44 protein-coding genes, 2 rRNA genes and 3 pseudogenes (1 of these 49 only partly in view) are annotated in these 57671 nt (G+C 56.0%); 25 read left to right on the forward strand and 24 right to left on the reverse strand.

Going from position 1 to position 57671, the window contains the following annotated elements:
- Positions 1-219: 219 nt before the first annotated feature.
- A 23S ribosomal RNA gene (locus EPD59_RS11500) occupies positions 220-3130 on the forward strand.
- Between the two features lie 82 nt (positions 3131-3212).
- A 5S ribosomal RNA gene (gene rrf, locus EPD59_RS11505) occupies positions 3213-3324 on the forward strand.
- A 694-nt stretch (positions 3325-4018) separates the two neighbouring features.
- Here the strand turns inward: rrf and rplT are convergent.
- The 7 genes and pseudogenes from rplT to EPD59_RS11540 all read right to left on the reverse strand — a co-directional run bounded on the left by rplT (position 4019) and on the right by EPD59_RS11540 (position 12711).
- Positions 4019-4363, reverse strand: coding sequence for a 50S ribosomal protein L20 (gene rplT, locus EPD59_RS11510; protein WP_133272906.1), 345 nt, complete (start codon positions 4361-4363; stop codon positions 4019-4021).
- Between the two features lie 135 nt (positions 4364-4498).
- Positions 4499-4693, reverse strand: a complete 195-nt coding sequence (rpmI, locus tag EPD59_RS11515) for a 50S ribosomal protein L35 (RefSeq protein ID WP_133272907.1) — start codon at positions 4691-4693, stop codon at positions 4499-4501.
- Positions 4694-4863: 170 nt separating this feature from the next.
- A pseudogene (gene infC, locus EPD59_RS11520) lies at positions 4864-5421 on the reverse strand (translation initiation factor IF-3); the annotation flags it as partial.
- Positions 5422-5607: 186 nt separating this feature from the next.
- The gene (thrS, locus tag EPD59_RS11525) at positions 5608-7551 is read right to left on the reverse strand and encodes a threonine--tRNA ligase (protein WP_133272909.1); all 1944 of its coding nucleotides are present in this window, start codon (positions 7549-7551) and stop codon (positions 5608-5610) included.
- 177 nt (positions 7552-7728) lie between these two features.
- Complete coding sequence (locus EPD59_RS11530) at positions 7729-8814, reverse strand: tetratricopeptide repeat protein (protein WP_133272910.1); 1086 nt, start codon at positions 8812-8814, stop codon at positions 7729-7731.
- A gap of 171 nt (positions 8815-8985) precedes the next feature.
- Positions 8986-9762, reverse strand: coding sequence for a tetratricopeptide repeat protein (locus EPD59_RS11535; protein WP_165963563.1), 777 nt, complete (start codon positions 9760-9762; stop codon positions 8986-8988).
- A 223-nt stretch (positions 9763-9985) separates the two neighbouring features.
- Positions 9986-12711 (reverse strand): annotated as a pseudogene (locus EPD59_RS11540) (DNA gyrase/topoisomerase IV subunit A).
- Between the two features lie 731 nt (positions 12712-13442).
- On the opposite strand from EPD59_RS11540, the gene EPD59_RS11545 reads away from it, so the two are divergent.
- The 5 genes from EPD59_RS11545 to EPD59_RS11560 all read left to right on the forward strand — a co-directional run bounded on the left by EPD59_RS11545 (position 13443) and on the right by EPD59_RS11560 (position 16985).
- Positions 13443-14357: a pirin family protein gene (locus EPD59_RS11545; protein WP_133272912.1), complete on the forward strand. Its 915-nt coding sequence runs from the start codon at positions 13443-13445 to the stop codon at positions 14355-14357.
- Between the two features lie 153 nt (positions 14358-14510).
- Entirely contained in the window at positions 14511-14918 is a 408-nt protein-coding gene (locus EPD59_RS22525) for a hypothetical protein (protein WP_240731365.1), read from the forward strand.
- Positions 14915-16069, forward strand: coding sequence for a M1 family metallopeptidase (locus EPD59_RS11550; protein WP_240731366.1), 1155 nt, complete (start codon positions 14915-14917; stop codon positions 16067-16069). Before EPD59_RS22525 ends, EPD59_RS11550 begins: the two co-directional genes overlap by 4 nt.
- Before the next feature lie 2 nt (positions 16070-16071).
- A complete protein-coding gene (locus tag EPD59_RS11555; RefSeq protein WP_133272914.1) occupies positions 16072-16440 on the forward strand; it encodes a hypothetical protein in 369 nt (122 codons plus the stop codon).
- 17 nt (positions 16441-16457) lie between these two features.
- Complete coding sequence (locus EPD59_RS11560) at positions 16458-16985, forward strand: hypothetical protein (RefSeq protein WP_165963564.1); 528 nt, start codon at positions 16458-16460, stop codon at positions 16983-16985.
- Positions 16986-17072: 87 nt separating this feature from the next.
- On the opposite strand, the gene EPD59_RS11565 is transcribed toward EPD59_RS11560, so the two are convergent.
- A complete protein-coding gene (locus EPD59_RS11565) occupies positions 17073-18992 on the reverse strand; it encodes a DNA topoisomerase IV subunit B (RefSeq protein ID WP_133272916.1) in 1920 nt (639 codons plus the stop codon).
- 303 nt (positions 18993-19295) lie between these two features.
- Between EPD59_RS11565 and EPD59_RS11570 the strand changes: the two genes are divergently transcribed.
- From EPD59_RS11570 to EPD59_RS11580, 3 genes are all read left to right on the forward strand, one after another.
- Positions 19296-20408 carry an AI-2E family transporter gene (locus tag EPD59_RS11570; protein ID WP_240731367.1) on the forward strand — a complete coding sequence of 371 codons (1113 nt, stop codon included), beginning with the start codon at positions 19296-19298 and terminating at the stop codon, positions 20406-20408.
- Positions 20409-20498: 90 nt separating this feature from the next.
- A complete protein-coding gene (locus EPD59_RS11575; protein ID WP_133272917.1) occupies positions 20499-20963 on the forward strand; it encodes a ferritin-like domain-containing protein in 465 nt (154 codons plus the stop codon).
- A gap of 267 nt (positions 20964-21230) precedes the next feature.
- A complete protein-coding gene (locus EPD59_RS11580; RefSeq protein WP_133272918.1) occupies positions 21231-22718 on the forward strand; it encodes an exonuclease domain-containing protein in 1488 nt (495 codons plus the stop codon).
- 24 nt (positions 22719-22742) lie between these two features.
- Here the strand turns inward: EPD59_RS11580 and EPD59_RS11585 are convergent, their stop codons facing one another.
- Positions 22743-24359: a hypothetical protein gene (locus tag EPD59_RS11585; RefSeq protein WP_133272919.1), complete on the reverse strand. Its 1617-nt coding sequence runs from the start codon at positions 24357-24359 to the stop codon at positions 22743-22745.
- A gap of 166 nt (positions 24360-24525) precedes the next feature.
- On the opposite strand from EPD59_RS11585, the gene EPD59_RS11590 reads away from it, so the two are divergent.
- Entirely contained in the window at positions 24526-26112 is a 1587-nt protein-coding gene (locus EPD59_RS11590; protein WP_133272920.1) for a hypothetical protein, read from the forward strand.
- Positions 26113-26212: 100 nt separating this feature from the next.
- Here the strand turns inward: EPD59_RS11590 and EPD59_RS11595 are convergent, their stop codons facing one another.
- From EPD59_RS11595 to EPD59_RS22535, 3 genes are all read right to left on the reverse strand, one after another.
- Positions 26213-27367: an App1 family protein gene (locus tag EPD59_RS11595; RefSeq protein ID WP_133272921.1), complete on the reverse strand. Its 1155-nt coding sequence runs from the start codon at positions 27365-27367 to the stop codon at positions 26213-26215.
- Between the two features lie 177 nt (positions 27368-27544).
- A complete protein-coding gene (locus EPD59_RS22530; RefSeq protein ID WP_317128534.1) occupies positions 27545-28009 on the reverse strand; it encodes a M48 family metalloprotease in 465 nt (154 codons plus the stop codon).
- The gene (locus tag EPD59_RS22535) at positions 27976-28353 is read right to left on the reverse strand and encodes a M48 family metalloprotease (protein WP_240731368.1); all 378 of its coding nucleotides are present in this window, start codon (positions 28351-28353) and stop codon (positions 27976-27978) included. The genes EPD59_RS22530 and EPD59_RS22535 overlap by 34 nt, the downstream gene beginning before the upstream one ends.
- A gap of 324 nt (positions 28354-28677) precedes the next feature.
- Between EPD59_RS22535 and EPD59_RS11605 the strand changes: the two genes are divergently transcribed.
- Entirely contained in the window at positions 28678-29790 is a 1113-nt protein-coding gene (locus tag EPD59_RS11605; RefSeq protein ID WP_133272922.1) for a DNA topoisomerase IB, read from the forward strand.
- Positions 29791-29868: 78 nt separating this feature from the next.
- Here the strand turns inward: EPD59_RS11605 and EPD59_RS11610 are convergent, their stop codons facing one another.
- Together EPD59_RS11610 and mtgA are read right to left on the reverse strand one after the other, a co-directional pair.
- Positions 29869-30303 (reverse strand): YybH family protein, encoded by a 435-nt coding sequence (locus EPD59_RS11610; RefSeq protein ID WP_133272923.1) that lies wholly within the window; start codon positions 30301-30303, stop codon positions 29869-29871.
- An 80-nt stretch (positions 30304-30383) separates the two neighbouring features.
- On the reverse strand, positions 30384-31130 hold the full coding sequence (mtgA, locus tag EPD59_RS11615) for a monofunctional biosynthetic peptidoglycan transglycosylase (RefSeq protein ID WP_133272924.1): 747 nt from the start codon (positions 31128-31130) through the stop codon (positions 30384-30386).
- A 134-nt stretch (positions 31131-31264) separates the two neighbouring features.
- On the opposite strand from mtgA, the gene EPD59_RS11620 reads away from it, so the two are divergent.
- On the forward strand, positions 31265-31900 hold the full coding sequence (locus EPD59_RS11620) for an LON peptidase substrate-binding domain-containing protein (protein WP_133272925.1): 636 nt from the start codon (positions 31265-31267) through the stop codon (positions 31898-31900).
- A 14-nt stretch (positions 31901-31914) separates the two neighbouring features.
- On the opposite strand, the gene EPD59_RS11625 is transcribed toward EPD59_RS11620, so the two are convergent.
- Together EPD59_RS11625 and EPD59_RS11630 are read right to left on the reverse strand one after the other, a co-directional pair.
- Entirely contained in the window at positions 31915-32973 is a 1059-nt protein-coding gene (locus EPD59_RS11625; RefSeq protein ID WP_133272926.1) for a response regulator, read from the reverse strand.
- A complete protein-coding gene (locus EPD59_RS11630) occupies positions 32951-34564 on the reverse strand; it encodes a sensor histidine kinase (RefSeq protein WP_133272927.1) in 1614 nt (537 codons plus the stop codon). Before EPD59_RS11630 ends, EPD59_RS11625 begins: the two co-directional genes overlap by 23 nt.
- A 233-nt stretch (positions 34565-34797) precedes the next feature.
- Here EPD59_RS11630 and EPD59_RS11635 point away from each other — a divergent pair, with 233 nt between their 5' ends.
- From EPD59_RS11635 to EPD59_RS21620, 5 genes are all read left to right on the forward strand, one after another.
- Positions 34798-35121, forward strand: a complete 324-nt coding sequence (locus tag EPD59_RS11635) for a thioredoxin (protein WP_133272928.1) — start codon at positions 34798-34800, stop codon at positions 35119-35121.
- Positions 35122-35980: 859 nt separating this feature from the next.
- Positions 35981-39091, forward strand: a complete 3111-nt coding sequence (locus EPD59_RS11640; protein ID WP_133272929.1) for a SusC/RagA family TonB-linked outer membrane protein — start codon at positions 35981-35983, stop codon at positions 39089-39091.
- Between the two features lie 29 nt (positions 39092-39120).
- Entirely contained in the window at positions 39121-40113 is a 993-nt protein-coding gene (locus EPD59_RS22540; protein WP_240731369.1) for a RagB/SusD family nutrient uptake outer membrane protein, read from the forward strand.
- Between the two features lie 38 nt (positions 40114-40151).
- On the forward strand, positions 40152-40697 hold the full coding sequence (locus EPD59_RS22545; protein WP_240731370.1) for a RagB/SusD family nutrient uptake outer membrane protein: 546 nt from the start codon (positions 40152-40154) through the stop codon (positions 40695-40697).
- A gap of 80 nt (positions 40698-40777) precedes the next feature.
- Complete coding sequence (locus EPD59_RS21620; protein WP_165963430.1) at positions 40778-40969, forward strand: hypothetical protein; 192 nt, start codon at positions 40778-40780, stop codon at positions 40967-40969.
- Here EPD59_RS21620 and EPD59_RS24140 read toward each other — a convergent pair.
- The 7 genes from EPD59_RS24140 to EPD59_RS11680 form a co-directional block, all read right to left on the reverse strand.
- On the reverse strand, positions 40874-41077 hold the full coding sequence (locus tag EPD59_RS24140; RefSeq protein WP_133272930.1) for an amidohydrolase family protein: 204 nt from the start codon (positions 41075-41077) through the stop codon (positions 40874-40876). The two genes, EPD59_RS21620 and EPD59_RS24140, sit on opposite strands and share 96 nt — an antisense overlap.
- Positions 40996-41607, reverse strand: coding sequence for an amidohydrolase family protein (locus EPD59_RS11655; protein WP_133272931.1), 612 nt, complete (start codon positions 41605-41607; stop codon positions 40996-40998). The genes EPD59_RS24140 and EPD59_RS11655 overlap by 82 nt, the downstream gene beginning before the upstream one ends.
- Complete coding sequence (locus tag EPD59_RS11660) at positions 41570-42913, reverse strand: BNR repeat-containing protein (RefSeq protein ID WP_133272932.1); 1344 nt, start codon at positions 42911-42913, stop codon at positions 41570-41572. Before EPD59_RS11660 ends, EPD59_RS11655 begins: the two co-directional genes overlap by 38 nt.
- Before the next feature lie 193 nt (positions 42914-43106).
- A complete protein-coding gene (locus EPD59_RS11665; RefSeq protein ID WP_133272933.1) occupies positions 43107-44267 on the reverse strand; it encodes a glycoside hydrolase family 88/105 protein in 1161 nt (386 codons plus the stop codon).
- Positions 44268-44351: 84 nt separating this feature from the next.
- On the reverse strand, positions 44352-45323 hold the full coding sequence (locus tag EPD59_RS11670; RefSeq protein WP_133272934.1) for a family 43 glycosylhydrolase: 972 nt from the start codon (positions 45321-45323) through the stop codon (positions 44352-44354).
- Positions 45324-45549: 226 nt separating this feature from the next.
- Positions 45550-47421: a glycoside hydrolase family 35 protein gene (locus EPD59_RS11675; RefSeq protein ID WP_133272935.1), complete on the reverse strand. Its 1872-nt coding sequence runs from the start codon at positions 47419-47421 to the stop codon at positions 45550-45552.
- A gap of 12 nt (positions 47422-47433) precedes the next feature.
- Complete coding sequence (locus EPD59_RS11680; protein WP_240731371.1) at positions 47434-48264, reverse strand: glycoside hydrolase family 43 protein; 831 nt, start codon at positions 48262-48264, stop codon at positions 47434-47436.
- 609 nt (positions 48265-48873) lie between these two features.
- Here EPD59_RS11680 and EPD59_RS11685 point away from each other — a divergent pair.
- From EPD59_RS11685 to EPD59_RS11715, 7 genes and pseudogenes are all read left to right on the forward strand, one after another.
- Positions 48874-49842 (forward strand): ligand-binding sensor domain-containing protein, encoded by a 969-nt coding sequence (locus tag EPD59_RS11685; protein ID WP_133272937.1) that lies wholly within the window; start codon positions 48874-48876, stop codon positions 49840-49842.
- 5 nt (positions 49843-49847) lie between these two features.
- Positions 49848-50228 (forward strand): annotated as a pseudogene (locus EPD59_RS24145) (two-component regulator propeller domain-containing protein); the annotation flags it as partial.
- Between the two features lie 368 nt (positions 50229-50596).
- Positions 50597-52240, forward strand: a complete 1644-nt coding sequence (locus EPD59_RS11695) for a sensor histidine kinase (protein WP_133272939.1) — start codon at positions 50597-50599, stop codon at positions 52238-52240.
- On the forward strand, positions 52198-53016 hold the full coding sequence (locus tag EPD59_RS11700; protein ID WP_133272940.1) for a response regulator transcription factor: 819 nt from the start codon (positions 52198-52200) through the stop codon (positions 53014-53016). The genes EPD59_RS11695 and EPD59_RS11700 overlap by 43 nt, the downstream gene beginning before the upstream one ends.
- A 329-nt stretch (positions 53017-53345) precedes the next feature.
- Positions 53346-54602 carry a DUF2264 domain-containing protein gene (locus EPD59_RS11705; RefSeq protein ID WP_133272941.1) on the forward strand — a complete coding sequence of 419 codons (1257 nt, stop codon included), beginning with the start codon at positions 53346-53348 and terminating at the stop codon, positions 54600-54602.
- A gap of 175 nt (positions 54603-54777) precedes the next feature.
- Complete coding sequence (locus EPD59_RS11710; protein ID WP_133272942.1) at positions 54778-55062, forward strand: hypothetical protein; 285 nt, start codon at positions 54778-54780, stop codon at positions 55060-55062.
- 9 nt (positions 55063-55071) lie between these two features.
- Positions 55072-55542, forward strand: coding sequence for a GDSL-type esterase/lipase family protein (locus tag EPD59_RS11715; protein ID WP_133272943.1), 471 nt, complete (start codon positions 55072-55074; stop codon positions 55540-55542).
- 247 nt (positions 55543-55789) lie between these two features.
- On the opposite strand, the gene EPD59_RS11720 is transcribed toward EPD59_RS11715, so the two are convergent.
- A protein-coding gene (locus tag EPD59_RS11720) for a M16 family metallopeptidase (protein WP_133272944.1) crosses the window boundary here: on the reverse strand, positions 55790-57671 show its 3' portion. It continues 971 nt past the right edge of the window; 1882 of the gene's 2853 nt are visible here — the last part of the coding sequence; the start codon falls outside the window, past its right edge — the gene reads right to left on this strand; it ends in the stop codon at positions 55790-55792.

Genomic DNA, 57671 nt, shown 5'->3' on the forward strand with positions numbered 1-57671 from the left:
ACCTTTAGTCGTTACACGACAAACCTACCAATACGTCTTTTCCTCTCATTCAAATATTATATAGGTCGGTGACAGTAATGCCTCCCTCCTACTCTGATCTAAATAGTAGATCACATGTTCTTTGACGTAGGATAACGAGTAAGAAGAAAAAGAAAGAAGCGAGGATTACTTCAATGTAGTTTCTTGTTATGAGCCCTCCTTTCCTTGTGGAAGGAGATAAGGTAAGTAAACAAGGGCACACGGGGGATGCCTAGGCTCTCAGAGGCGAGGAAGGACGTGATAAGCTGCGAAAAGCCGCGGGGATTGGCACATACGAGGTGATCCGCGGGTATCCGAATGGGGCAACCCACCTGTGTGAAGCACAGGGGCGTCTATCTTTAGTGGTAGACGGGCAAACCCGGGGAACTGAAACATCTAAGTACCCGGAGGAACAGAAAATAACAATGATTCCCTAAGTAGTGGCGAGCGAACGGGGACGAGCCCAAACCGGGTTGGTTACGGCCAGCGCGGGGTTGTAGGACCTCAACATCTGATTGTTTGGTTTTAGCTGAACGACGTGGGAAAGTCGATCATAGAGGGTGAGAATCCCGTAAGCGAGAGAATCAAGCACGGTAGAGGATTCCTGAGTAGGGGGGACCGGAGAAATCCCCTCTGAATCCAGCGGCACCATCCGCTAAGGCTACATACTCCTGAGAGACCGATAGTGAACCAGTACCGTGAGGGAAAGGTGAAAAGAACCTCGAATAGAGGAGTGAAAAGAACCTGAAACCGTGTGCTTACAAGCGGTCGGAGCCCTTTTGTGGGGTGACGGCGTGCCTTTTGCATAATGAGCCTACGAGTTACTCCTCCCTGGCAAGGTTAAATGACTCAAGTCATGGAGCCGCAGCGAAAGCGAGTCTGAATAGGGCGCAGAGTCAGGGGGGTAGACGCGAAACTTTGTGATCTACCCATGACCAGGGTGAAGGTTGGGTAAAACCAACTGGAGGCCCGAACCAGTTTCCGTTGAAAAGGATTTGGATGAGTTGTGGGTAGGGGTGAAAGGCCAATCAAACTGAGAAATAGCTCGTACTCCCCGAAATGTATTTAGGTACAGCGTCGGCGTTGAGTTACGTGGAGGTAGAGCTACCGATTGGACTAGGGGGTGTCAAAGCCTACCGAATCCAGACGAACTCCGAATGCCACGTAATATAGCCGGCAGTGAGGCGTGGGGTGCTAAGGTCCCATGCCGAGAGGGAAAGAACCCAGACCATCCGCTAAGGTCCCTAAATTCGGACTAAGTTGAACAAAGGAGGTCCACTTGCCTTGACAGCCAGGATGTTGGCTTGGAAGCAGCCATTCATTTAAAGAGTGCGTAACAGCTCACTGGTCGAGCGAGAGGGCATCGATAATACGCGGGCATCAAGTCCGGTACCGAAGCGATGGATTTATGCTATGCATAAGTGGTAGGGGAGCATTCTAGCAGCGGTGAAGGTATGCTGTCAGGCGTGCTGGAGCGGCTAGAAAAGCAAATGTAGGCATGAGTAACGATAAGGCGGGTGAGAAACCCGCCCCCCGATAGACTAAGGTTTCCTGCTCAACGCTAATCGGAGCAGGGTTAGTCGGGACCTAAGGCTACGCCGAGAGGCTACGTCGATGGACAGCTGGTTGATATTCCAGCACTTACAATGAGAAGTGATGCAGTGACGCAGAAGTGAAAGTACCGCGGGCGGACGGAAGTGCCCGTTGAAGCGCGTAGGTATAGAGACAGTAGGTAAATCCGCTGACTTTGCTGAAACGTGATAGTACCCTACGGCCTCGGCCACGGGGATAGTGTACCTAATCAGACTGCCAAGAAAACCTGCTAAGCGTTTTAATCTTATTGTAACCCGTACCGCAAACCGACACAGGTAGTCAAGGAGAGTATCCTGAGGGGCTCGAGTGAATCACGGCCAAGGAACTCGGCAAAATGGACCTGTAACTTCGGGAGAAGGGTCGCTTCCTTGTCGCAAGACAAGAAGCCGCAGTGAAAAGGCCCAGGCGACTGTTTAACAAAAACACATGACTTTGCGAACGCGTAAGCGGAAGTATAAGGTCTGACACCTGCCCGGTGCCGGAAGGTTAAGAGGGGAACTTAGTCGCAAGGCGAAGGTTTGAATCGAAGCCCCGGTAAACGGCGGCCGTAACTATAACGGTCCTAAGGTAGCGAAATTCCTTGTCGGGTAAGTTCCGACCTGCACGAATGGTGTAACGATCTGGGCGCTGTCTCAGCCGTGAGCTCGGTGAAATTGTAGTCTCGGTGAAGATGCCGAGTACCCGCCACGGGACGGAAAGACCCCGTGCACCTTTACTATAGCTTGACATTGACGCTGGGTAACACATGTGTAGGATAGGTGGGAGGCTATGAGCCGGAGGCGCCAGCTTTCGGGGAGCCAACGTTGAAATACCACCCTTGTGTTACTCGGTGCCTAATCTCCGAGACGGGGAAACAGTGTCTGGTGGGTAGTTTGACTGGGGTGGTCGCCTCCAAAAGAGTATCGGAGGCTTTCAAAGGTCCGCTCAGTACGCTTGGTAACCGTACGCAGAGCGCAATAGCAGAAGCGGGCTTGACTGTGAGGCCTACAAGCCGAGCAGGGTCGAAAGACGGATATAGTGATCCGGTGGTTCCGCATGGAAGGGCCATCGCTCAAAGGATAAAAGGTACGCCGGGGATAACAGGCTGATCTCCCCCAAGAGCTCATATCGACGGGGAGGTTTGGCACCTCGATGTCGGCTCGTCACGTCCTGGGGCTGGAGAAGGTCCCAAGGGTTCGGCTGTTCGCCGATTAAAGTGGCACGCGAGCTGGGTTCAGAACGTCGTGAGACAGTTCGGTCCCTATCTGTGGTGGGCGTTAGAGATTTGCGAGGACCTGTCCTTAGTACGAGAGGACCGGGATGGACCAGCCGCTAGTGCACCGGTTGTGGCGCCAGCTGCAGCGCCGGGTAGCTACGCTGGGATGAGATAAGCGCTGAAAGCATCTAAGTGCGAAACTCACCTCAAGATGAGATCTCTCATATACGAAGAGTCGTGGTAGACTACCACGTCGATAGGCTACAGGTGGAAGGTCCGAAATGGCTGAGCCGAGTAGTACTAATGACTCGAACACTTACCTAGTACCAGCTCTTTTCTGTGGCTTCTTACTCGTTTTCTACGTCAACGTTTTTGTTGTGGCTGTGCACTAGCCACAACCGCCAGTAATGGTGGCTTTAGCCCGGGTGTTCACCTCTTCCCATTCCGAACAGAGCAGTTAAGCCCCGGAGCGCCTATGGTACTACCTTCACCGGTGGGAGAGTCGGTCGCCGCCAACCTTACTTTCAGTTCAGCCCCCAGCGTCCCTTTATCAGCGGATGCGGGGGGCTGTTCGCGTTTACACAAGACGTTCCCTGCCCTGCTGGCACCAGACTTATTTAGTGGCCTATGTAACTGATAATCTAGAAGCTTACGCGATGATTAGGGTGTAAACTCCATAGGCATTCATATGATAGACACATTGCCTTAGAAGCATTTTGGTTTGAAAGAATTATCATAGATCGTTCAACGTAAGTTTCGTGTTCAAGCTGATTACATAATTAGCCTGAATTAATAGCATAGTTCAGGAGCAGTTAGTAATCTCTCAATTACTGTGTAGAGTATGTGATAAGTACCTATTCATAGCATAGCCTTACGTGGCAGTTGACTCCTAATTGGACACATTAGGGTGAACAAGTGACCAATACTCTATAATCGAGCTCCATTGGATTAGCTGGGCATATACTTTCTATTGAGTTAGAACTATAACATATATTGGTCAGCGTGCTACTCATTTAAATCATTTGCTCATGAATATGAATCTTTTCTATTTACATAAAAGCGTACGAATCCCACAATTATTAATACGAGGAGCATTCCTATAACAAAAGTCGCTTTAGTTTTAGGTGTTATTAAGTACTAAATACGATCCAAAAGAAAAAAAGCGTTCACCTTTAATAAGGTGAACGCTTTTTAATTAATCAGTAAGAAGTGTTACTTAAGCTTTTCGATGATTCCTTGGAAAGCAGCTGGATGATTTAATGCTAGATCAGCCAATACTTTACGATTCAAATCGATACCTGCTTTCTTCAGGCCGCCCATGAATTGCGAATATGACAACCCGTGCTCACGGGCACCTGCGTTAATACGCTGAATCCATAAGGCGCGGAACTCACGCTTTTTGGTTTTCCGGTCGCGGTAGGCATATAACAAGCCTTTCTCGACGGCATTTTTTGCAACGGTCCAAACATTCTTGCGACGGCCAAAATAGCCTTTCGCAAGCTTCATTACCTTTTTGCGACGGTGGCGTGAAGCCACATTATTTACACTTCTTGGCATAACCTACTTTTTTTGGTGACCGGTGACAATGCTTGTCTTGCAAACCGGGTACCTGGTGGAAAATTATTAAAATCCTGAATTTACAAATAGAGAATTGGGCCAAACTACTATCACATTGCAGCGTCCCAAACGCTACTAGATATTCAGCATATCCTTCACCCGATTCATATCGGCCGAGCTAACAAGCGTAACATGCGTTAGGTTACGCTTTTGCTTGGTAGACTTCTTAGTGAGAATGTGGCTTTTGAAGGCGTGCTTCCGCTTCACCTTGCCCGTTCCGGTGAGCGTAAAACGCTTCTTAGCACCGGATTTCGTCTTTACTTTTGGCATTGTGGTATAAATTGAGAAAAAGGAAATGCTTGATAAAGCGTCTGATTAATTAATTACTGAGGCAATAATCAATTAGACCTACTTTAAGCCTGTTCTTCTTTGGCTTTAACTTCTTTAGGCTCTTTGGGTGCAGCTTCTTTTCCCCCCTCTTTGGTGGCAGGTGCTTTAGGCTTAGCAACTACAGCCACTTTAGGAGCCAGATACAAGAACATGCGTTTACCTTCAAGTTTAGGCAACTGTTCTACTTTAGCTAAGTCCTCTAGTGCTTGGGCAAACTTTAGCAGAAGAATTTCACCGCGCTCTTTAAATACGATTGAGCGGCCTACAAAGTGCACATAGGCCTTTATTTTGGCTCCCTCACGTAGGAACTCTTGTGCATGTTTCAGCTTGAAAGCGAAGTCGTGCTCGTCAGTATTAGGACCGAAACGAATTTCCTTTAGCACCACCTTCGTGGCTTTAGCTTTCATTTCGCGCGTGCGCTTCTTCTGCTCATACTTAAACTTAGAGTAGTCGATAACACGGCATACAGGCGGCACGGCCGTAGGCGAAATTTCAACTAAGTCCAAGTTTTGCTCTTGAGCTAAGCGACGAGCTTGCTCAATTGGATAAACACCTTGCTCGATGTTTTCACCGACCAGGCGCACTTCGCGGGCCGTAATCTTCTGGTTGATTTTAAACGGCTCCTCCACCTGAGCACGGGGGATGTAGCGGCGATTTGGGGTTGCTATGAGTTGGTCCTCCTTCTGAAAGGTGAGCGAATAATCTTTAGGTACTATCTAACCCAACACAGCGAGCCGCGATGAGTTTCAATCAGCGGGCAAATATCCGCTTATTTTTTGAATCTAAAAAAGTGACTATATAAAAACATGCCCATCAGAGCATTTACCATGATGGGCAGTTTTTATTTAAGCTTCCTAATTACCTACTATCATTTCAGCTACTTGACTATTAAAGCTGCGAATGAATGCTTCAATTGGCATACTTCCTAGATCGCCTTCTCCATGTTTACGGAGTGAAACAATGCCATTTTCCTGCTCCTTCTCCCCTACAATGAGCATATACGGCACTTTGGCTATTTCAGCATCGCGGATCTTACGCCCTATCTTTTCATCGCGACTATCCAACGAGCCTCGCAACTCCGCTTGCACTAGACGGTCATAAACTTGCTGTGCGTAGTCTTGATATTTCTCAGAAATAGGTAGTACAGCAAATTGCTCAGGCGAGAGCCACAGCGGGAAATTGCCGGCACAATGCTCAATAAGCACTGCTACAAAGCGTTCTAATGACCCAAACGGAGCACGATGCAGCATTACTGGTCGCTGGCGAGAATTGTCAGGGGCCACATATTCGAGTTCAAAACGCTCGGGCAGGTTATAGTCAACCTGAATGGTACCTAGCTGCCACTTACGGCCTAGCGCATCACGTACCATGAAGTCGAGCTTGGGACCATAAAAAGCCGCTTCTCCTAATTCTGTGACTGTAGGCAACCCTTTCTCTGCCGCTGCCTCTTGAATAGCACTTTCCGCTAAAGCCCAGTTTTCGTCGGAGCCAATATACTTTGTCTTATTTTCGGGGTCGCGGAGAGATATTTGAGCAGTATAGTTTTCAAAGCCAAGCGCCCGGAACACATATAGTACAAGATCGATAACCTTGATAAACTCTTCCTTGACCTGATCTGGCCGGCAGAAAATATGCGCGTCATCTTGTGTAAAGCCACGCACGCGGGTGAGGCCATGCAGTTCACCGCTTTGCTCATAACGATATACTGTTCCAAACTCCGCCAGGCGCAAAGGCAAGTCGCGGTATGAGCGAGGCTTGGTTTTGTAGATTTCGCAGTGGTGCGGGCAGTTCATTGGCTTGAGGAAAAATTCCTCACCAGGATTAGGCGTCTTGATGGGTTGAAAAGAATCAGCGCCATACTTCTCATAGTGTCCCGATGTTACATAAAGCTCCTTTGAGCCAATATGAGGGGTCACTACGGGCAAGTAGCCCGCTTTTACCTGGGCACGGCGCATGAACTGCTCAAGGCGCTCACGCAGGGCCGTACCCTTGGGTAACCACAACGGTAGCCCCGCTCCTACTTTCTCAGAAAAAGCGAACAACTCTAACTCCTTGCCCAGTTTGCGGTGGTCGCGGCGTTTAGCTTCTTCCAGACGCTCTAGGTATTCGGTCAGCTCTTTCTGTTTAGGAAAAGTGATACCGTAGACGCGAGTAAGCTGCTTATTTTTTTCGTCGCCGCGCCAGAAGGCGCCGGCTACGTTCAGCAGTTTCACCGCCTTGATCGGACTTGTATCGGGAATATGCGGGCCGCGGCATAGGTCAGTGAAATCGCCCTGCGTATAAAAGCTAATGGTACCGTCTTCTAGGCGCTCTAATAAGTCAAGCTTATAGGGGTCGCCTTTCTCCGTGAAATAGGCTATAGCTTCTGCTTTAGGCACTTCACGGCGCTCATATTGGCTTTTCTTGCGGGCCAGCTCGAGCATTTTCTGCTCAATCTGGGGGAAGTCGTTGGTTGAGATAGTACGGCCTTCGCCTAGGTCGATATCGTAATAAAAGCCGTTTTCGATAGCTGGACCGATACCAAGCTTTACACCCGGATATAATGCCTCTAGGGCCTCAGCCATCAAGTGCGCCGAAGAATGCCAGAACGTATTCTTGCCCGCGTCATCATTCCAAGTAAGGATTTCGATGGCAGAATTCTGCATGATAGGGCGGTGCAGGTCACGGATCTCGCCATTTACGCGCACGCCCAAAGCATTGCGCGCTAAGCCTTCGCTAATACTAGCGGCTACGTCGTAGCCCGTCGCGCCATCTACAAACTGGCGCACGGAGCCATCGGGAAGAGTGATGTCAATCATTGGTTAGAGAAAAATGCTCTACAAACAGCGTTAGACCGCAAGTTAGTGGGTTAGGCCGAATGTGGGGGGCATTTATTAGAGCAACCACCCCAAATCTTTAGGCAAACAGCCGCAGTGCTCTTGGCGTCAGGAACTAATGACAGGTCTTAGTTTCACCAAAAAAGCCCCCCGCGTTGCTTAGCGAAGCGTAGGTAAGGCTCGCTCAGGCAAAGGAGCAATGGCCTGACGACTTGGACGACGGACAGTATCACCACGTAACTGACGCGCCCGTTCTCCCGCTTTCCAGGTGCGATAAGTCCAATGTTTGTTACCTGGATTTTCGGCCACCAGAATGCGATACTGAGCAACTGCTTCAGCGGATTGGCCCAAAGCTTCGAAACTTTCTGCTACCATCTGACGGCCACCCGGCAAGCGGGGAGCCCGGCGCAGCGCACGCTGTAGATGGGGTAAAGCGTCAGCGTAGCGACGCTTTTTAAATGCCGCTAAGCCCAGACGGTAATCGGCACGATATAGCGTAGTATCCAACGCTACGGCACGAGTGTAAGCGCGTAAGGCACTATCAGGCCGGTTTTGCAGTTCGTGCTGGCGTCCGTAATCATACCAAAGGGACCCATTTGTGGGCGCTAGGCGCAGGCCACGCGTCGCGTATACCGCAGCGGCGGTCGGGCGGCGGTTTGCGTTTGATAAGAAAGCCAACTGATGGAGGATTTCGGGTTGCCGAGGGTCGCGGGCCAAGCTAGCGCGGAGGTAATCCAGCGCCTGGGCTGTATCAGCTAATGCAGCATGAGCTAAGCCTTTGTAGAATAAAGCAGCGACGAGTTCCGGCTCCTGCTGTAAGGCACGGTCGAGATGATCGAGGGCAGCCTGGTGGTGGCGGGCAGCTAAATGGGTTTCACCTACCAACAGGTTCAGCTCAGGCGAAGAGAACCCGCGCTTTGAAGCCTCAGTCGCCGCACTTAACGTGGCTTCGAGCCGATTTTGAGCGCGCAAGGCGCGAGCCTTAATGAAATAAAATTCACCGGGGGAGTCATCGAGGGTGAGGGCTTGCTCAATATCTGCTAATGCGGGAGCAATCTGACCAGCATCGAGACGAAATGTAGCGCGGCGAGCGTATAACGAAGCTTTGCGGGGTTGCCGGGCGATAGCACCATCAAGCGTCTTGGCCTGTAATTGAGGGCCGCTTTGCACGGTAGCTAAGTTTACCATCGTGGCTGGTGGGCCAGTAGGTGCTTGGTCGCAGGCGGAGGCGACAGCGACGCACAAAAGCAAAGGCAGAAAACGGCGAAAAACAGCCACAGTAGCTACGAACCTTAGGAAGAAATACAGATAAGCTATAACGAGCGAAACGAAGTCGATTAATGCTATTCTCGACTACTTATCCGGCTACAAAGATAACTTCAAAGCCAACAACGATTCCGTCAGCCATACAAGACCTTACTCGACCTCATTGCGCCCGCGTTTCTTTCGCGCCAGTTGCTGTAACAGGTTCCGACAGCGCCGACTCACCTCCAGCTCTTCACTCGTGACAGGCTCCAGTTTCTGCGAAGCAACTAACACTGTAATGGCTTCGTCGAACTGGCGCTGATTCTGGTATACACGGGCAAGATCGTAGCAGAATTGTATGCGCTTCGGGTCAAGTTCATGGGCGCGCTTGAGTGCGTCCACCGCTTTATTACTACTTGCCCCGCCGGGCATCCCGCCCAAAATCAACTCACTATACACCCGCTCCAACACGTTGTAATGATCTACACGATAGTGCCAGCGCCCGAGTAACTGCCATGTATCGGCCCAGTCGGGGCGGCGCGCGACGGCCCGAAACACGTAGGGCTGCATTTCTTTGTACATCAGCAAACGCCCGCGCGCACGCAGCAGCGTGGCTTGGTTGACCAAGGATAAGGCTACAACATAATTGGCCTCTCCCCCATCCGACTTAGCTACGAAAGCCCGATATGCATATTGTCCGGCCGACGTGAAGTATGCCGACCGCCGTGTTTCGTCGGTATAGCGCGTGCCGATACGCACGCTGAGCGCTGCGGCCTGCCAGAGTGCTTCATAATTTTTGGCATCTTCATCCAGCACCTGCTCGTACTTCGCCAGCGCTTCCGAATCGAGGTATTTTCGCTGAAGCAATCGCGCTTCAGCTAATAGTTTACCTACATCCGGCACGGAAAGCGTGGCAGCTAATGCTTCCGACCCAATTAATATGAGCATTCCTAGCAGTATGAATGGCCTGTAAATACGGGGCAAAAACATAGGCTAGTAAATAGCTTGGCATTACTACCAGCGTTGAAATTTGGGGTCGGAATCCGAAACTTAATCATTCATGGCTATACCTGGCAAACCACAAAAGCAGCCAATGCTGTTCCTTTAAGGCTAAGTTTGCAGATTAAGCAAAAAAAGCCCCCCAGACTGCTTCTGGGGGCTTTTTTCTCATTTAAAACAGCTTCAACTGTGATTTTGGCTGTCGCAGAATGGCTTGGGCGCGTTCTACGTCTTCACTGGTTACTTCTACCGGGCCCGTAAGCTCCGGCAGCGGCTCAGCGGACGTGGGTGCTGCCGGTCTTGGAATGGTAGCCGGGCCGCGCTTCTTGGCCGCTGCCCGGCGCTCCGGCTCTGGACCTTCGTCGGTGAGCAGAGCCAAAGAGTGGATTTTATAGTATGCCAGCTTGTTACCGGCTGCCTTCCACCCTTTCACGTCAATAAACGTGTGCAGCGGCAGCTTTTCGGTTTCGCGGTCCGATTTCTTGTCGCGCTGCACTTTCATCTCTACCAGCGGCTCCGGGTTGGCCGTCACAACCAACAGCTTGGAGCTTTTGCTTTCGGAAATAAAGGAGAATCGCTTCTCCAGCGTACTGGTTTCAATTTTGAAGCGCTTGACGTAGTGCACTTTCGTCTCCCCTTCCACGTACACGGCGCTGAGCACGGTATCGGGCTCTAGCTTGCGCAACAGCACAATATTGGGCACATCAAAGTGATGAGCGGTATCGGGCGACTTCAGCTCGTAGCTGCCGTCTTTGTACACCACAAGCACCGTATTATCTGTGTCGAAGGTGCCCAGGTAGCGGCCGTGGCCAGCCGTGTTGAGGCGGCCTACAACGCTATCGAAGAACATCTCGCGGCCACCCAAAGTGGAGTCGCCGAGGGCTTCCTGCTTGATTCGCTTAATCGGCTGCTTGGTCACGATGTTGCCCTGCGAGCCTTTGCCTTTAATGGCCAGCTCAGCGAAGTCAAACTCAAACTGCTTCACCCGCGCTGGTGCTTTATCCGTTAGCTGCACGCTCACAATCTCCGACTCAGAGTTCGGGTTAGCAGTCAGGTACAGCACCTTGGAGTTTTTGCCCCCCTTGGTTAGATCGTAGGTTTTGTCGCGGGTAATGCCCGTCACAAGGAAACGCTTAGCGTAGGTCACACCCGACGGTCCATCCTGATACATCATGTTGTACACGAGCCGATCATCGTTCTTGTTGTACACGCCCACGTGCAGAATATCCTTGCCAACGAAGGTTTTCTCCGCGATGCGCGTAACCATGAACGAACCGTCCCGGCGAATGGCGATAATATCGTCGAGGTCGGAGCAGTCGCAAACGAATTCATCCTTTTTCAAGCCGAAGCCGACGAAGCCGTCTTGACGGTTCACGTAGAGCTTCTGGTTGGCTACGGCTACTTTCTGGGCCGTCACCACGTCGAAAGTGCGAAGCTGGGTTTTGCGCTCCCGACCAGTGCCATACTTTTTCAGCAAACCATCAAAATAGCTGATGGCGTAGCGCGTAATGTTGGCCAGATGGTCGGCTACTTCAGCCAACTCGGTTTCCAGCTTCTGAATGTATTCATCCGCCTTAAAGCCGTCGAACTTCGAAATGCGCTTGATCCGGATTTCGGTCAGGCGCGTGAGGTCGTCTTGGGTGATGGCCCGGCGCAGCACAATGCGCGTGTCATTGGCCTTCAGCTTCTCCCCTTCTACGCGCACAAATTTCTTCAGGCCCGCGTCAATGGTTTCCAGAATCTCATCCCAGGTTTCGCATTCCTCAATTTTGCGGTAAATGCGATTCTCGATGAATATCTTCTCCAGTGAAGCCGAATGCCACTTTTCATGCAGCTCATCCTGACGAATTTCGAGCTCGCGCTCCAGCAGCCGCACCGTTTTCTGAGTACTCAGCCGCAGCATGTCCTCCACGCCTACGAAGCGCGGCTTGTCCTCGATGATAACGCACGTATTGGGCGAAATCGAAATTTCGCAGTCCGTAAAGGCGTACAGCGCGTCCATGGTGAGGTCGGGCGATACGCCGGTGGGCAAGTGCACCTGAATCTCGACTTCGGCGGCCGTGTTATCGACTACCTTTTTGATCTTGATTTTATTGGCCTCCGATGCCTTCACAATGCTTTCCATCAGCGCCGTGGTGGTGGTGCCGTAGGGAATATCGCGAATGACCAACATGGTTTTGTCGGCCTTCTCGATGGTGGCGCGCAGGCGGATTTTTGCCCCCCGCTGCCCGAGTTATAGTTGGTGATGTCACAAAGCCCCCCAGTCGGAAAATCAGGGAACAACTGAATGTCACGGCCTCGCAGCACGTCGATGCTGGCCTTGCACAACTCGCGGAAGTTGTGCGGCATAATCTTAGTGCTCAAGCCTACAGCAATGCCTTCTACGCCCTGAGACAGCAGCAATGGAAACTTGACAGGCAGCGTGGTCGGCTCGCGCTTGCGGCCGTCGTAGCTCATCTGCCAGTCGGTGATGTCAGGATTGAACACCACATCGAGCGCAAACTTGGACAGACGGGCCTCGATATAACGCGGCGCAGCGGCTCCGTCGCCGGTGCGGATGTCGCCCCAGTTGCCCTGGGTTTCGATTAGTAAGTCTTTCTGCCCCAGATTCACCATCGCGTCGCCGATGGAAGCGTCGCCGTGGGGGTGATACTGCATGGTTTGCCCAATAACGTTGGCCACTTTATTAAAGCGACCATCGTCCATCTCCTTCATGGCGTGCAAAATGCGGCGCTGCACGGGCTTCAAGCCATCTTCAATGGCAGGCACGGCCCGCTCTAGAATCACATAGGAGGCGTAGTCCAGAAACCAGTTCTGATACATACCGGCTACGGTGGCCACGTCATGAATGGTTTCGCCGGGGGCAAACTTGGGCTCCTCCTCCGTTTCTTCCGTCACCGGCGTGGGCTCAGTCGTAACGTGCACATCCTCGGACGACTCAGACAGCAGCAATTCGCCGGAGGCACTCACTACAAATTCTGCCTTTTCCTTTTCCGATGCAGCATCAGCATCCTCGGGTGTGGCCGACGTAGACTCGAACTCAAAGGAGTCGCCGGCGCCAAATAGGTTTGGCTGCTCTTCCTGGTTTGAGTCTTGGGGGTTCTTCTCTTCTGACACAGTGGGGTGTGGCGCTTGCCACGGTTAATGTTCTTGTACCTCTCTTTCAGCCGCAGAACTGAAAGGCTTTTTCACTAAAGACGCCTGAAAATGAATAACAGGCAAAAACGTATTGTTCAACTCATGGAGTTCGAGTAAAAGCTACGAAGAATATCAGCGGGGCGCAGGCTGCTGGCACTACGAGCTTGCGTATCAAAAGTACCGTTAGCTGCGCAGAACGCAATATTTGTAATGCTTGACATGTCCATAAAGTTCCCAATAATATTAGCCAAACACAAGCGCAAACTCAACTTTCTGTAGCTTCAAACCCCTTTTCTTCACTCATTATAATTGCTAAACAATACCATTAATACTAATTGATTTAGCTAAGTGTAGAATACAATCATTAATAAATCTTCGTTTTTGGAGGCTTACCATAACTGATGCACTTAGATAGAAATATCGGATAAACTTTATCTTGACTTATCAAGTAGCCGCCGTACTGTTTCCCTTTATTCAATTAGTCACCTTTTATGATTGATTTGGTTATAAATGCGCGCCAGGCGTCCATTAGCGCTGGGTTTGATGTGCGGCGTATTCTGCCATTTCGGGAGCGGCGCATGGTGGGGCCGTTCATTTTTATGGATCATGCCGGACCGGTGGGGCTTCCTCCTGAGCAGCTGCAAAGTCTGGATGTGCTGCCGCACCCGCATATTGGGTTGTCCACGGTGAGCTACTTGTTTGGCGGCCAGGTGATGCACCGCGATAGTTTAGGCGTGGAGCAGATCATCCGACCGGGTGAGGTAAACTGGATGACGGCGGGCAGTGGCATTGCGCATTCGGAGCGGTTTGAAGACCCGGCTACGCTGAGCGGCGGGCAGCTGGAAATGATTCAGACCTGGGTGGCTTTGCCCGAAGCCGATGAGGAAAGTGCTCCCAGTTTCCGGAATTATCAACCCCAGGAGCTTCCCATCTTCACCGATTCGGGGGTGTGGATGCGCCTGATTGCGGGCAACGCTTTTGGGCTGCGCAACGACGTGCGCACGCATTCGCCCCTGTTTTACCTACATGTGGTGTTGCAGCCGGGCGCTCGGTTTGGTATGCCGCAGGGCCACCGGGAGCGCGGCGCTTACGTGGCTAAAGGGCAGATTGAGGTGAGCGGCACCCGCTACTCGGCGGGGCAGCTGCTGGTGTTTACGCCGGGTCAGGACCCCGTGATGGTGGCTCTGGAAACGACCACTTTGATGCTGCTAGGTGGCGAGCATGTAGGTCCGCGCTTCATCTGGTGGAACTTCGTATCGTCGCGGCGGGAACGGATTGAGCAGGCCAAGGCCGACTGGCAGGCGGGCCGCATTGCGCTGCCGCCGACCGATAACGCTGTGTTTATCCCGCTACCAATGGATAACTCTCGTCCGGCCCAATCGGCGGCGCCGGAACCGCTGTCGTGAAAGCAGGTATCTGCGCTGGGGGGCAAATTATTGCTTGTGGCAGGCAACTGTTGTTAGCAAGGGCAGCGTCTGGCTGGTGAAGCGCTAAGAAATGCGTCATTTGCACATACGCCGCTTGCCTTAGCCATCACACGCTCCTATCCTACTCTATCTGTGCGTCTCCTCCACAATTCCCTGCCAGTCTTGCTGACTCTAGCCGCCCTTGCTTCTGTTAGTGCCCAACAACCAACTGCTACAATATATCGGGCCACGGAACGGCGAGTTAATGACCTCGTCCACACCAAGCTTGACTTGCAGTTTGACTATAAAAAGCGCTATGCCTACGGGAAGGAATGGCTGACGCTGAAGCCCCACGCCCACCCCACCGATTCGCTCCGCCTGGACGCCAAGGGTATGGACATCCAGACCGTGGCGCTGATGAGCAATGGCACTGCACAACCACTCAAGTTCAGCTACAACGACGAGCGAAACCTCCGCGTGAACCTGGGCAAGAAAATGCCCCCGGCGCTAATTACACCATTTACATTGAGTACACAGCTAAGCCCGACGAAGCCAAGGTGAAGGGTAGCGCCGCCATTTCGGAAGCCAAGGGCTTGTACTTCATCAATCCCGACAGTACCGTGGCCGGAAAACCCGTACAGATCTGGACGCAGGGCGAAACGGAGGGCTCGTCGGTGTGGTTTCCGACCATTGATCGGCCCAACCAAAAGACAACTTCCGAAATCAGCCTGACCGTGCCCAGCAAGTACGTGACGCTGAGCAACGGCGCCCTGGTGAGCCAGAAGCCCGCTGGCGCCGGCTTGCGCACCGATACCTGGAAGATGGAGCAGCCCCACGCGCCCTACCTCGTCATGCTGGCCATTGGCGACTTCCGCATTACCAAAGATACCTGGCGGGGCAAGGAAGTGAGCTACTATATGGAGCCTAAATACGCTGATCAAGCCCGGGCCGTATTCGGTAAAACGCCCCAGATGATGGAGTTTTTTTCAAAGCGTTTGGGCGTCGATTTTCCGTGGAATAAATACGCTCAGGTTGTAGCTCGCGACTTTGTGAGTGGGGCTATGGAAAATACCACCGCGTCATTGTACGGTGAGCAGGCCCAGGGCACGGCGCGCGAATTACTTGATTGGGAATATGCCGGTGTGGAACGCGAGATTGCCCACGAGCTATTTCATCACTGGTTTGGTGACTTCGTAACAACCGAAAGCTGGAGCAATCTGACCATGAACGAGTCGTTCGCCAACTTCAGTGAAGTACTCTGGGCTGAGCACGCCTATGGCCCCGATGCCGGCGCCGCCCAGGCCGACCGCAGCCTGCGCAACTATCTGCGCGGTGGCCCCAGCAATTATGAGAAGCCGCTGGTACGCTTTCAGTATGCCGATAAAGAGGACATGTTCGATGGTGTGTCCTACCAAAAAGGCGGCAGCATTCTGAACATGTTGCGCGCCACGTTGGGCGAGGAAGTCTTCTTTCAGGGCTTGAAGCGTTATCTGACGCAAAACGCTTTTGGTACCGGTGAGCCGCACCAATTGCGGCTGGCGCTGGAAGAAGTATCAGGGCAGGATCTGAACTGGTTTTTCAATCAATGGTATTATCGGGCGGGCCACCCCGTTGTCACCCTCGATTACCAGTGGGACGCAGCCCGCAAGCGCCAAACGGTGGTAGTGCGTCAAACGCAGACCGGGGGCTTTTTGAGCTGCCGCTGCTGGTAGATGTGTATACCGGTGGCAAAGCCCAACGCTACACGGCCACGCTGCGCAATGCTGTTGACACGCTGTACTTTCCGGCCGCTACCAAACCAGATTTGGTAAACGTGGATGCAGCCAAAGTGCTGGTGTGGCAGAAGCAGGATAATAAGTCGTTGGCTGAATATGCGTATCAGCAACTCCACGCCACACATTACCTCGACCGGCGCGAAGCCCTGACCGCCGCCCAGGCCAATGCCACGGACCCATTAGCCCAAAAAATGCTGCTGGCCGGCTTAAAGGATAAATCGCCTGCCCTGCGGGAGATGACCGTGCAGGCCCTCGACCTCAAAAATGCCCCCAGCGCAAAGCAGCGGCTCCCATACTGGCCAAGCTAGCCACCACAGATTCGTCGGTGCAGGTGCGGGCGGCGGCGCTTACAGCGCTCGGCGCGTTGGAGGAGAAGCGCTACGCCAAGCTGTTTACCAAAGCCCTCGAAAGCAAATCGTACCGGGTGCAGGGGGCGGCGCTGCAAGCCCTGCTGCCGCTGGAACCAAAGCAGGCCCTGGCCCGCGCTACCGCTTTTGAGGCCGATAACAAAGGAGCATTAACTGTGGCCCTAGTGAGCGTATATGGTCAGGCGGGCGGCCAAGCCCAGTGGCCGCTGGTGTTGCGCAAGTTCGATGCGGCCGAACCAAACGCACAATTCGATATGCTGGCTGGCATGGTGCCCCTGCTCGGCCGCCTGGAAGATCCCTCGGCGCTTTCTGAAGGCATTAAGCGTATGAAGGATCTGGCCGTGAAATTTAAAGCCTACGGCGTTGCCGAACCAATCACTCGAGGGCTGCGCCAGATTGAGCAGCAGCAGGCTGCACGGCCAACCGCCGCCGAAGCCAAGTCGTTGGTAGATGCAGCGGTGAAAGAAATTCAAGACGCCAAGTAGCGCTGGCTTCAAACTACTTTTTCCGTAAAAAAGCCCCCAGAATATTTCTGGGGGCTTTTTTTGGTAGCGTATAGACTCTTACTTGCTCTAGGCGAATGCCATATCTTCTTCGGCAACCTCTTCCACCGGCAGCACATCGGAGGTAATCATGTCCTTCTCCTGACGTAGGTTGTCAATAATAAACTCCTGACGAGCAGGCGTATTCTTGCCCATATAATACGTCAAGACTTGCTGAATAGAGCGGTCTGATTGCAGGATGACGGGCTCCAGCTTGATGTTGTCGCCAATGAACTTACCAAACTCATCGGGGCTGATTTCACCGAGACCTTTGAAGCGCGTTACTTCCGGGTTGCGGCCCAGCTTGCGCATGGCGTCCTGCTTTTCCTGCTCGTTGTAGCAGTAGATGGTCGTTTTCTTATTGCGGACGCGGAACAGCGGCGTTTCCAGAATGAAAACGTGGTTGTTGCGCACCAGATCAGGGAAGAATTGTAGGAAGAACGTAAGCAGCAGCAAGCGAATGTGCATACCATCTACATCGGCGTCGGTAGCAATGACCACGCGGTTGTAGCGCAGGTGTTCAATGCCTTCCTCGATGTTGAGCGCGTGCTGGAGCAAGTTCAGCTCCTCGTTTTCGTATACAATCTTCTTTTTCAGGCCAAAGCAGTTCAGCGGCTTACCACGTAAGCTGAATACAGCCTCGGTCTCGACGTTGCGGCTTTTGGTAATAGAACCCGACGCAGAGTCGCCCTCGGTGATGAAGAGCGTAGTTAGAGCTTCGGCTTCCTGCTTGCCTTCGCCGAGGTGGAAACGGCAGTCGCGGAGCTTGCGGTTGTGCAAGTTGGCTTTCTTGGCGCGCTGGTTAGCCAGCTTTTTCACGCCCGCCATGTCCTTGCGCTCCCGCTCACTTTGCTCAATGCGGCGCTTGAGCGCATCAGCCACTGCTTGGTTTTTGTGCAGGTAATTATCGAGGTGCTCTTTTACGAAATCCAGAATGAAGCCACGCACCGTCGGGCCATCCTCACCCATGTTAATGGAGCCAAGCTTGGTTTTGGTCTGGCTTTCGAACACTGGCTCTTGCACCCGCACCGAAATGGCCGCGATGATAGAGCCGCGAATGTCGGCCGCGTCGTATTCCTTCTTGTAAAACTCACGCACGGTTTTGACTACCGCCTCACGGAAGGCCGCGAGGTGCGTACCGCCCTGCGTGGTATACTGGCCGTTTACGAAGGAATAATATTCCTCGCCGTAGTCGTTGCCGTGCGTTAGCGCCAGCTCAATATCGGGGGCCTTGAGGTGGATGATGGGGTAACGCAGGCTCTCCGGGTCGGCTTTGCGGCTGAGCAGGTCGAGCAAGCCATTTTCGGAGTAATACTTCTGCCCGTTGAAGTTAATCGTGAGCCCGGCGTTCAGATAAACGTAGTTCCAGATCTGATTTTCGAGGTACTCCGGAATGAAGCGGTAGTTGCGGAAAACCGTGTCGTCGGGCTGAAACACCATCAGGGTGCCATTGCGCTGCGACGTTTTCTGCGGCTTAGGATCCTGCACGAGTTTGCCCTGCGAGAACTCCGCCGATTTCATCAGGCCGTCGCGCACGCTTTGCACAAGGAAGTAGTTGCTGAGCGCATTTACGGCCTTGGTACCCACGCCATTCAAGCCCACCGACTTCTGGAAGACCTTGGAATCGTACTTGCCGCCGGTGTTGATTTTGCTGACCACATCCACCACTTTGCCCAGCGGAATGCCGCGGCCATAGTCGCGCACCTGCACGCGCTGGTCGGATATTTTGATGTCGATGGTGCGGCCGTGACCCATCACGTGCTCGTCAATGGAATTATCAATAACTTCCTTCACGAGCACATAAATACCGTCATCGTAGGCCGAGCCATCGCCGAGCTTGCCGATGTACATACCGGGCCGCAAACGGATGTGCTCGCGCCAATCCAGGGAGCGGATGCTGTCTTCGGTGTACGCGTGTTGGGGGGCAATGGGAAGTTGTTCGTCAGCCATAGAAACTAGGTAATCAAATTTGAGGTAAAATAACGCAGAAAATTGGCCTTTTCTCAACAGTAACCCGTAGGAGGGCGCAAGACTGTTGCTCGTGTGAGCGGCGCGCTGATTTTAGCCATAAATATTAGCAAAATTCCTGATTAAAACCAGCCCTATACGCACATAGTTCCTTTCAAAAACAACACTCATTGCTCTGATTCTGAATTTTACCCCTTCTTCGCTCTCCTAATTTTTTTAGCTAATGCTTTCCCCTCGAAACATTTCAACGGTCCCCGGCCCAACTCGACTCCGGCCGAGGTAAAATTGCCCCCCGTCATTTACTATACATTCCTGCTCATTGGTTTGTCGCTGCTCGTGTTCGTGCTCTGGAAGCTCGACAGTGTGTTGCTGCCCATCACCTTTGCGGCCCTCTTCTCCATTCTGCTGTTGCCCTTATGCCAGCGCTTTGAGCGGTGGGGCTGGCCGAGGGTGCTGGCCATCCTCTTCTGCCTCTTGCTGGTGATTGTGGGCTTAGCCGCCATCGTCTTCGCATTCGGCTCGCAGATGACACAGTTTAAAGCCGAGCTTCCCAAGTTGCAGGGCAAGCTGGTGCAGTATTTCGACCAGATTCAGCAGATGCTGAGCCAGCGCTTTGGCATTGAGCCGATCAGCAAAGATGAGTTCATCGACTCATCGCTGAAGAGCGCGAAGAAAGACGCGGGTGGCTACCTGGGCGCTACCTTGAACACGACGGCCGACGTGCTGAGCGTGGTCACGCTGGTACCTATTTATATGTTCTGCTTTCTGTATTACCGCGACCATATGCGGCAGTTCATGTTCCGCTTTGTGAGCCCTGAGAAGCGTACGTCGGTGTTGCACACCGTGGATAGCATCCAGACAGTGGTACAGGCCTATATCAGTGGGCTGATGACGGTTATCGTGATTGTGGCCATCCTGAATGCTATTGGCCTGCTCCTTCTGGGCGTCAAATTCGCCATTTTCTTTGCTGTCTTCGCATCGGTTCTAACCATTATTCCCTACATCGGTATTCTGATTGGCTCGGCCCTGCCGGCCATTATTACGCTCGTAGAAACCGGTTCGCCAGCCAGAGCACTGGGCGTTATTGGTGTGTTTGTGTTTGTGCAATTCCTGGAGGGCAACTTTATTACGCCCATGATTACGGGCTCCAAAGTGAGCATCAACCCGATGGCGGCCATCATTGCGCTTATTCTGGGGGGCGAGCTGTGGGGTACGCCGGGCATCATTCTGAGCATTCCGCTGATAGCCGTGATTAAGGTAGTGCTGGACGCGTCGAAAGCCACGGAGCCGTTTGGCTTCTTGCTGGGCGACGTGGCCGATGGCGACGATATCGTGGACAGAAAGGCTGAGCCAGGCTTTTTTGGGCGGCTTTGGCAGCGCCTGCGAGGAGCTTCGTAACCTGGGGGGCAATTTGGTAGTATAAACTCCTGATCAGCTACAAGACGTGGCTGTGCTACTCACTCTGACCTAACCTAAAACAAACTTATCATGGCCTCTATCAGCGATAACACTGCCCGCGCCTACAACGACCTCGTCGAAATCAACGAAACTGGTGCCAAGGGCTACCAGGAAGCTGCCGAAGGCGCTACCAGTCCACAATTGAAGTCGCAACTGAGCCAGTTCAGCCAGCAGCGCGCCCAGTTCGCTTCCGAGTTGAAGCAGCAGGCTCGTCAGTTTGGCATCAATACCGAAGCTGGCAACACAGTGGAAGGTGTAGTAGCCGACGCTGCCGCTGCTGTACACCGCGGCTGGATTAACATCAAATCGGCCATCACCGGCCAGGACGATAACGCCATTCTGGGCGAGTGCGAAACTGGCGACAAAGTAGCCCTCGAAGCGTATGAGCAAGCTCTGAAAGCTGAAGGCCTGCCCGTTGAAGCTAAGTCTATCATTCAGAAGCAGCACGGCGAAATCCTGGCTGCTAAGAACCAAATTACTTCGTTGAAGCACTAATTCGCTTCCACAATTCATTAAAAAAGCCCCCAGATTCGTCTGGGGGCTTTTTTAATGAATATACCGTCAGGCAGAGGCGGAGCCGAAGTATCTCGCGTGCTGACGTTGCAGTACTAATCCAACTACCGCGGGCAAGATGCTTCGGCGCCGCTTCTGCCTGACGTTCAACTGACCTGCTCTTTCTACGATTTCTTTTTGCAACCTTAGTAGGGCTTATCTTTGTTACCAATATCATTAGCCAAATTAGAATTCAAATTCGCGCCGCCTTTGTACGCTATCATTGACCTTGAAACTACCGGTGGCCAGCCCACGCAGGACCGCATTACTGAGTTGGCCATTTTCATTCACGATGGCGACAAGGTGGTAGACCAATATGAGACGCTGGTCAATCCGGGCCGGTCGATTCCTTTCTTTATTACTCAGCTCACCGGCATCACCGACGACATGGTGCGCGATGCGCCCCGCTTTCACGAGGTTGCGCGCAAAGTGGTGGAGATGACCGAAGGCTGCGTGTTCGTGGCCCACAACGTGCGCTTCGATTACTCATTTCTGAAAAAGGAATTCGCGGACTTAGGCTACAATTACTCTCGCAAAACGCTGTGTACGGTGCGGCTCAGCCGCTCGCTTATTCCGGGCCAGCCGAGCTACAGCTTGGGTAAGCTGTGCCAAAACATTGGTATTCCGTTGGAAGGCCGTCACCGCGCCGCCGGCGATGCCGCTGCCACCGCCATTCTCTTTGATCGGCTACTCAAAATTTCTCAGCAGGACGAGGCGCTGGCCAATCCCGCCATCAGTGCCGCTGACACCCTGGCTTCGGTAGATGCCCTTGCTCCCAGCGGCCGACCAGCCGCCACCGCCACCAGAAAGCCCAGCGCCAAGCGCGTGACGGCCGTGCAGGAAGCCATTAAAACCGCGCTTTTGCCCCCCAACATCACCCCCGAGAAAGTAGCCACGCTGCCCCAGGAAGCGGGCGTGTATTACTTCCACGATGAGCAGGGCGAGGTAATATATGTGGGCAAAAGCATCAACATCTACAAGCGGATTCAGCAGCACTTTGCCGTCGATTACAAGTCGCGCAAGTCGCTGGAGTTTAAGAACAGCATCTCCGACATTACCTGGGAGCTGACGGGTTCGGAGCTGGTAGCTTTGTTGTATGAATCGGCTGAAATCAAGCGCATGAAGCCGTTTTATAACCGTCAGCAGCGGCGTTCCATTTTTCCGGCCGGCATTTATCTACGGCAGGATGAAAAGGGTTACAAGCACCTCTACTACGGCCGCGCCGATGCCGACAACCCCGCCACGCCCCTCATCGCGCTAGCCAATCAGTTCAAGGCCAAGGGCTTTTTGTTTCACAAAGTTTCCAAGTTCAACCTCTGCCAGAAGCTCTGCGACCTGTACAAAACGCAGGGTGCATGCTTCGATTATCAGGTACACCGCTGCAAAGGTGCCTGCGTAGGTGCTGAGTCGCCGGAGGAGTACAACCTGCGAGTTGATGAGGCCATTGAGAGCTTCACCTTTGAGCACGGTTCCTTTGTGGTTATTGGCAAAGGGCGCCGCGCGGATGAGAAGTCGATTGTGGTCGTTGAAAATGGTCGCTATCTGGGTTTTGGCTACGTAGACGGTGAGTTTTCTGCCCGCCGCCTGTCCGATTTCCGGGAGGTAATCAAACCCTACGGCGACAACAAAGACGTGCAGCAGATTATCCGGCAATACCTGCGCACCAAGCACAAAGACAAGGTCAAGATCTTCAGATAAGCTCCTACTGACAAGTAGGAACAGCTAGTATAAGCGGTGGCGCAGGAGCCAGCCAGCGGCATCAAATTCGTTGGCTAGCGGCTGGTACGCTTCTACTTTAATGTCGCTGTCGGGAGGGAGTTGCAGCAGGTTGCCGTCGCCGCTGTCGTAGATGGTGACATCGGTCTTGGAATCGGTCTGGGGGGCTTTTCCGCTGATTACCAAGTCCTGTCCTGCTCCATCGTAGATGCTGATTATGAAGTTGGAGTCAGGCAAACCGTTGAACTGAAATACGTCGTTGCCACCCAAGCCAAAGAGTTTGATGGTGCTTGTCTCACTGGCTTTAAAGGTGCGTTGGTTTAGCAAACTATCTTCCATTGCCACCCGTCGGGCCAGCATACTGATACGCACTTCGCCCGGCGCTACTGCTTCAATTAAAAAGCGTTCTGGCTGGTCGGTGCCGGGCAGTTCCACGTCGCGAGCCAGCAGCTCGTAAAATTTGGTGGCCACGGCCGGCAGCTGTTCGCGCCGACTACGCAGCTTGTGCTCAAACTCCGCTCCCGACAGCGCATAGATCTCAGGCGGCCAAACTCCCACGGCTTCTTTGATGGCCACGTCCGTGAGGCGCAGGCGCAGGGAATCCGCGATTTGGCGGAAGTCATCGGCCGTTAAGTACGCTAGCAGCGACTTGTCCATGGGCCGCGCTGCTTTGTTAAGGCCTTCCACATCCTGCAGGCGAATATTCTCTTTGAAGGTCTGATAATTAGTTTTAAACCAACTTATTATCCGCGTCATCAGGCCATCGTCAAACTTGAAGAAAGCATGGTCACGGTCGCGAGGAATGCCCCGATACGTCACCGTGCCGCCCGGCCCCGGGAAGCTGGCCCAGCGCCACTGATCTTCGCGCCGGCTCCAGTCGCCCAGCCACATATCAAACAAACGGGAGCGTAAGTAATGGCGGGCATCCACCCGGTAGTTATGCGTGACAAAAAGGGACGTAAATGCCTTCCGGGAGCTCTCTACTAAGGAAGAATTGCCAAAGTTTGGGCTGTTGATCTGATTCCCCTCGGGGCGCTCCTCAAACAGATACAGCGCATTGCCGTACTCCTCGCGAAAGGGCCCCAGCGTCGCATCAGCCGGCAGCCACACCAGCCGCGGGTTGGTATGATACACGCCCGCTGCCCGCGCCAGGCGCGGCACGATGTAAGCGCCATACGGCTGAATAACGCTGGTCTGATCCTTCATCAGGCGCCCAATGGGGCCGTTTTGCAATCTGGGGGGCAAAGCCTTCGTCGCATCTTTGTCGACGGAGCGCAGCACATACTCCTGCCCTACCGAGTCGACGAGGCGCAGGTTTTTGGTCTGAAAGCTGCCCCCAGCCTGTAGCGGGCGCAAACCACCCGGCACCGCGTTGCGCAGGTTAAACACTGGCGCTTGCACCGGCGTTGCCCATTCGAGGCGGTAGTGGTCGCCCCAGAAAAACTGATGCACTGCGCCGCGTTTGTACTGGGGCCCGGCGGCCACGCGCACCGTGGAGTCGGGGCCAATGGTGGGCAGCGCACCGGCTGGCATCTCGCGGGCCGAGCAGGCAACGAGCACCAGCCAGCTAGCACCTAATCCCAATAAGCGGCCCGGCCGGAAAGCTTTCAGTAGAAAGTGCACAGATACAGGAATAGCGCTACAGTGTGAGCCGGCTGCGAATGCAGTCGATAGCATAATTTATAGCGCAAACGGGAAAAGAGCAATTGCGTTGGGAAATTATGCAATTGTTATCCGCTAGTGCCTACTGTTGCGTTGAAGGCAGTAAGTTGCGCCACATTCACATTTTATGCCCTCACGCTTCTCCACCCTACTGCTGCTACTGGCCATTTCATCGGGCTGTGTACGTGAAAACTTTTTCCAACCAGACGCCCGTCTGGTCACCGACTCCACTCCTGTTGCTACCGACAGCGTGCTTGTCACCGCGGGTCGGCATTACCAGCGGGGCCCCATTCACAATCTATTACTTGGCAAGCACTACCGCCCGGTGTGGGCTACGCCAGTATGGGTGCCCGTCTTCGACCCTGCTACCGCCGTGCCCGGAGGCCTGAAGCCCGGCAAGCTGGGGGGCGGTTTTCAGAGCACCAGTATGACGGTGCTTGGCACCGGTGGACGCGAGTACGCCCTGCGCAGCATCGACAAAGACCCTTTTAAAACGCTGCCCAAGATATTTCGGAAGACGTTTGCTCTGAATCTGGTGCGCGATGCTACCTCAGCTGCTAATCCCTATGGCTCTTTCGTAGTGGCACCTTTGGCTGAGGCGGCTGGGTTGCTGCACACCACGCCCCGGCCCTTTTATGTGCGCCCTGATGAAGATGGGCTGGGCGAGGAGTCGAAGCTTTTTCAGAGAAAGCTGGTGTTGCTGGAAGAGAAATTTGAGGATAAAGCCAGCCTCACGCCCGCCTTCGGCAATGCCACCGACTTGTTGGAAAGCGACAATGTATTGCGCGATCGGTTTGCCGACCCTACTCACCGCGTCGATCAGATTGCCTTTGCCCGTGCCCGCCTCTTCGATTTGTGGATTGGCGACTGGGACCGCCATGAGGGCCAGTGGAGCTGGGCTGTTTATCCGGATGCCAACGGCCCCACCATTTATCGACCCGTACCCCAGGACCGCGACCAGGCTTTTTTCCGCTTCAAGGATGGCATCATTCCCTGGATCGTGAGCCGGCCGTTTTTCGTGGGAAAGTTTCGCACTTTTCGGCCCGAATATGAGAGCATTGAAGGCATGACACAGAACTCCCGGTTTGTGGACGAGCGCTTTCTGAATGAAGTAACTTCGGCCGACTTCCAGCGCTTAGCCACCGAGTTGCAAAAGTCCGTCGATGATGCCGCTATTGCCAATGCCCTCAAGCGCTTTCCAGCGCCGGTGTTTGCGCAGGAAGGCGCCTATATCGGCCAGGCGCTGGAAGCCCGGCGGGCTAAGCTGCCGTGGGCAGCCAACGAGTTTTACCGGCTACTAGCCCGCCACGTTACGGTCGTGGGCACCGACCTAGATGAGCGCTTTGTGGTGCGCCGCCTCAGCGATTCTACTACGGCAGTCACGGTGTATACGCTGGGGGGCAAATCGGACCGAGATTCCGTGTTCTACCAACGTGTATTTCGGACCAACGAAACCAAAGAAATTACGCTGCATGGCCTCGAAGGCAAAGACGTATTTGAGATAAACGGCGAGGTGCGCCGCGGCCCCCGCATCAACATATATGGCGGCCCCAACTCGGATAAAGTCACCGATTCAAGCCGGGTGCAGGGTCTGAGCAAAAAAACTCGCTACTACGATACTCACTCGGATAACGACCTGACCAAGAGCAAAGAAACCTGGGACCGAACGGATAAAGGTGTAAAGATGCACGCCTACGACCGGGAAGGAACGTGAGTTGATAGTATTGTCGACTCACATTCAGTCAACTAAAAAAGCCCCCGCAGCGTTAGCGGGGGCTTTTTTATGCCTTCAGCAGCTTTTAAGAATTAGGGAGTTACAACGTCGACTCAGGAGCGGTTTCGTCTTTTTTCTTTTCTACTTCAATCGCTGGAATAGCCTCGGTATATAACAGGCCAATCTTGGCGGCGTGCTCGGCGGCCTGCACCGTATCCTTCACCAGCAGCATTTCCACCTTATCCTGCCTGATTTCCTCCGCCACACTCTCCACCAAGGCGGCCCTGCCGGGGTGCTGCACATCGCGGATATAAATAGCCAGAATGCGACCGGGGTAGCGGCGTACCACCTCGCGGTAGATGTTGGCGTCTTCCTGGCCGCTGTCGCCGATGAGCACAAAGGGCAATTCGGGGTACGTGAGCAGGAGATTATCAATTTCGTGCAGCTTATGGCCATGATGGGCCGAGGCTTCGGGCTCCTTCGTTGCTTTGCGGACCAGTGACATATCGCGCAGCAGTAGCGGCCCAGGTGGCACGTCATTCAACTCCAGAAAGTCATCGAGCAAATCGTAGAGATTCCAGGGGCTGCTGCTAACGTAGAAAAACGGATTATTGCGCTTGCCATTGCGCCCCAGCTGCAGCGCCCGATAGAACTCGGCTACCCCCTCAAAAGGGAGGCGGGAGTGCGCGTTGCGCACTAGCACGGTGCGCGCCATGCGCACCAGGTTGGTGGCGGAGGTTTGAATGACGGTATCGTCGAGGTCGCTGATGATGCCGTATTCGGCGTCGAGGGGCGGGATGAGGACGTGCGCCGGCTCCTTGACATCGGCGGGCATGGGAAGGTGCTGGGGGGCTTTTTTTAGCTCCACTTCCACCGGGTACCACAGAAAATCAATTGGAGACGGCAGGCTCTTGGGTTCAATGTTCAACGTGAAATAGCCTTCCTCGTCGGTGGTCACATGGTGCTCGCTGCCATCACCCGGCCGGATAACCAACTCGGCGCCCGGAATCTCATTGCTCCCGAAGCGTCGGTACATATTGAGCAGGTTCTGCCAGCGCGAATCGCCCTCGCCGGGCTCGCCAATGCCTTTGTCGGTCAGCAATCGGCCTTTTACATACAGACGGCCCGTGGTGCCGTAGCTACGGTACGTAACCAGTTGGAGCGGGTGCAGCAGGCCCAAACGGGCGCGGGTATTCGTAACCAGATCATCGGCCCGTTCCGCCAGATTGCTAAGTTTGTTGAGGAATGATGGCATAGAAAATCTAAATGGGTAGAAAGCAGCGTACGAGGAAAACCCGCCGAGAAGTTGCCTCAGTGTGTGGTTGCTTACACTGTAGACCGCACTTCACGCGCCAATGGTTAAATTATATCACACGAAAACGCCAGCCTTATTGGGGCTGGCGCTCACGAAATAAAGAGGTAGTAGAGGCTTTTAGAGGCGGCTTTGTAGCTCTTTAAAGCCCGCATTGTCGGTGGTGCGGCCTGCGCAGTTAAGCTCCCTGGCTTTGGCCTGAATGGCTTCCACCCGCGTGCCGGGATTGGGGTGAGTGCTCAAAAACTCGGGGACGGTCGTACCAGCCTGAGCAGCGGCCTTCACGAAGAAGCCGGCAGCACCATCGCAGGAGTAAGGAGTGCCGTTCAGGTAGCGCACTGAGTAGTCGTCGGCTTCGACTTCGTATTCGCGGCTAAACCGCAATTGGCCGAGGCTAGTAGCGATTTGGGCCAGCTGATTTGGGTTTTCGCCCAACAATAGGCTCAACAGGAAAGAGATACCAAACTCTTTCTGCAAAGAGCGCGACGTGTGGCGGCGGTCAGCGTGGGCAATTTCGTGGCCTAACACACCAGCCAGTTGATCTTCGGTTTCTAAGAATTTAATGAGGCCCGAGAATACGTAAATATGCCCCCAGGCGTGGCAAAGGCATTCTGGATTTCATCGTCCTTAATGATCTTGACATCCCACGGGAACTGGTTGCGGTATTGTAGCTCGTTGGAGCTGAGCACTTTGGCAACAACTCCGTCGAGAAGAGCATACGCACGCTGGTTGGCCGTCACGTTGCGCTCCAATAATTGGTTCTTGGCTCGGTACGTGGAATCCGTTTGCTCGGCTACTTTTTGACCAAGCGCAATATCATCTTCCACAGAAAACAACACTACGCCATCCCCATTACCGGAGCAGGCTGTAGTGCCCAATGACGTCAGAAGAGCAAGAAAAATCCAGGGTTTGAGCCAAGTACGACGCATACTGCAAATAGGAGTGTAGGGAGAATAGGGGGCAGAACTAACCGTCTAAAAACGGTGCCAAAGCCGGCGGCTACCCATACGGGCCAAGGCTGCACGGCGTTGCTGATACGCAGATATTACGGCTATAACTCAGACGCTCAACCTGAAATTTTATTTTCTCCCCGCTGGCAATTATTATTCTTTCCTCCTACGCTTCAGCTTTGCGCCTACTCAGCATCTAGCCGCTTCAACGCTCTGACCCGGCAAGGCAGCGCTACTTTTTCCTCTCATCTGCGTACAGAAAAGCCCCCGACTGCTTTTGGCCGGGGGCTTTTTTAGCCCTTTATGCCCACCACCTCCACCCCCCGACCCAAAACCAAAAAGAAGCACCTGCCCCCCCTAGAAGAGGCGCACGAACTGTATAAAGACCCGGCTCGTCAGGCAGAGCTGGCGGGCCTGCGCTATCAGGCAGATACCAAACCCGGCATCAGCCGCCAGCCCGGCCCCGATGGCACCTTCACTTTTCTGACGGCAAAAGGCGAAAAAATTACCGACGAAAAGTCGCTGGCCCGGTTGCAGAACTTTGTCATCCCACCGGCCTGGACTGACGTCTGGATTGCGCCTTCCGCGTCTGCCCACCTTCAGGTAACGGGGCGCGATGCCAAGGGGCGCAAGCAGTATATCTATCACCCCGCCTGGGACCAGGCCCGCAGTCTGACCAAATTTAGCCGCCTGCTGGCCTTTGGCGAAGCCTTACCCGCTTTGCGCCAGCGTTTGCAGCAGGATTTGAAGCGCCAGGGACTGGATAAGCAGAAGGTTATTGCCTTGGTTCTGACCCTAATGGATCAGTCGTTTATTCGCATCGGCAACAAGGAATACGCCAAAAAGAACAAAAGCTACGGCCTCACCACCCTGCGCGACCGGCACGTGCAGATATCTGGCGATGAGGTGCGCTTTTCATTTGTAGGCAAAAAAGGTGTCGCCCACGATGTGGCCCTCCACGACCGTCGTTTGGCCCGCATGGTGCGCAAATGCAAGGAGATTCCCGGGCAGCATTTGTTTCAGTACTACGCCGCCGATGGTCATCGGCAGGAGCTGGAGTCGGGCGACGTGAACCAATACTTGCAGGATGTCACTGGCATAGCCTTGTCGGCTAAGGATTTTCGGACCTGGGGCGGTACTGTCAAAATGGTGGAGTGCCTCGAAAGCGTGCTGCACGAAGAGCCGGATTTGCCCAAGGACAAAGTGCTGAAGCGAGCCGTAAAAGATGTAGCCTCGGGCTTAGGCAACACGCCCACCGTGTGTAGCAAATACTACATTCACCCGCAGGTAGTAGAGCTTTTTCAGTCCGACAAGCTCATCGATTACCTCCGTCAGCACGACATTGACCCAACCGAAAACGACATCCTCTCTCCTACCGAACACATGGTGCTGCACATGCTCCGTACTGCCGCGTAAATGAGGGAATAAAGCCAAAGGCGCTTGGGTATAGCTGTGCTATGCCCAAGCGCCTTTGGCTTGTTTATCGTTTTTGCCCTAGCTGGAATGATCCGCTACAATTACCCAGCGACCGGCAATGCGGCGAAAAACCAGCAGAAAATGCCCCCCAAGGTCGCCGGCGGCGGGGCGGGCGAGCTGCCACCGACCTACGACGTGGGCTGCTTCGGGACTGATGGGAGTAATGCGCAAGTTGGAAAACGTAAGCTGTCCCATAGCGGCGGCATCGGGGTAGCTGCGGCGGTAGTTATCCAGGGTTGGCTGCCAGCCGTAGGTCAGCCCACTTTTACCAATAAATACGAGCGAATCGGACTGCCAATAACCTTGCATAAAACCAGAAACATCGCCTCGATTCCAGGCCGCAGTCTGCGTTGTCAGCACTTGGCTGATATCCTGGCGCTGACTGCCGGGGCGCGTGGCGGCGCAACTACACAACAAGGCCATGCTCAGCACTACTCCGATGATTTGCTTCATGATGTTTTTTTGAGAAATGTAAAACCGTCTTACGATAGCCTGAATAAATATAGGAACCAGCCGCACTTCGGAGTTTGCGCTTACTTTTCCAGCAGCGCCCGCACGTAAGAAATGCCCCCCAGGCGGCGCATGTTGCGCTGCACCCGCCGTTGCTTGGCCCGCGCTACCGGCCCTGGATTACTGGCTCGGAAGCGCAGCGGATTAGGCAGCACGCCCGCCAACAGCGCCGCTTCCGAAGCAGTAAGCTTGGCGGCCGATTTGTGGAAATAGCGCTGAGACGCAGCTTCTACCCCGAACGTGCAGTCGCCCATTTCGGCCACGCTTAAGTACATTTCCATGATGCGGCGCTTGCTCCAGAGCGTTTCAATTAGAATGGTGAAATAGGCTTCCAACGCCTTGCGCACATAACTCCTCCCCGACCATAAAAATACATTTTTGGCCACCTGTTGGCTGATGGTGCTCCCGCCAACCAGCTGCTTGCCGCCCTCGGAATTGCGCTTGACGGCCTGCTGAATTGCTTTCACATCGAAGCCCCGATGCTGCAAAAAGCGCTGATCTTCAGCCGCCACCAGCGCCAGCGGTACCTGCGGCGATACTTCATCCAGGGTTTTAAAATTGTAGCTGATGCGGCGGTCGTCTTCGCGGATGCCGTAGTAGCCGCGGCCAATGGGTGCGTGGGCGCGGCGGTCGAGCATAAGCCAGGTAGCCGGCGGGGAGAGCCACCGATATATAAGCACCCAAGCTACCGTGGTAAGAAACAGAGCAGCGACAATTTGCAGCAATATCCGCCACACCCGCCGCCCATGTTGCCGGAATTTTGTTTTCATCAAATAAAGCCGTTCTTCTTTCCCATCCATTCTGATGAGAGGCACTGAAAGGGCAAAAGTAACGCATTTGGGCGCGCAGCAACCCGATACCAGCGTTTTTAGCCTATTTTCGTCGCCAACATTGTTGAGCTCCTATGCCCCGTATCCTTCCTCTGTTTCCGTTGAACCTCGTGGTATTTCCCGGCGAGAAGCTCAATCTGCACATCTTCGAGCCGCGCTACCGCCAGCTCGTGCGCGACTGCATCGAGTCGGACCTGACCTTTGGTATCCCGCCTTATCTCAACGATGGCGTAAGTGAGCTGGGTACTGAAGTACGCCTGCTAAGCGTAGAAAAGGCCTACGACAGCGGTGAGCTGGATATCAAAACCAAGGGCGTCGGGGTGTTTCGCATCCGCGAGTTCTACCGCGAAGCCCCCGGCAAGCTCTACGCCGCCGGCCAGGTTGACACGATTGAGGACGACCCCGGAGAAGACCCTACGCTGAAGGTGCGCATCAATGAATACGTGCGCCAACTCTACGATACGCTGGGCCTGCGCAAGATATTTCTGGATTTGCCCCCCAACTACCGCATTTACGATATTGCTCACAACCTAGGCTTCAGCACCGAGCAGGAGTACCAGCTATTGCAGGCCACCAGCGAGTTGGAGCGCCAATCGATGGTGCTGGAACACCTCGAAAACGTGCTCCCCATCATTCTCGAAACTGAGCGCCTGAAAGAGCGCGCCCGCCTGAACGGGCACTTCAAGAACCTCACGCCGCCGAATTTTTAACGGGTTCAGGAGCTTTACCAGTTGGTGCGGCGCAGCTTTTCGGGCTGCTGCACCCGAATAAATTTGTTGGTCAGCTCGATAATGCCATCTTGACGAAACTCGCTCAGCGTGCGGCTCAATGACTCGGGCGCCGTGCCAATCAAGGCCGCCATATCATCGCGCGACAGCTGAATCTGGGGGTCGGTGGGGTTAATGGCGCGCTGCTGCTCGTGCAGGCGCAGGAGCGTATCGGCCACGCGCTTGCGCAGGGAGTTGTACGCCATGTCGAGCAACAGATCCTCTTGCTCGCGCACCCGGCCCGCCAGCAGGCGCACAAACTGCTGACTTACCTCCGGATTCCGCATCACCAGCTGGGTAAAGTCGTCAGCGGGAATGTAAAGCAGAACGGAATCTTCCACGGCCACAGCCGAGTCGTGATGGGCAGTGCCCTCAAGGAGCGCTTTGTAGCCAAAAAAGTCCCCCGCCTGATACAAACCTGTAATTAGCTCCTTGCCGGCGGCGGTAGTTTTGCTGGTCTTCACCCGCCCCGACTGCACAAAATATAGCCGCGTAGCTTCATCTCCCTCAGCATACACAATCTGCTTGCGTGGTATCGAATGGGGCTTCCGATCGGCGGAAAGTGCGGTGAGGCTGCCCGTTTTCTGGGCATCGTGCAAAAACTCATCGAGCCCGCCAGCGTGCAAATCATACTCCGGCTTTAGGTGCTGAAAACGGTTCAGACGACCAGCAATGGCACTCAGCAACTCGCTGCTATCGAAGGGTTTGGTCAGGTAGTCATCGGCTCCCAGCTCCATGCCTTTGCGCAGGTCGGTGCGCTCTGTTTTGGCCGTCAGGAAGATAAAAGGCACCCCCGAGAGCTGCGGATTCTGGTTGAAAATGTGCAGCACGCCGTAGCCATCCAGCACGGGCATCATAATATCGCACACCACCAGATCAGGCTTGGTTTCCAACGCTTTTTCTATTCCCACCTTGCCATTTTCCGCCGTGATAACATTGTAGCCGGTCATTTCGAGAATCTCGGCGGTGTTCTCACGAATAAAATCGTTGTCCTCAATCAGCAGAATGGTTTTCATAGGGGATTTTAATAGTGACGGTAGTGCCTACATCGAGTGTACTCTGCAGGGTAATGGTGCCATTCATTAGCTCCAAATACTTGGCAATAATATACAGGCCCAGGCCGGTACCCGGTACGTTCGTTACGTTGCGAGCCCGAAAAAACCGCTCAAACAAGTGCTCCTGATCTTCCGCCGAGATACCTACGCCGTGGTCCCGGACCACCAGCGTGAGCTGCTCCCCCGCGCACTCAGCTGCTATTTCGACTACCGTATCTGGCCCGGAGTATTTGATGGCGTTCGAGAGTAAATTGACCACAATTTTGCGCAACAGCGAAGGATCGAGCCAGACAGCCTCGGGGCAATTGAATTGCTGCACAACGGTTTGTCCCGGCTTCAACAGGCCCTGCACATCGGTAATGGTATCATTCAGCAGCGCCGACAAGATGAGGCGGGCGGGGCGGGCCTCCACCCGGCCTTCCTCAATACGCCCCACCGACAGGAACTCCTCCAGAATATCATTCAAATGATTGACCGACTGCCGGATGCGCTCGAGGTGGCGCAGACGCTTATCCTGCTGCTCGGTGGTGGGGTACTTCTCAATAAGCGAAGCGGAGGTAAGCACGGCCGTAAGCGGCGTCCGAAACTCGTGCGAGGCCATGGATACGAAACGGGATTTCAGCTCACCCAGCTCCTGTTCAGCGGCCAGGGCCTTGGCCAGCTCATCTTTACGCTGCTCCAACTGCTCCAGCGTGCTCAGCAGCGCATGCGTACGGTCGGCTACCTTTTGCTCCAGCTCGGCGTTGAGCCGCTCCACGCGCTGCCGCTCCGAAATCAGGGCTTGCTGGGCGTTCTTTTTGAAGGTAATATCGAGAATGTAGGACACCACAAACAGCTCCTCATCGAGGTAAAAATAGCTGAGACTCACCTCCACCGGGAACACTGATCCGTCTTTGCGAAGTGCCTCCAAGTCGCCGCGGTGAGCGCCCATGGAGCGTACCTGGGGCTGAGCATTGAATGATTCGCGCAGATTCTCGTGGCGGCGGCCACCTGCATTTGGCACTAGGGCTTCAATTTTCTGCCCAACCAGCTCGCCCTCAGAATAGTCGAACTGCTGGTGAGCCATCTGATTGGCCGAGATAATCGTCCCACTCCGATTGCACACGACAATACCAATGGTGGCGTTGGCAAATACGGCCTCGAAACGGCGTACGCTCTGGGCTAGTTCGCGCTCGGCCTGCAGCAGGCGATTCTGCTCCGTGAGACGAACCATATAATAAGGCTTGCCAGCCACCTCAAAATAGGTGAGCTCGATGTGGGCCTGCAACAAATTCCTTCCTGGCCGGTTGATTTCTACCTCGGCTTCCTGACGGTGACTTTGCCGGGCTTTCGCAAGCAGGGCAGTCCATTCAGCTTCCGTAAAGCTGGGGGTAAGTAGCGTGCGGGCGGGCTCAATTAATAGCTCCTCCTCTGAGTTATAGCCTAACAACTTTACTCCCGCCGGATTTACTCGTGCGAATCGCTTCTCGGTGGCGTCATAAACACCTACAAATTCGGTAGCCCGATTGAGCAGAATATCATTTATGGCGAGTGCAAAAGGGTTGTCTGGCATAATAAAAGAAAATGCAAGCGAAGGGCGGCCGCGGGGGGCAAAATTTGCCCCCCGCGGCCGCTCAAGGGTATCATTTTGGAGTGCCTTGACTAGAACTGGAGTCAGTCAAAGGTGGTCAAAAATCGCCTGTAGAAATGATACGTGACAAATGTCAAGACGATACTTGACAACCCTCATGGAGGAACAGGAGGGCACGAGGCTAATTTTACGACATACATTTAACATATCCCATCATGTCCCCCTCTTCACCCTCACCTGTGCTGCAGCCCGACACGGCCGTTTTGCTGGTGCTGCTGCCGCTGGTTTCTGCGGGCGAAGCTTCGTCCGGGACACACAGCAACGCCTCGATTCGCACGCTGCAAGGGCGACTTGGCCCCGGAATACGAGTACTCAGGATTGACGAAGCCAGCCATCCGGCCGTGGTGCGCAGCTTTGGCACGCCCGAACTGCCCGCCTGCGTGCTGGTACGACAGGGAGTGGAACTGTGGCGGCAGCACGGCCTGCCAGAAGATGAAGACGTTTTCTCTGCCCTGCTGGAAGCGGCGCACGCGCAGTAAACCACTTTTACACTCTGCCCCACTTTCCTCTAAAACAGGAGACTATTGGGAAGCAGAAGCAGTTAGTTATTACACTAAGGGCATGGCCCTGGAGATTGATAATCTTCAGGGGCCATGCCCTTCTTTTTGGCAGCTAGTTTCAAGGTCGGAATCATAAAAACATATACTTCGCTACAGTCTGCACCGCTTTCGGGTGGATCATTTATATAAATTATATTCTTAGTGCCTAACCATAAAGCAGAGAGGAATTACCGACTGCTCTTATGACCTTATGGTCGATCAGTTAGCTGAGTTCAGGAGGGAGGCCGATGTACGCTTGCCACTCTAGCTTAGGTCAGGGCTTCGCGGGCTGAAACCGGAGCTACCGATTTGAGCTTGCCCGCAGCACTGAAGAGCTTACGCATGCTCCTCCAGAGAAACTTTCGTACCGCCAACGGTCACTTCTAGCAGCACGCCGACATGCACTAGCCCTCTGGGGAGAGACAGATTGAAGCGCCTTGGGCCGAGTAGATGCACAGTTATGTCAGGGCCCCGAGTGTGACGAGTACAAGTGGAAGCAGTGTGCCTTGGATACCCTTTATGCTAAACGTCAATCTGTAGTTTAAAATAACATCAAACGATTACGTTGGCTTAATTCCACCCCCTATTTCGACTAAATAAACCCGCCTTTTCCCAAGGTTGCTGCGCTACTTTTATCCTAGTCAACCTAGAAAAGGGAAAGCATTCACTGATTTCTTTTTCAGGGCCTACGCTAGGTTCTTCCTGCCATTGAGAAGTCCACTGACCAAGCTAAGTAGGCTTTCACTTTCTTCATCTTCCCACCTGTTCCGGTTCACCCCGGAATGCCAAACTTCACTCTATGAAACGAGAATGGCTACTCCTGTGCGGTACGCTCTTATCCCTCAAAGGGACGGACGTCTTCAGCGCCCCGAGCCCCGCTTCCCGAGACGGCGCCGCGTGGGCTCTCGCCTCTACCATCCCTGAAAAAGCCCCCCGCACTCCCGACCTGACCATTACCGGTACCATCACCGATGAGAAAGACCAGGGCCTGCCCGGCGCGACCGTAGTGGTGAAGGGCACCACCATTGGCACCGGCACCGATACCCAGGGCAAGTTCACGCTGACCGTGCCCGAGGCCAACGCCGGCGGCACCCTGGTGGTCAGCTTCGTGGGCTACACCTCTCAGGAAATACCTATCAGCGGCCGCACCAGCATCAGCGTGCAGCTCCGGCCCGATGCTCAGGCCCTAAGCGAAGTGGTGGTGGTAGGCTACGGCACCCAGAAGCGGGAGGATGTAACGGGCTCCGTGGCTTCCGTGCCCACGGACCGCCTGGAGAAAATTCCGGTCTCGAACGTGGCCCAGGCCCTGCAGGGCGCGGTAGCCGGCGTCACCATCACGGCGCCCTCGAGCGTGCCCGGCAGCCAGCCTAACATTCAGATTCGGGGGGTGCGCTCGATTACGGCCGGCACCAATCCTTACCTGGTGGTGGATGGGGTGCCGTTTCCGGGCAATCTCAACGACATCAACCCCAACGACATTGCCTCCATTGAGATTCTGAAAGATGCCTCCTCCACCGCCATCTACGGCACGCGGGGCTCCAACGGGGTCATTCTGGTGACCACCAAGCGCGGCAAAACCGGCAAGCCCCAGATTCGCTACAACGGCTACGGCGGCCCCGAGTACATGGTCAACAACCTCCACCCGCTCGACGGGCCGGCCTTCTCGGAGAAGTGGCAAGAGTTTACGCGCCAGCGGGGCATTAACCTTACGCCCGTGCCCAACACCGGGGAGCTGGCCAACTACGAGGCCGGCAAAACCACCGACTGGATGGATCTTATTTCTCAGCAGGGCTCCATTCAGAACCACAACGCCTCCATCTCGGGCGGCACCGAGGACGTGAAGTACTTCGTGTCGGGCGACTACTTCAAGCAGCGGGGCATCATCAAGGGCTACCAGTTTCAGCGCATCAGTCTGCGCACGAACATTGATGCCAACCTCACGCCCTGGCTGCGCATTGGCACTTCGGCCTTCTACTCCACTTCCAACGACGACGGCGGCCGCGCCAGCCTCAGCCTAGCCCAGGTGCTGAGTCCCTACGGCACGCCTTTCAACCCCGACGGCACCTACACCATCTTTCCCCAGCCCCCGGAGCAGCTGGTCAACAACGCTTTGCTGGGGCTGACCACCCAGCGTGAGGACCGCGTGAATCAGCTCACGGGCACGGGCTACGCCGAGGTGGAACCGACCTTTTTGGAAGGCTTGAAGTACCGGGTGAACGGCACCTACTCCTACCGGCCAGGCCGCTTCGCCAACTATGCTGGCCGGCCCGCCGGGGATTTGCGCGGCACCGCTCAGCTCATCAACGACGAGCGCCAGAACTACACGGTCGAGAACATCCTGTTTTACAACAAGAGCATCGGCAAGCATAACTTCGACCTGACGGCCCTCTATAGCGCCCAGCAGAACCGCTATTTCACGACCAGCGAAACGGCCACCGGCTTTATCAATGACCGGATCGGCTTCAACAGCATCGGCTCGGGTGCTAACGCGCCCACCATTAGCTCCTTCAACGAGCGGCGGACCCTGGTCTCGCAAATGGGCCGCCTGAACTACAACTACGACAGCCGCTACCTGCTCACGGTTACAGCTCGGCGCGACGGCTCCTCCGTGTTCGGGGCCGATGCCGACAAGTACGCCATCTTCCCCTCCATTGCCCTGGGTTGGAACATTGCTAACGAGGCTTTTTTGAAGGATCAGGTGGCAGTGAGTTTGCTGAAGCTGCGCTTTTCCTACGGCACTACGGGCAATGAGGGCATCAACCCCTACCAGACCATCACAGGCAACGCCCTGCTGCAGTACGCCTACGGGGGCGTAGCGGCCACGGGCCTGCGAGCCGACCGCATCGGCAACACCCGGCTGAAGTGGGAGCAAACCACCAGCAGCAACTACGCGGTGGACTTTGGCGTCCTGAAAAACCGCATCACGGGTACTGTGGAGTACTACAACGCCGAAACCGAGGACTTGCTCTTGAACCGGCAGATTCCGATTATCTCGGGCTACGGCACCATTCTCGACAACGTGGGCTCGGTGCGTAACCGGGGCATAGAAATGAGCTTGACCACGGCCAACGTACAGACCCCCGATTTCACCTGGGAAACAACCCTGAATGCCTCGGGCAATCGCAACAAGCTCCTGAGCCTGGGCTACACTGATGCCGACGACATCGGCAACCGCCTCTTCATCGGCCGCTCCCTGGGAGCCGTGTATGACTACGTGAAAACCGGCGTGTGGCAGGTGGGCGAAGACCCGGCCGGCCTGGACCCGACTGCCAAGCCCGGCGACCTCAAGTTTGAGGATCTCAACGGCGACGGGCAAATCACGACCCTGGACCGCAAGTACCTGGGCTCGACCCTGCCCAAATGGCAAGGCGGTATCACCAACACTTTCACATACAAGGGCTTGAGCTTGCGGGTGTTTATTCAGACCGTGCAGGGCGTGCTCAAAAACAACAACAACCTGAACTTCCTGGACTTGGGCGGCCGCCTGAACGTGCCGCGCGAGGTCGGCTACTGGACGCCCGAAAACCAGAGTCAGGACCGGCCCGGCCTGAGCTACATCAACCCCCGCGGCTACGGCTTCCCTACCAACGGCAGCTTCACCCGCCTAAAGGATCTGACCCTGAACTATGCTTTCCCGGCCCCGTTGCTGGATAAGCTGCACCTGGGCACCCTGTCGGTGTACGTGAGCGGGCGCAACATTTATACCTGGACCGACTGGGTGGGCTGGGACCCTGAGCAGACTTACACGTTGGGCAACGGCACGGGCAATATCGACAACCCCGTCAGCCTGCTCACTTCCTCCACCAACTTCAGCCCCACCACGAGCGTCAACAGCGGCACCGCGGGCCAAAACCCCAACTTCCCGACCGTGCGCTCCTTCGTGTTTGGGCTCAACATTGGGTTGCGCTAACCCTCCCACCCGACTTAGCACTCCGAACTATGAAACGTTTTACGATAGCTCTTACGGCTTTACTCATTACTTCTCAGCTGGTTAGCTCGTGTAAAGATGAGTACCTGGAGGAAAATCCGGCCTCCCTCTATACTCCCCAAACGGTGCTCGTGGACTCCCTGGGCTTTGAGTCGGCCATGGCCGGCCTGCAGTCGGTGGTGCGCGAGCAGTACACCCGCTCCGATGAGCAGGGTTTGCTGGGCATGATGCAGCTGGGTACCGACGTGGCCATTCCCGGCCAGGTGCAGGGCGCGGAAATTCCCTACTACAACTACGGGCTGCTCAACGCCCAGGACCAGGCCAGCGCCGTGATGTGGAGCTGGGCTTACCGCACCATCAACAACGCCAACCAGATTATTCAGGCCGCGGAAACGGCCCCGGCCACCCTCCGCCAGGGCTACAAAAACCGGATCAGCGGCGAGGCGCGCTTCTTCCGGGCCTACGCCTACAACTTCCTGGCGACTCTCTGGGGCGACGTGCCGCTGATTGAGCAGGCCATCACGGCCCCGCGCACGGACTTCACCCGGACGCCGGTGGCCGAGGTCAACGCCTTTATCATCAACGACTTGACCACGGCCATTCCCAACATGTTTATTGCCAGCCGGGCCGCCTCCGGCCGTATCACCCGGGGCGCGGCCCAGCACTTGCTCGGCGAGGTTTACCTGCGCGCGGGCCAGCCCGCGCTGGCCGAGAAAGTATTGCAAGAGCTCATTAGCAGCGGGCAGTACCGGCTCATCACGGCCCGCTACGGGGTGCGGGCCAGTGCGCCCGGCGACTACTTTGCCGACATGTTCATCATCGGCAACCAGCGCCGCAGCCAGGGCAACACGGAGCTGATCTGGGGCATTGAGCAGCAGCTGCTCGTGCCCGGGGGCACCACCAGTGCCCAGCAGCGCCGCATGTGGGTGCCCGCTTACTACAACATCCGGGGCATGGCCCTGGCCGACTCCTTGGGGGCCGTGGACTGGGCCGCCTACGCCTGAGCAACTGGGTGGACTACCGCCTGTATTCACCGGAGGATATGCGCAACTCCAAGTACAACCTCAAGCGCCGGTTTTACTACAACGACCCGGCTCAGACGGCTCTCTTTGGTCGGCCCGTCACGGGCCTGCGGGGCTCGGATACCATCTTCAACATCACGCCCTACACCACCAAGTGGAATCAGTTTGACCCCAGTGACACCTTCGGCTTTGGCACCATCAAGGACCTGACTATGATGCGCCTGGGTGAAACCTACCTGCTGCTGGCCGAGGCGCAATTTAAGCAGGGCAACACGGCCGGGGCCGCCGCCAGCCTCAACGTGCTGCGCACCCGGGCCCGCGCCGCCCAGGTCACGCCCGGCCAGGTGAATCTCAACCTCATCCTGGATGAGCGGGCCCGCGAGCTGATCGGCGAGGAGCAGCGCCGCCTGACCCTAGTGCGCACGGGCACCCTAATTGAGCGCACGCAGCGCCTGAACGGGGCCTCCGTCACTGGCCTGACGGCCAAGAATGTGCTGCTGCCCATCCCTCAGACCTCCATTGTCTTGAACAGCGACGCCCAGCTCGCCCAAAACCCCGGCTACTAAGCTCAGCATCGGCTAACAAGCCATAAAAAAGCCCCCCAGGCCGCTAGTCGCGGCCATTGGGGGCTTTTTTATGGGTACTTATGGAATACGACCACGCCCGTGCCGGCCTCGGGTCTGGTCCTTTTGGCTTACTTACTTTGGTAAAGGATGCGGCCTTTGCTAATGGTATAGGCCACCTACGTCAGGTGCTCGATGTTAACGGCCGGGTCTGCCGTCAGCAGCACCAGATCCGCCTGTTTGCCCACGGCAATGGTACCGGTTTGCTGGCTTAGCCCAAAGCGCTGGGCGGGGTTGGTGGTTAACGCGGCCAGAATCTGCGCAAACGACAGCCCGGCCTGGGCCAGCAGCTTATACTCCTGGGCCGGGGAGTAGTCCGACATAAAGCCCACGTCCGTCCCGAACAGAATTTACCCCCAGCGGCGGCGTACGTAAGCAACTGCTCCACCGCCGTGAGCAACAAGGGATGGTTCGCCGGGGCGTGGCCGGTGCGCTCTAATTCCCAGTGGTAGAGCTTAAGCGTAGGAATTAGGGCTACGTGCTGCGCGCGCAGGGCTTTAATGAGGGCGGGGGACCAGTTCTTCCGATCTTCGGGCGCAACGTGCACCAGCACGTCTACCCCGCCGGTGACGGCTGCAGCTACCCCCGTATTGTCGGTGGGGTGAGCAAACACGGGCTTTCCTTGCGTGTGGGCCGCGGCCGTCGCCGCCCGGATCACTTCCGGCGGCATGGTCACAATAGCTTTGCCCGTGTGTGCCCGCGTACGGTTTCCGCCTTGCGTCCGAAAATGGCCAAGTTCTGCCTTCCCTTGGTAGAGCTTTACGCCGGTGAGTTCACCGCTGCCTTGCCCGGGATGGTCGCGGCTGCGGAGCCAATTATTTTGCCCCCCGGCGGGTCGGAGGCTGCCACTCAAGAATGGTAACGGGCTGAGCCGGCAGGTTTTCCAGGGTCTCGCCGTCCCCCTGGCCCGTGCGCTGCACGAACAGGTGCAGAATGCCTTGGCGGCGCCACTCTTCGGTATCATAGCTCGGCTCCCAATTGCCTACGGAGGTAGTGGTTAGGTCAGTGATAGTCCACTGGTTTTGCCGCAGATCAGCGCACTGGGCCACGGCGGCGCGGTCCTGGCGCTCCACGTCTCGGAAGAGCAGGTAGGCCGCCGTGGTGCCCTGCCTTGTTGCCACTAGCAGCTGAGGGCGCGAAATCGGGATTTTCTTGGTACCTACCCCGCTCAGGCTAAAGGGCGTGGTGCGCTGCCCTACCTGCGCCGTGCGCCACTGCTGGCCATCCAAGTAAATGAGGTGATACTGGGGCACTTGGGTACCGGCGGGCCGCCAGTACGTGGCAATGTAGGGTATGCCGGCCGCGTCGGTAGTGATAGAAGTTTGGTTAATGAGCTCACTGTTTTGGGGAATGCGGGCGGCGTATTCGGCGGTGGCGGCGGTGATGGGCAGCTGGTACGCTTCGCCGGTGCTTTTCTGCCAGGTCAGGCCGCCATCCAGAGAGCGGGCATAGGCCATATCGTGGTTGGAGGCCACGTTGGGCGACTCGCGCCACACCCACGACACATGAATTGCCCCCCGCGGGTCGATGCAGGCCTGCCAGTAGGCATTGCGCTGGCCTTCCCCATTAATGAGCACATCGTGTACGCGCGTCCAACGCTGCGTCCGGGGGCTGTAGCGGTTGAGCACAAGGTTGCCGTTGCCGGAGCTACCATCGCGGTAGAGAAAGAGCAGGTCGCCACTGGGAAAGCGGTGAAACTCAGGATAAGTCACGTTTTGCTCTCCCCTCCCAACCATGGGCAGCAAGGGCGTGAGTTCCAGGGAGCCGGGCCGCACGCTGCGGCAATAGCGCAGAGGATTGCCGTGGTGGTCGAAGGACAGATGCAGGTAGCCGGCCCCATCCACCATCAGGCTAATGACATTGTGGGCATCCTGCACCTTGCCTTGGTAATGCGTGCGCTGCACCTGCCAGGGTCCGGCGGGCAGGCGGCGCTTGGCCAGCACCACATAGCCTAGGGAATCGTAGTAGACCGTGTACTGCTCTCGTTGGTGACTCACGACGGAGTTTTTACGAAAAATGGCCCCGTTGACGTTGTTTTTTGCCCAGCCCAAGCCCACGGGCGTCTGGGCAGCAACTGGAAGGGAGCTTTCTAGATAGAGGCCGCTGAGCAGAAACAGAAAGGGGAGCCACCGGCCCCGGGCACGAAGTAAGTCCTTCATAGATTCGTTTGGAGCGGGTTTCTCTTCCCCTAACCAGCGGTCAACTTTACGAGAAATACGGCTAACGGAGACTCGGCATCCTTTCCGGCCAGAGCTGACATAGGACGTCCATGCGTTAGGGCGGGGGGCTTTTTTGGCAGGGATATCAAAAGCCCCCCGCAACTTCCTGAGAAGCGGAGTAACCAGGAGCGGGTTAATTTTTATCCAGATAGTGGTACATCTCGCTGGCGGCTAGCAGGAATGCTCCCACCCCAAAATTGGTCGTCGAGTTCTGGTCGACTACCTGGCCGGGGATGGCTTTCTCGCCAATAGGCTGCACGTAGCCCACGGTGCCGTCGGGTTGCAAAGCTGTGGTGGTGAGGTAGTGCCAGGCGCGCTGCACGGTGGGCAAGTAGTCCTTTTTATCCAGCACGCCGTGGTTGATGCCCCAGAGCAGACCGTAGGTGTAGAAGGCCGTGCCGCTGGTTTCGGGGCCGGGCGCGTGCTCCGGGTCGAGCAGGCTGCGCGTCCAGTAGCCTTCGGGCCGCTGGGCCTGTTTGATGGCCGCAGCGAGGCCACGATACTTGCTTAGGTAGTCGGCGCGGTGCGGATCATCGGGGGGCAAATCCTGGAGCACCTTGGCCAGGCCCGCCAGCACCCAGCCGTCGCCGCGGGCCCAGAAGTCCTTTTTGCCGTTCACCGACTTGTGCTGGGGGTACACGTACTTGGCGTCGCGGTAATAAAGCCCCATTTCGGGATCGTGCATGATGCTGTTGGCGTAGCTGAAGTACTCGTGCAGCTTCGTCAGATACTGCGGATTATTGGTCACTTTATAAAGCTTGGTCATCACCGGCATCACCATGTAGAGTCCGTCGGCCCACCACCAGTAGTCGGAACGGTCGGTGCTCATCTCGTACTCCATCACCTCCCGGGCCCGAGCGATGCGCCGAGGTTCAGGCTTTAGGTTATATAGGTCGATGTATGTCTGAAAGCAGATCTGCCAGTCGCCAAACAGCACATGGTCCGCTGTTTCGCCGTACTTATATTTCCAGGTAGCCTTGTCGTCGGAGGTAGCGCCTTTCCACTGATTGTGCTCGGCCCAGGCTTCGGCGTACTGGCGGTACTTCTCATTTTTGGTCACGGCGTAAGCCGCCATGTTGCCCGTTTGGTAGGCAGCCGCGTCCCAGAACGACCACACCTGGGGCGGATGCGTGGCCTGCCAGTGGTCGTTTACTTTCGTGATGAGAGCCACCACCTCCTCTTTCTGAGGCTGGGCCGCTTTCGCATGGGTGTTGGAAGTGGCGCAGCCGGCACTTAGCAGCCCCGTTACAATGGCCAGGAAGGCGGCACTTAGCAAGTGTTTGTAGGGGGGCATAAAGCTTGGGACTAAGAGAAATCGACTGCTATCGGCTGGTTTAGGCGGGGGTTCAAACGCACAATGGGCGCCAGAATTCAGCTTTTATTTTCTGGGGGGCTTTTTCCGAATTACCGTTTTGTCCACGGGCTCAAACACATTAACTGGCAAGATATGCCCTTGGGCATCGAAGCGCAGGGGCGAAATACAGGTTTCGCGGTTGAAGCCATTGCCGTCCGGAATGCGGAAGCGGTGGTAGGCAATCACCCACTGGTCGGTGCCGGGCACTTGCAGTACGGAGTGATGACCTGCGCCTTTCACCACGCCCCGGCCCTTCAGCACCGGATTTTGCGCGGCCTTGGTGAACGGCCCCATGGGCGAGCTGGCCGTGGCGTAGGCCACGGAATAGCGCGGGTCGCGGGTGTCGTACTCGCTCCACATGAGGTAGTATTGGCCCTGGCGCTTGAAGGCGAAAGCACCCTCGTTGTAGCCCGGCGGCTTGAAGTCGACGACGGCCGCCGGGTCAAAGGAAATCATGTCGGGGTTGAGCTTCACCACATGCCCCTGGCCCTGCCCGAAATACAGATACGCCGAGCCGTCGTCATCCATCAGCACCATCGGGTCAATCATCTGGCCCTTGAATTGAGCTTTGGCAATCAGGGGCTTGCCGAGGGGGTCCTTGAAGGGACCCGTGGGCTTATCGGCCACGGCCACGCCAATGCTCTGGGCGGCGGAATAGTAATAGTAAAACTTGCCGTTCTTTTCGGCGATGGCCGGCGCCCAAGCATTTTTGGAGGCCCAGGTCAGGTCGCGGGGCAAGTCCAGAATCACTCCCTCGTTTTTCCACGTTACCAAGTCCTTCGAGGACCAGCACGTAAACGAAAAAGCCCCCCAGCCCGGAATACCGTCGGTGGTGGGGTACAGGTAATAGGTGGTGCCAAACGCGGCAATATGCGGGTCGGCGAATAAGCCAGGCAGCGCGGTGGGCGGGGCGTGCAGGGTGTCGGTCGGTGCCCGTTGCGCGAGGCTGGGCGCGCCGGCCCAGCAGCACAGCAGAAGCAGAATGAAATGGCGCATAGATACTACGTTGGTTAAAAACCGCAACAGGGCGGTACCCTCCAGTGCCTAGGCAGGTTCCCACGCCTGCCGAGTTTCTCCTTCCTCAGAAGTGAAGCAGGAAAGTGTCATACGCACGTCCTCCTCTCCCACCACGAAGGAAAGATGTGCTCATGCCCTGCTCCGGTTGGTACCGCCCGTTGCGTTGCCGTCAGCTACCTCTTCAGGCAAGCAGCTTAGTTGAATGTTAGTTGGGTTTCGGCGTGGTCCCCGTCGCCCGCACTACATCAAGAATAGGTTTCTCCACGCCGCTCAGCGTGGCCTGCTGGGGCTTCAATAACTCCAGCACCACCACTTCATTCGCGCCTTTTTTCAGCCACTCGGCGGGCACGTACAGGGTTTGCTGGGGACCAATTTCCCAGTAGCGGCCCAGGTGGCGGCCGTTGATCCATACGCACCCCTTCCCCCACTGACTCATATCAAAGTAGGTGTCCGCGGTTTTGTCCAGGGTAAATGAGCCGCGGCGCAATACGGGTCCATTTCCCGGCGCAGCCGACTTAGCCGCCGGGGCCTGAGCGACGATGGAGATATCGTTGAACGGCAGGCGGAAATGCTGCCAGCCAGTGAGTTCTGTGCCCGCGAAAGTGACCTGCTCGGTGATGCCCTTGCGGTTCTGATTCAGAAAGGGACCGAAGTTGAGGCGGCCCAGGTTTTCGACCAAAATCTCCAGCGTCACGCTGCCGGGGGGCAAATTTAGCTCCACCTGATCCTGCTCTAGGCGGCGATCTAGGGTAGCCACGCGCTGCCCGTTCACCAGCACGACGCCGTAATCGCGCAGATCCTTAATTTTTAACGTGCCCCTGCGACCACCGGGCACCTGGGTGCGATACAGCACGAAGCCGTAATCCTGGTTCAGGTCCTCAAAGGTCTGGGGCTTTGGGCTAACCACGGCCTTGGGCAGCGCCGCCGTCAGGGTAGTTACCTTATTCAGGCTGATTGTTGGAATGCGCATTGCGGGCTTGGCTGCGGGCACTGGGGGCAGCGTTGTGCCTTTCGGCAGGTGCTTTTCAATAACGCTGCGGAACGACAGGAACTTGGGCGTGGCGTTGCCGGCCTCATCGAGGGGCGCGTCGTAATCGTAGCTGCTGATCTGGGGCTCGAAGCGGGTGCCTTCGCCTTTGTAGTTAGCGCCGTTCATAAAGCCGCGGGTGGTGCCCCCATGAAACATGTACATGTTGATAGAGATGCCGGCCGCCAGCACCGAGTCGAGGCGGGGAGCATATTTTTCGGCTGCCACCGTGTGATGGGGCGTGCCCCACCAGTCAAACCACGCCGGGTACCACTCGGCAATATAGAATGGGCCCTTCCCGCCATGATACGTGCGCACCAACTGCTTGACTTGCTGGGGCTTGTCCAGTCCGTTCACGGCGGGCAGCAAACCGGGCAAGTGACCTTCTTTTACTTTCTCGGCCGGGTCGCAGGTGTAAAGCAGGCCATCAAAGCCCGCCTGCTCGAACATCTTGCGGTTCAGGGCTAGGTAGTCCTTGTCGCTGGCGTAAAAACCGTACTCATTTTCCACCTGTACCATCAGCACTGGGCCGCCGTGGTTTACTTGCAAAGGGGCTAATTGCTTGGCTACTTCCTTCAGGTAGCGGCCATAGGCGGCCAGGTAGTTGGGGTCTTTGCTGCGGACCACGAGGCTTTTATCCTTCTGCAGCCAGTACGGATAGCCACCAAACTCCCACTCCGCGCACACGTAGGGGCTGGGCCGCAGCACCACCCACATGCCCTCTTCCTGGGCAATCTTCACAAAGGCGGCAATGTCATGATTACCCGCAAAGTCGTACTTGCCGGGCTCGGGTTCGTGGGCGTTCCAGAACACGTAGGTACCAATGGTATTCAGGCCCATAGCCTTGGCCATGCGGATGCGGTGGCGCCACGCTTCCCGCGGAATGCGCGGGTAGTGCAGCTCGCCGGAAATCATCTGAAATGGCTTGCCATCGAGCAGGAAGCTCTCGTCGCCCAGCGTAAAGGTGTGCTTGGGCGTTTGCGCATAAGTGGAAGCCGCGGCTAAAGTCAGCGCTCCTAGCAGCAAAGCCCGCAGAAGGTGCTTACGCATAGTGACGTATCGTTATTGATTGAAAAAACTCAGGTTCCACTGCTCCAGCCAACTGATGCTGGGCTGGTTGTTCTTGAACTGCACGGGCAGCCAGAGGTAACGGCTGTCTTTCAGATCCTTGGGGTTCCAGCGGTCGGCCATGAAAATAAAAGCCCCCCGCTTGCCCGCTACCGGCAGCACAAACGTGGACTGCCCGCCGAAAGTGAGCTTGGCGTTGGGGCCAATCATGGGGTCGCCCAGCAGTTGCCAAGGGCCGAACAGGGAATTGGCTACGTGCAACGACGCCTCATTGGGCGCCCAGCCGGTGCAGCCGCTGGTAATCAGGTAGTATTTGCCCCCCCGTTTGAATAAAGCGGGGGCTTCGCGGTGGTTAGCAAAGAGCAGCGAGTCCTGCGTGGTCGCGGTCAAGTAGTCGTCGGCCAAGCGGGCGAGTCGCAGGTCATAGTTTTCGCGGGAGGAGTAGATATGGTAAGCCGCGCCGTCATCGTCCACATACAGGCCCATATCGCGCGACATGTTGTTGTTGGGCCGAAAACTGCTCACGTACCGAAACGGGCCGGAAGGCTTGTCGGCTACCGCTACGCCCGCGCGGGCCGCCTTGTAGCCCTGGTCTTTTAGCTCCAGATGAAACCACATCACGTACTTGCCCGTGCGCTTATTGTAGATGACCTTAGGCCGCTCCATCAAACAGCCTTGGGCAATGTCGTGTGCCGGATCTGATGACGGGGTGAGGGCTACGCCTTCGTACTTCCAGTTGTAAAGATCCGGCGAGGAATACACGTTCACGCCTTCCTCCTGATGCTGCGCGCGTTTCTCCCCGTACCAATAGTAGGTTTTCCCCACCAGCAAAATGCCCCCGCCGTGGGCATTAATGAGCTTGCCCTCCGTGTCGTACCACAGCTCGCCCGGCCTGAAGGAAGTGTAGCGGGCGGGGGCTTTTTCTGCGTGCCCCCCACCGGGGCAGGCTGTGCCAGGGCGTCAGGAGTCGCCAGCAGGAAGGCCAGAGGAAGCAGAGCGAGGAAACAGTTGCGCATGACGAGCAAGGATGAAACGGAGGAGGCCCAGCAGATGACGGCCCAAGACCGGGCAGCGGGCAGCGCCGCGTTAAGCCTGGTAGAGAGACTAAAAGTACTGACGACCTGCCCCGCCTTGCGGGGGTGTTTTGGTTGAAAAGGGGGGGCAAAATGGTTAGGATGGCCTACAGGGCGCAGGGTAAGCTTTGAATACCGAGCAATTGTTAAATTCGGCTGCCCGGCCGACTCTGCAGCGGCCCCTCACGCACTCTCACTCCCTTTCGCTTTCCTCCCCCACGCTACAATACGCTCCTCTCCTCGTGCCCTCTCCTCTCCTTTTCAAGCGGATACTTCCTGTTCTTCTGCTCTGGCTACTGCGGGTGGGGCACAGTCCAGCCCAAAATATTGCCCCCGGGACTTTCGGTTTGAGCACCTGACCGTGGACCAGGGGTTGTCGCACAGCGACGGGATGGCCGTAACGCAGGATCGGGCGGGCTTTATCTGGGTAGGTACCAACCGCGGCTTGGACCGCTACGATGGCTATAGCTTAAAGCAGTACTCTCTGCCCGTCAACCCCCGCAATGGCATTTCCGGCAACCGCATCAAAGTGGTTTATGTGGGCTCCGATGGGCGCCTGTGGGTAGGAACGGAACGGGCGGGGCTGAGCCTCTACAATGCAGAACACGACACTTTTTTCAGCTTCGACGAACGCCACGTTCCCGTCGCTTATCAGGCCCAAGCCCAGCAATTAGCCCAATCGGACGTGACGGCCTTGGCCTCAGACAGCGTGGGCCGGCTGTGGGTTGGAACCACCCAAGAAGGCGTTTTCGTGCTCACCTTCGATGGACGGGGCCGGGTACGAAAGCTGCAACAGCTGCCGCCGCACGTCAGCGGCCGTCCGTCCCTGTCGCGCGTAACGGGGTTGGCCATCGATACGGAGGGAAAGGTATGGGTGGGCACCTTGGATGCCGGGCTACAAGTAATTCGCGCCACCGAAGCGACCTTACCCGTACAGCCGACCCCGCTGGCCACGACGCCCATCCGGGCCCTACACCTGGATCGACGCGGCGATCTGTGGCTGGGCACCGATCATCAGGTGCTGTGGGTGTCGGCGGCCAACCGCCGCACCATGCGGGAACTTGACACGCATCCCCTTCCGCAGCAGTTCCCAATTCTGCAGTCCATTTTTCTCGACTCCATGGGGCAGCTGTGGGTAGGAACCATCTACGGGTTGTATGTGTGGCAGGCGGGCGTGGTCAGCGCCGGGGCGCCACCGCTGCGCTCTGCCGCACCTACCTTATTTCTGCCCCAGGATGATGAGTCGTTCAGCATTAACTCCGAGCGCATTCACCAAATTTTTGAAGACCGCAACCAGATTATCTGGCTGTGTGCCTCGGCTGGGGGCTAAATAAGGTGGACCTGCGCCAGAAGCCCTTCGGCCTGATCCGTCAGCAGCTAACTGGCCGGCGGGCGTTGTCGAACAACTATATCAATGCTATTTACAAGGACGAGACTCGCAACACCCTGTGGTTTGGAAGCCGCAATGGCGTGACGAGCTATGACTTAAATCAGCAGACCTACCACCATTACCTTAATCAGCAGGCAAGCAGCCCGCGCGGCGTGGATGTCTCCGCGGTTTTTCAAGCCCGGAACGGGATGCTGTGGTTTGGCACACGTGCCGATGGCTTGGTCACTCTTTCGCAGTCAGGAGGGCGCGAGAAGCTCACTACCTACACCAAACTGGCGGATGGCACCGACTTAAGCGCAGAAAGCATCGAACGCATTGTTCAGGACCGCGACGGCACGATATGGGCCGCCACTTTCGCCACGGGCCTGCACCGCTTTAGCCCTACCGGCCAGCACTTGGGTACTTACCGCACCAACAACAGCGCACTGCCGACGGATCAGTTTACGTTTTTGCTGTTCGATTTCCAGCGCGACGTAATGTGGGCCAGCACCCGCGATGCCGGATTGCTCAAGCTCCGCATTCGGGGTGACTCCCTGCAGGTGCTGGCCCAGTACCAATATGCCCCCAGCGCCCCAACAGCTTACGCGTCAACTATGTATGGCCCCTGCTGCTGGATGAGCAGGGTTCGCTATGGATCGGTACCATTGGCGGGGGGCTACACCAGCTGCGTACCGATGCGAAGGGGCGCGAAACCATGCATTATTATGATCAAAAGCTACCGGAAAGCGACGTAGAAAGCATCTTGGCTGATGATGCAGGTAACCTCTGGATCGGGGGCACCGGGCTTTATCGCTTTACGCCAAGTACGGGGCAGCACCTGCGCTACGACGTGGCCGACGGGCTGCAAAGCAACGCCTTCAAGATTGGCTCTGCGGCCCGTGCCCAGGATGGAACGCTCTATTTTGGGGGTATCAATGGCATCAACTATTTCCAGCCTCAGGAAATTCAAGCCAATCCCTCTCCCCCGGTGGTCCAGATTACGGGCCTGCGGGTCAGCAACAAGCCCGTGGCCGTAGGCGACACGCTGAACGGCCGCGTGTTGCTGCGGCAGGCCCTGTCGGCTCCCCAGACGATTACCATCCGCGATGCTGAGAACGACTTTGCGGTGGAATTCGTGGCTCTCAACTACGCCAACCCCCAGAAAAACCGCTACGCCTACCAATTGGTGGGCTACAACCAAGACTGGGTACACCCCGCGCCGGGGCAACGCACGGCCAGCTTTGCCAACCTGCCGGCGGGCACCTATACCCTCCACATCAAAGCCAACAATGGGGAAGGCGTATGGACCAAGCGCTACGCCACCATGCGCTTTGAGGTGCTGGCCCCCTGGTGGCGAACGTGGTGGGCGTATATGCTGTACGGGCTCGTGGCGCTGGGTTTCGTGGCGCTGTATCGCCGCTTTGAGATGAGCCAGCAGGAGCTCCAGAATAAGCTACGCTTGGAGCACTTTCAGGCCGAAAAGGAGAAAGAGCTGACTGACCTGAAGCTCGGGTTTTTCACCAATGTCTCCCACGAGTTGCGCACCCCTCTCACGCTCATTCTGGGGCCTATGGAGGAAATTATCAATAGTCCCGGCCCCGTGGCGGACCTGCGCCCTAAGGTGCAGCTCATGCAGAAACAAGCTCGTAAGCTGCTCGATTTGGTAAATCAGCTCCTCGACTTTCGCAAGGTGGAAACGGGCAACGTGCCCCTGCGCGCCAGCTACAGCGACGCGGTTCGCTTTCTAACGGACTTGTTTTCCATCTTTCAGCTTAAAGCTCAGGAGCGCGCCCTTGAATATGTACTGGATGTGCCTGCTGAGCCTATCCTTTTGTATTTCGACCGCAGCAAGCTGGAAATCATCCTCACCAACCTGTTGGCCAACGCCTTTACCTACACCCCCGACAAGGGTCGGGTGGAGCTATCGGCAACTATTGTCGGCAATCCAGGGGGCGAAGCGGTGTTTAGCAACGGCCTGCTCACGGGTAACTACCTGAAAATAAATGTGACCGATACGGGCGTGGGCATCAAGGCCACGGAGCTCGACCTCATCTTCGACCCGTACTATCAGGCCAGTCATACCAGCACCCTGCGCATGAAGGGCACGGGCATTGGCTTGTCGTTGGCCAAGCAGTTTGCCGAGCGCCATGGGGGCCGCCTATCGGTAGCCAGCCGGGAGGGGCGGGCACCACCTTTGAGCTGCGCCTGCCCTTCGGCCGCCAGCATCTGGGGCCCGATGATATACAGGAAGAGGATGTGCTCGTCCACGAGGAGGACCTGCCCGTGGACGAGCAGCTGGAAAAAAGCCCCCCAAGTATGGCGGGCGCTGAGATTCCGGCCGGGCCACCACGACTACTGATTGTTGAGGACAATGAGGAGGTGCGCCAGTACCTGCAACAACTTTTTGAGGCGGAATATGAGGTTAGTACGGCGGAAGATGGCGTCGAAGGCTGGGAAAAAGCGGTAAGCCAGCTGCCCGATTTCATTATTAGCGATGTAATGATGCCGCGCAGCGACGGCCTGGAGCTGTGTCAGAAAATTAAGCAGCATCCCAAAACGGCGCACATTCCGGTGCTGCTGCTCACCGCTCGCACGGCCGAAACCCACGAGCTCGAAGGTCTGGGCATGGGTGCCGACGACTACGTGAGCAAGCCGTTCAATCCGACCCTACTGCAGGCCAAGACCGCCACCATGCTGCGCAACCGCCGCAAGCTGCTCGAGTATTACCAGCGGCAGATCCTGCTGGAGCCCACCGAGATAGTAGTGGCCGACGCCGACCGCCAGTTTTTGGAAAATGCCATGAGCGTGGTAGAAAAGCACTTAGAGGACGCTGAGTTCAGCGTGCAGGTTCTGGTGCGGGAGGTGGGCATGAGCCAGTCCGTTTTCTACCGGCGCATCAAAAGCATTACCGGCCAGACGGCGGTGGAATTTATCCGGGATGTGCGGATGAAGCGTGCGGCTCAGCTACTGGCCCAAACCCAGATGCGGGTGTCCGAAGTAGCTTTTCAGGTAGGCATCGAGGATGCGAAATATTTCCGCAAAGCTTTCCAGAAGATATACGTGCTATCACCTTCCGAATACGCCAAACAACACCGACAAAGCCGGGAAGCCGCTGCCGCGCCTAATCAGGGTTAAGATACGGCTGATAAAGAGCGGATACGCCTTCACTCTTGTATCTAGCTTTAAACAAAGTAATTATGATGCCTGTGGCCTTCATCGCCTAATCGGAGAGTACTTATCTGTGATGAGTACGGCCCCTGTTATATCCTAAAAAGCCCCCACTCTCCGGGACGATTTTGTTAGGTTTGCTTTAGCTTCCTGGGCTCGGCCGGTGGGCTTTTTCGGTCCTATTCTTCTCGCCTGCTGTATACCGTATAAACTACGCCATTCTGCTGACTGGCTCGAAAGTCATTGACCCTCAGCTCCCACTGGCGCCCATATTTGCGTTGCTCTTACCTGACTGAATGAAACGACGTGCTTTTGTTGCCAGCACCCTCACGGGCCTCTCGGCCTGTACGCTCCCGGCTTGGGCAAGTAGCGGCCCCGCGCCTCAGGAGACGGCATTACTACCCGTCGCGAAAGCCACCGACCGTGCTTATTGGCTGGACACGCTCCTGCGCCTAGTGGAGCCCGTGCTGGCGGCGGGGGCGCGAGGCCAGTTGAAGGCCATGATGCCGATCGAGGCGGCGCCTGGGCAGCAGGAAGGGCGGCGCGAGGTGTCTCACCTGGAGGCGTTGGGCCGCACGCTGGCCGGCCTCGCGCCCTGGTTGGAACTGACGGAGGTACCACGAGCCGAACAGGACCGGCAGCAGCGCTATGCCGAGATGGCTCGGCAGGCAATCGGTCATGCTACGAACCCCGAGTCAAGCGATTTTTTGAATTTCACGCAGGGTGGCCAGCCAGTGGTTGATGCGGCCTTTCTGGCGCACGGCTTATTGCGGGCCCCTACCCAACTGTGGGAAAAATTGCCCCCCACCACGCAGCAGCAACTGGTGCAGGCTTTGCAGAGTACCCGGGTTATCAAGCCCGTATACAGCAACTGGTTGCTGTTCAGCGCCATTATTGAAGCAGCGCTGTTGAAGTTTACGGGCAATGGCGATTTGATGCGTATGGATTATGCCATCAAGGAGCATCAGACCTGGTACAAGGGAGATGGCACCTATGGCGACGGCCCAGACTTTCACTGGGACTACTACAACAGCTACGTTATTCAGCCCATGCTGCTGGAGATAGTCAGCACCCTCGTTGCCGCCGGCAAAGAAAGCCCGGATCTTTTGAGGCAGTTGCAGGCGCGTGCGCAGCGCTACGCCGTCGTACAGGAGCGCTTGATTGGGCCCGATGGTTCCTTTGCCGCTTTTGGCCGCTCTCTAGCGTACCGCTGCGGCGCCTTTCAGCACCTGGCCCATGTAGCGCTACAGCAGCAGCTGCCGCCAGATTTGCCCCCCGGCCAAGTGCGCAACGCCCTGACGGCAGTGATCCGACGCACTCTCGAGCCGCGGGGGACTTTCGACGCAAAAGGATGGCTACAGATTGGGTTGTGTGGCCACCAGCCAAGCATTGGCGAACGGTACATTTCTACCGGTAGCCTTTACCTGTGTACCACCGCGTTTTTGCCGCTCGGGCTGCCTCCCACGGCCGCGTTCTGGGCCAGTGCACCCCAGGACTGGACGGCCCGCCAAATCTGGTCAGGTCAGGATATAAAACCCGATCATGCCCTATAGATAGGCATTAGAGTCGTTATTATTTGCGCGGGGAGTGGATGCCGACGCATGCCACACAGAGCCTAATGGGTTTATCGCATTGGTGACTCCAGGCAGAACCGGGTGCCAAAACCAGACAGTTCTACAGCCGAGCGCATACCTTCGCGGCTTCGTGACCTTCTCTGCTTCTCCTGTCATGCGGGCAATCCGTAGCTTTTATCCCTTCCTCCTACTCCTTGTCTTTCTGCTGGCCATGTGGGTTATGGTCTCCTTCCAGAGCAAGGCACCGACCAAGATTATGCCCTTGGGGGACTCCATCACCCACGGCAACCGCATCTACAACAGCTACCGTCGCCCCTTATGGCACTCGCTGCAGCAGGTGCTGTATGCGGTAAACTTCGTGGGCGGGCGTATACTCAACAAAGGCGGGTTGGCCCCAAACTTCGATTTTGATTGGGACCACCAAGGACAGTGGGGCTGAACCACGGCCATGCTGCTGGCGGAAAGCCGACAGTGGGCTCTCGATTACCAACCCGACATTGTGCTACTGCACGCGGGCACGAATGACTGCTTTGCCAAGCAACCAGTTGAGGAGATCCGAGATAACCTCGGCCGCATCATCGACGAGCTACGGAAGGGAAATCCCCGAGTGAAAGTGCTACTGGCGCAGTTAATCCCGAGTGCGCCGCCCTATGCAGACCTTAACCCAAAGATTACGGCCCTGAACGCACTGCTGCCTGCCCTGGCCCGCGTGAAAACGAGCACCCAATCCCTTGTGGTGGTTGTGGACCACAACTCGGGTTTCAGCCAGGAAGCGGGTGTGGACCTGCACGACGGATTGCACCCTAATGCCCAGGGCGAAGCTAAGATGGCCGCGCGCTGGTACCAAGCCTTACAAGCGCCGGCGCTGCTGGGCCCGCCGCCGACCCAGCATGCATTATTGGGGAGTTCATCTCCCTGACGGCGGGCTTTGGCAAAGGGCAAGCCCTCTCTTTCTCAAGCATGTGAAGCGCATTTAAGAGAAAGCTTATCCTGCTAATGCAGAGTAGCGTTCTTATCAGTCAGCGCTTCACAAACAGACGTCTCAATAATAGCAGGGTGCTTAGCTACTTGTTGGGACATGCTACTCGCTGCTACCGAAGTAAGAATTGACCCGGATACCACTTACCCGCTGCTAGCCAAGCCCGTAATTCAGCCGAAACCTAAGACTACTTTGCCAGCTTACCCGTTGCATCCAGCAGGGTTACCTTCCCATTGGCAAAATTCTTTACTTCCTCCAGCTGCGTTGCTTTATCGCCCACCACGACGTACACCATCTCTTTTTCGGACATGTACTTGCCGATGGTGGCTTTAAAATCAGCCACCCCCATCTGCATAAGCAGCTGCTGGTCGTCCTCAATAAACTTCGGCGACTTGTTGAATTTGCTGATGCGGCGCAGGATGCCCAGCTTCGCGCCCTGACTTTCATACACCAGCGTGTTGCTCTTCATAATTTTGCTTTTGGCCGTCTCCGTGTCGGCTGGGCTAAAAGTAGGGCCGTAGTTGGTTAGTAGCTCTCGGATAAGCTGCAGCGAGGCTCCGGTGGCATTGGCGCGTACGCTCGTCGTCACTACGAAGGGTGCCACCTCCTTTAGCTCCTGCACCGTGGAATTGGCGCCGTAGGTGTAACCTTTCTGAATGCGCAGCAGCTGGCCCAGGCGCCCGCTGGTGCCGGCGCCCAGCAGGGTATTGGCAAAAGTGGCTTTACTCATGTCGGGGTCAGTGCCGGCCAGCGCCAGCTTCCCGATGTAGAGCACCGATTGCTTGGCATCGGGCACATCAATGAAATAAACATTGCCCCCCAGGGTTTGGGCAGGGATAGTCTGCGAGGGCATACTCACCGTTTTAGCGGCCCAGCTGGTTTCCAGCGGCTTCAGCGCGGTGGCTACTGTGTTCTGGTCGATGGCGCCCACTACGTGCACGGCTGCTCCGGAAGGCGAGATATTCGTGTTGTAGTACACTTTCAGGTCGTCCAGAGTAATGTCGGCAGTTGTCTCCAGCGTACCACTGGCCGGGGTACTTAGAATGTGGTTCGGGCCATAAAGCAGTTTAAAGAAATTCTGGCTTGCCACGGCCGCTGGATTAGCTTCCTGACCTTTCAGGCTGGTAGCCAATGAGCGTTTCAGGCGGGTAAACTCGGCCACATCCCAGCGCGGCTGTAGTAGCATTTCCTGCACCAGAGCCAGGGTGGGCGCAAAGTTGCGGGCCAGGCAGCGGGCCTGCACCCGGATTTCTTCGTTGGTGCTATTTACCGAAATGGTGGCGCCCAGCAAGTCAATGGCCTCCTCCAGTTGGGCTGGGGTTTTCTGGGCCGTGCCCTGCATCAGCAGCTGGGCCATTAAGGATGCCGTGCCGGCCTTCTCCAGGGGGTCCAGGGTATGGCCACCGGGTATGGTAACATCAAATGAAACGAGCGGGATTTCACGATTATCGATGCCGTATACTTTCAGGCCATTGGCCAGTGAGGTGTTCCAGATGGCAGGCACCTTGAACAAGGGCGTTTCGAGGAAAGGCGGCTCCGAACGGTCATTTTTAGTCACGGTTTTCTCAAATTCGGCCTCCTTACCCTGTCCTACATCCTCATTCTGGACGCCAGCTACCACCTTTTCCTGATACACCGTCGCGAGTTGCGCACCCGGCACCACGAGGTTTTGCTGGCCTTTGGGCACCACGCTGGTCATCACATAGGGCTTGCCTTTCAGGTACTGGTTATACACCCGCATCACGTCTTCGCGGGTCACAGCCTGGGCTAGTTTCGCGGCCTTGGTCAGGTAGGCCGGGTCGCCGGCAAACTCGTTGTCGCGACCCATCTGCAGGGCTTTACTCAGTACCGACTCCACGCCGGAATACAAGTCGGTTTCAATTTTGGCCCGGATGCGCTGGAGCTCCGTATCCGAAAAGCCCTGCGTTTCAAAACGCTGCAAACCCTCCTGAATGGCACTGTGAACCTGATGCAGGCTGGTGTTCGGGTTTGCCCGCACCTGAAGGATAAATTCGCCCGCCAGCTCACTGCTGTATTGATAAGTATTCACATTGGGCGCCAGCTTCTGC

It is taken from the genome of Hymenobacter radiodurans, assembly GCF_004355185.1.
GTDB lineage: Bacteria > Bacteroidota > Bacteroidia > Cytophagales > Hymenobacteraceae > Hymenobacter > Hymenobacter radiodurans.

Coding starts and splice junctions, on each gene's coding strand:
- rplT (WP_133272906.1), bottom strand. CDS start 4,363: ATGCCAAGAAGTGTAAATAATGTGGCTTCACGCCACCGTCGCAAAAAG.
- rpmI (WP_133272907.1), bottom strand. CDS start 4,693: ATGCCAAAAGTAAAGACGAAATCCGGTGCTAAGAAGCGTTTTACGCTC.
- thrS (WP_133272909.1), bottom strand. CDS start 7,551: ATGATTGACATCACTCTTCCCGATGGCTCCGTGCGCCAGTTTGTAGAT.
- EPD59_RS11535 (WP_165963563.1), bottom strand. CDS start 9,762: ATGCTCATATTAATTGGGTCGGAAGCATTAGCTGCCACGCTTTCCGTG.
- EPD59_RS11545 (WP_133272912.1), top strand. CDS start 13,443: ATGATTGATTTGGTTATAAATGCGCGCCAGGCGTCCATTAGCGCTGGG.
- EPD59_RS11565 (WP_133272916.1), bottom strand. CDS start 18,992: ATGGCTGACGAACAACTTCCCATTGCCCCCCAACACGCGTACACCGAA.
- EPD59_RS11575 (WP_133272917.1), top strand. CDS start 20,499: ATGGCCTCTATCAGCGATAACACTGCCCGCGCCTACAACGACCTCGTC.
- EPD59_RS11590 (WP_133272920.1), top strand. CDS start 24,526: ATGCCCTCACGCTTCTCCACCCTACTGCTGCTACTGGCCATTTCATCG.
- EPD59_RS11595 (WP_133272921.1), bottom strand. CDS start 27,367: ATGCCATCATTCCTCAACAAACTTAGCAATCTGGCGGAACGGGCCGAT.
- EPD59_RS22535 (WP_240731368.1), bottom strand. CDS start 28,353: ATGCGTCGTACTTGGCTCAAACCCTGGATTTTTCTTGCTCTTCTGACG.
- EPD59_RS11605 (WP_133272922.1), top strand. CDS start 28,678: ATGCCCACCACCTCCACCCCCCGACCCAAAACCAAAAAGAAGCACCTG.
- EPD59_RS11610 (WP_133272923.1), bottom strand. CDS start 30,303: ATGAAGCAAATCATCGGAGTAGTGCTGAGCATGGCCTTGTTGTGTAGT.
- mtgA (WP_133272924.1), bottom strand. CDS start 31,130: ATGAAAACAAAATTCCGGCAACATGGGCGGCGGGTGTGGCGGATATTG.
- EPD59_RS11620 (WP_133272925.1), top strand. CDS start 31,265: ATGCCCCGTATCCTTCCTCTGTTTCCGTTGAACCTCGTGGTATTTCCC.
- EPD59_RS11625 (WP_133272926.1), bottom strand. CDS start 32,973: ATGAAAACCATTCTGCTGATTGAGGACAACGATTTTATTCGTGAGAAC.
- EPD59_RS11630 (WP_133272927.1), bottom strand. CDS start 34,564: ATGCCAGACAACCCTTTTGCACTCGCCATAAATGATATTCTGCTCAAT.
- EPD59_RS11635 (WP_133272928.1), top strand. CDS start 34,798: ATGTCCCCCTCTTCACCCTCACCTGTGCTGCAGCCCGACACGGCCGTT.
- EPD59_RS11640 (WP_133272929.1), top strand. CDS start 35,981: ATGAAACGAGAATGGCTACTCCTGTGCGGTACGCTCTTATCCCTCAAA.
- EPD59_RS22540 (WP_240731369.1), top strand. CDS start 39,121: ATGAAACGTTTTACGATAGCTCTTACGGCTTTACTCATTACTTCTCAG.
- EPD59_RS22545 (WP_240731370.1), top strand. CDS start 40,152: ATGCGCAACTCCAAGTACAACCTCAAGCGCCGGTTTTACTACAACGAC.
- EPD59_RS21620 (WP_165963430.1), top strand. CDS start 40,778: ATGGAATACGACCACGCCCGTGCCGGCCTCGGGTCTGGTCCTTTTGGC.
- EPD59_RS24140 (WP_133272930.1), bottom strand. CDS start 41,077: ATGTCGGACTACTCCCCGGCCCAGGAGTATAAGCTGCTGGCCCAGGCC.
- EPD59_RS11660 (WP_133272932.1), bottom strand. CDS start 42,913: ATGAAGGACTTACTTCGTGCCCGGGGCCGGTGGCTCCCCTTTCTGTTT.
- EPD59_RS11665 (WP_133272933.1), bottom strand. CDS start 44,267: ATGCCCCCCTACAAACACTTGCTAAGTGCCGCCTTCCTGGCCATTGTA.
- EPD59_RS11670 (WP_133272934.1), bottom strand. CDS start 45,323: ATGCGCCATTTCATTCTGCTTCTGCTGTGCTGCTGGGCCGGCGCGCCC.
- EPD59_RS11675 (WP_133272935.1), bottom strand. CDS start 47,421: ATGCGTAAGCACCTTCTGCGGGCTTTGCTGCTAGGAGCGCTGACTTTA.
- EPD59_RS11695 (WP_133272939.1), top strand. CDS start 50,597: ATGCATTATTATGATCAAAAGCTACCGGAAAGCGACGTAGAAAGCATC.
- EPD59_RS11700 (WP_133272940.1), top strand. CDS start 52,198: ATGGCGGGCGCTGAGATTCCGGCCGGGCCACCACGACTACTGATTGTT.
- EPD59_RS11705 (WP_133272941.1), top strand. CDS start 53,346: ATGAAACGACGTGCTTTTGTTGCCAGCACCCTCACGGGCCTCTCGGCC.
- EPD59_RS11710 (WP_133272942.1), top strand. CDS start 54,778: ATGCGGGCAATCCGTAGCTTTTATCCCTTCCTCCTACTCCTTGTCTTT.
- EPD59_RS11715 (WP_133272943.1), top strand. CDS start 55,072: ATGCTGCTGGCGGAAAGCCGACAGTGGGCTCTCGATTACCAACCCGAC.